Origin of the sequence: Chryseobacterium sp. PTM-20240506, from assembly GCF_048296755.1 — a bacterium.
Taxonomy (GTDB): domain Bacteria; phylum Bacteroidota; class Bacteroidia; order Flavobacteriales; family Weeksellaceae; genus Chryseobacterium; species Chryseobacterium proteolyticum.
Map to the genome: position 1 here is coordinate 3,803,483 of NZ_CP182581.1, position 57,671 is coordinate 3,861,153.

Consider the following 57,671-nt stretch of genomic DNA (forward strand, 5'->3'; position numbering starts at 1 on the left):
AGGTTATCACTTCACAGAAATCAACTTTAGTGAGAAAAGTTTACTGAAGTTTGCTGCCGAAAAAAAAGATATTATACTAAAAAAACAAATTATAAGTAAAGTAAAACAAAAGAAATCATTTTCTTTCTTGTCAGAAGTGCTTTACTATGAAACACTAAAAGAATAACTATTATGAAAAAGTCCTTATTGCTGATCCCATTGATTATTGTTTCTTGTAAAAAAGAACCAAATGTAAACGAAACAGCCAACAAAGATTCGATCATGATTTCAGAACAGCCGGGTCCAGAACATTCAGTAGATTCAGCTGCTATAAGAAAAAAAGATTCTATCATTAATAATTCTCCCGTCACCAAACATGTCTTAAAAAAAGGTGTGATGAGAAGTGAGAAAGATGGGCAAATAATAAGAACTGCCGATGCCTCACAGCTTCCATTTACAGTAGGAGAGCAATTTACAAAAGAAGGACAGGAGCTGATTCTCAAAATCACAAATTATAATAAAAGTGATATCAAGGCATCCATTTCTACAAAAGAAAAAGATTTTAATATTCGTTTCAATCAGATAAAATTGCCAAATGGAGAATACGATGGTCCTTTTGGAAGAGATATTTTTTATCAGATGGCGGGCAAAGGTGAAGTATGGTTAATTATAGGCAAAAGTAACATGGCTTCCGGAAACACAAAAGGAAGTTTTTCAGTAAGCGTCGAATAATAATTCTTTGGTATAGTTTCTGCAAGATAATTTTTGTATTAAGATTTATTATTATGAAAAATATATTTTTAACTGCAGTGGCAGCTTCTGTTGCCCTTGTTAGTTGTGGAACAGTACAGTCATTGGTTCAGAATACGTTTCCTTATACGGCTAATGTATTAGTATCCACAGGAGTGCCTGCTGATAAAGAGGTGTCTTCTACGGCTACTGCTTCTAATGTACAGACTTGGTTTGGTGGGAATAATAATGCTAAAATAAAAGATGTGAGATTGGCAGATGCAAAAATCTCTGTGGTTTCTCCTTCTGGTGGCAACTTAAGTGCTTTTAAAAACATTAAAGTTTATATTTCTTCAAATGGTACGGGTGAAAGACTTGTTGCATCAAGATCCAACATCTCTTCAAATAGTTCCAGCTTAAACCTCGATCTTAATAATAATGGATTTTTGGATGAGGTCGTAAAGAGCAACGGACTTACAGTAAGAACAGTTTATGAACTGAAAAATCAGACAAGTTCAGATATGAACTTAAAAGTAGCATTGAATTTCAGCAGTATACCTGCGAATTAGTTTTTATAAAAGTTTATTAGGAAAAAGGTCTTTCAAATTTTGAAGGACCTTTTTTATTTGGGATTAAATATAATTTAATGTATTGATATAAAGTGTCTTACATTTTTGTTTGGCTATCCATTACAATAGTGACAGGACCATCATTAACTAAAGAAACCTTCATGTCTGCACCAAAAATTCCGGATTCTGTTTTTAGTCCTGATTTTGCAATTTCTTCTTTGAAATAATCAAAAAGGGGAATTGCTTTATCGGGTTTTGCTGCCTTAATAAAGGATGGACGATTTCCCTTTTTATAATCAGCTATCAACGTAAACTGGCTGATACAAAGGATTTCTCCTGAAATATCTTTTAATGAAAGATTGAGCTTATCATCTTCATCAGCAAAAACTCTAAGGTTCAATATTTTTTGTACGAGCCAATCTGCATCTGCTTTCTCATCATTTTCATCAATTCCAATGAGTAGCATAAAGCCCCTATTGATCTCGCCGACGATTTTCTCTTCTACTTTTACATGAGCTTCTGAAACTCTCTGTATTACAACTTTCATAAATTAATAATAAACATTTAATACTCTGGTATTGGGATTATAATTGTAAGGATAAGTTTTCGGAGGTACATTCGTTCCTGACGAAGGTTGGCCGGTAAGTAAAATCCATTTAGCGTTATCCTTTGGACAAATGATACTAATATTGTCTTTTACTTCAAGTGTAGTATCATTATCAGGGCATATATGAGGTGCATTTCTATCAAATACCATAAACTGATTATCTGATCTACGGACAATAATTAAACCCCGTGTTCCTGATTGTTGCTCATCCACATAGATCCATCCACCTACATAGTTCAAATTATTATATGCAGCTAAATTAAGGTTCAAGGTTACGTTAATTGGAGTATTGGGAAAGCAGCTTACCGTGTCTTCTCGACTTCCGCAAGAATTAACAGATATATTGCTGATTATCAGTAAAGTGGAAAAGAATAAGATTGAAAAAGTTTTTTTCATTTCAATTTAAATTTTTATATATTTGTAAAAATTAAACGATTACAACACGAAAACATTGTCCGGCAAATGTCGGATTATTTTTTTATACTAAAACTAAATTTTGAAAATTATGGCAAGCTATGTTACAAAGGAGGGGTTAGATAAAATGAAAGCTGAGCTTGAGCAGTTGGAAACTGTAGAAAGACCTAAAATTACTCAACAGATTGCAGAAGCTAGAGACAAAGGTGATTTGTCTGAAAATGCAGAATATGATGCGGCAAAAGAAGCTCAGGGGATGCTTGAAATGAGAATTTCTAAACTGAAAGATGTTATTTCAGGGTCTAAAATAATAGATGAAAGTCAGCTAGATACTTCAAAAGTTTCCATTTTAACAACTGTGAAACTAAAAAATAATGCAACGCAACAACAACAGATATTTACTTTAGTTCCTGATAATGAGAGCGACCTTAAAAGCGGCAAGATCTCTGTAAATACACCTATTGCAAAAGGTTTGCTAGGTAAAGTTGTGGGAGAGACCGCAGAGATTGTTTTGCCGAACGGAAATAAATTATCTTTTGAAGTACTTGAAATTACCCTGTAAGGATAAATTTATACATGTATAATTCTCTGAAGTAAATTTTTTGATGCATATGAGTACTATATTCACAAAAATCATTAATGGCGAAATTCCTTCCTACAAAATAGCAGAGGATGAAAATTTTGTTGCGTTTTTAGATGCAATGCCTTTAGTTAAAGGACATACATTAATAGTCCCTAAAAAAGAAGTGGATCTGATCTTTGATCTGGAAAGCGAGGAGTATAAAAACCTTTGGGGATTTTCACAAAAGGTTGCCAAGCAGATTAAAAAAGCAATTCCTTGTATTAGAGTAGGGATTGCAGTGGTAGGCCTGGAAGTTCCTCATGCACATATTCATTTAATACCACTCAATACAGTGGAAGATATGAATTTTAAAAATGAGAGACTGAAATTAACGGATGAAGAGTATACCGAAATTCAAAAATCAATTATTAATTCTTAAAAAATCAAGAAATCGTAAAAAAGAAATTTTTTACGATTTTCTTTAACATATATTTATATAAATAGTATGAATTCAAACCAATGTTCTTTTTGTGGCAGAAAAAGAAATGAAGTGCAGATGCTTATTTCTGGTCAGAATGGCTTTATCTGTGAAAACTGTATAGAACAAGCTCATGCGATAGTAAAAGACAGTGCTACTAAAACTGAATTTTCACCTGCGGAAAATATAGATACGCTAAAAAAGCCAAAGGAGATTAAAGAGTTCCTTAACCAATATGTGATCGGACAGGATCAGGCAAAAAAACAGCTTTCGATTGCTGTATACAATCATTATAAAAGATTGCTTCATGCACAGGATGAAAATAGAGAAGTAGAGCTTGAAAAGTCCAATATTATCATGATCGGTGAAACAGGAACCGGAAAAACTTTGCTGGCCAAGACTATAGCAAGAGAACTTAATGTTCCTTTTTGTATAGTAGATGCTACGATTTTAACCGAGGCCGGATATGTAGGAGAAGACGTTGAAAGTATTCTTTCAAGACTTCTTATGGTTGCAGATTATGATGTGGAAAAAGCTGAAAAAGGAATTGTATTTATTGACGAAATAGACAAGATTGCCAGAAAATCTGATAATCCAAGTATTACCAGAGATGTTTCTGGGGAAGGTGTTCAGCAGGGGCTTTTAAAATTGCTTGAGGGAAGTATTGTAAATGTTCCACCACAAGGAGGAAGAAAACATCCGGATCAGAAATATATCCAGGTTAATACCCAAAACATACTATTTATTGCTGGTGGTGCTTTTGATGGTATAAAGGAAATTATCGAGAGAAGAATGAACAAACAGGCAATAGGTTTCAGTGCTGAAAAGATAAATAATGTAGATGAGGATGAATATGTATTAACAAATATTAATGCAATAGATCTTCGTTCTTTCGGATTAATTCCCGAACTTTTGGGAAGATTTCCAATCATTACATACCTCGAAAAATTAACAAAAGAAACGATGGTACGTATCATGAAAGAGCCCAAAAATTCAATCGTCAATCAGTTTATTGAGCTTTTTAAAATGGATGGCACAGAATTGGTATTTACGGATGGTGCTATTGAAAAGATCGTGGAGGAAACCCTTGATAAAGGATTGGGAGCCAGAGGACTTAGAGGAACTACCGAAAAAGTCTTGGAAGACTACATGTTTGCAATAGGTGAGGAAAAGAAAATAGTATTAACTGAAGATAATATTATTGTTAATAAATAAAAATAATTTTTTTATTATGAAAAAAATCATACCTTTGCGGGTGAGATTGTATTATAACACACACAAATAATTTATACAATGAGAAAAAGTTTATTTGCTATAGGTCTTTTAGCAATTAGTTATTCTGTTCAGGCGCAGATATTATGTCACGTAGACGCTAATGCTAATATGTATGTAAGTAAAGGTACCCTAGTTTATAGCGGGGGAGGTTTACAAATGAAAGCTAATGGTACTATAGAAAACCATGGAAACTTTATGGTTTCTGGTACAGCAACTGATCTTGTCAAGACGATTGATGCGTCAAATGCTGATAAGACAGAAGCAAACGGCGGAGGTAATTTTATTAACAAACTTAATGAGCCTACGGCTTATGCATCTGTTAATACCAATAGCTCTACTGCTACTCCCGTTTATACTTACGGACAATTATTCATCACAGGTATTCCACAAGCAAACATTACTGGAATTGTAGATCAGGAATTCAGACAAGTTCGTCAGGGTGATTATCAACAAATTGGGATGCCGTTCTATTTTAAAACTCCAGCTACTTTAAATGCTGAATTTGGTAAAACATTCACCACAGTAAGAAAATCAAAGAATGATATCCTGTATTGGAATAACAATACGGTACAGTTTGTTCATTTATCACCGATCAATGGTATTTACAAGTTTGGTGATGCAGCACCTACCTATTCTTATTGGGCATTAGGTGGAGCCGGCTTAGATGTTAGTTCTATTACACGTACCGTAAAAGGGCGACCTGTGAGTGATATTGCAACAGGAGTTATTGGAACTAGTGTTACATTACAAAATGCTGGAGCTGGAATCAACTTTGGGGCAGGTGGAAATAATCTAAATTCATTTAGAGAAAAATACAATACCTATGCATATGACCCATTCGAAATTCCTTCAGGTGGAGCATTGTGGACAGGTAATTATGCTAGAAACATGTATCAATTTGGTAATCCATTCCTAACCAACCTTGACTTATCAAAAATTGCATATAACGAACCGGCTGCTAATGGTGACGGAGTAAACCTTAGTAATATATATGGTGTAGTACTTGATGTTTCCGGGGTTGTAAATAATCAAGGTGGAACAACTACCGGAGGTTATAAATCGGTTACGTTTAATGCTGGTGTTCCAACAGGGGATGTTGATTATTTGATGATCAGACCATTTGGAACTTTTACGATTAAGCTTAATAACAATAATAATACGGATGTTCTAAACTTTGGCAATCTTAGGAGGTTTAATTATTATAGCAGAGCAGCGAATACTGATTATAATGTTAATGCAAGCAGAAGTGCTGCAGGTAGCATGAGTCAAGGCACTGTAAAGCAATTAGGAATTATTGCTCTTGATGCTAATGGTGTAGAAATTGGTAAAACTTATTATGTGGTTTATCCAAATGCAACTACTGGACATTCAGCAGCTGCTAAAACACAGTATGCTGCATCAACAGCAGATGTTGTGGGTACTTTTGAAGAAAATAAGGCTGGAGGTTATGATAATGATTATACTTCAAAGTATTGGTTACGTATCAATGAAGCCAATGAAAATGATTTTAAAGGAAAAAATGTGATGTTAGCAACTTACAGTTCTAATATAAAATCTTTTAAATTTGAAATTAGAGAGAATGCTGAATTGGTAAGTAAGGGGACACACCAATTATCTTCAGGTACAGGTTTCTATTACAAAGCTCCAAACGGAGAAGTAACTGAAGCAAAACAAGGAGATATAATTCCTGCCAAAGGAACTGAGTACAGTTTATATTATGGTGCACCTGAGGCCTCAACAGCAAGAAATCTTGCAATGGATGGAGCAGCAGTGAAGCCTTCATCAAGAACTAAAGTAGTTTATAACCCGGATATTACAAATTATATTGTAAGATTTGATCCGGATTGGAAGAAAGCAGATATTGAAGTTTATGATATGAGTGGTAAACTGGTAATCTCTAAAAAAGCAGTAAATACTTCTGCAGATTTTGTAATTGAATTAAACAATTCTATTAAAAACTCTTATGTAGTAAAAATTGTTTCAGATAAGGGAGAAACTGTTAACACTAAAATCTTAAAATAAAATATATGAAAGCTTTAAATAAACTATTATATAGTCTTTTTATTTTTGTTTTTTGTGTATTGAATGCACAAGGAACGGGCCCTGGAGGACAACCTCCTGAGCCAGGTGGACCTCCTACTGGCCCCGGTGGAGATTCAGTGCCAATTGATATGTATATTTATTTACTATCAATAGTCGCAGTAGCATTTATTGTATTTTTTACAAGAAAATATAAGGGTCAAAAAATATAAAAATTTAATTAAAATATTGAAAACTCTCTGATTAATCAGAGAGTTTTTTTATTTTTACATTATGAAAAAGATATTTGTATTATCAGCAGTTTTATCTGCTTTTTCTTTACAGGCACAATTCACAATTACCGTTCAGGCACCGGCTGATTTTAAAGATCAAGATGCAATTCTATATACATTAAATGGTTCCAAAGATGTTATTTTTACAAAAGAGCAGAGTAAGAATAATGTATGGACTTTTAAATATCCGCAGAACTATGTTGGTATGATGAAAATGTATTTTCCTACTACCAATAATACATTCAATTTCATATCAGAAAATAAGAATGTAAACATTAAATTAGATACTCAGGGTAATAAGATTAAAGATATTATTTACCAGGATGAGTCGAATAGTTTAATGAGTAAACAACAAGAAGGTTCTCAGAAAAAAGAGCTTATATTACCGGCATTAGCACAGATTAAAGAATACTATAAAGATAATACAGATTTTGGAAAAGCTCTGAAAGCAGAAATATCAAGATTATCAGGAGGCCTTGGAGAAGTGAACTCCACGGACCATCCGTTTATTTATTACTATAATACAAACTATAGTAAATTTTTAACTAATGACCCTAATAAAAAGGTATCACAGGAAGAAATAATCAATTTTATTGATAAGTCTAATGATATGCTTGAGACATCATCATTGTTGAGACCTGTATTGGTATCTTATCTTAATTCTGGTGGAAACAGCAATGTTGGAGCTTCTGTAGATAAATTACTTGATCGGTTAAAGGTGGAAACACCACGGGGTCAAACGGTATTATCCGAATTGATTGACATTTTTGATGTGTATGAAATGGCTGATTTAAAGAAAAAATATCTTGATCAGGCTAAAGATCTCAAATGTACGATTACAGACAGGTTAGCATCAACGCTTAAGGCAAATGCCAATGTACAGATTGGTGCAACTTTTCCTAATTATAAATTCCAGGCTCCGGTTAATACAAATGCCAAGTCTATTTATGATGTAAAAGCAGATAAGAAAATCATTGTTTTCTGGTCTTCCACATGCTCTCATTGTGAAACTGAATTGCCAAAACTTTTGGAGAAATATAATGATTTAAAAGCGAAGAATGTTCAGGTAATTGGGCTTTCTTTGGATGTAGATAAAGACTCTTACAATAAAAGAATTACCGCGTTTCCTTGGATTAATGATTCCGAGCTAAGAGGATGGAATAGTAGTTATAGTGAAACTTATAATATTCATGCAACTCCGACTTATTTTATTTTAGATGCTAACAATAAGATAATCAATAAACCAGACCATGTTGCCGATGTTTTGGAGTTTTTTAAGCTAAAATAATTTTGGAGGTTTAGAAATATTTTATATATTTGCACCACCAAAAAGGCGAGGTAGCTCAGTTGGTTAGAGCGCAGGATTCATAACCCTGAGGTCACGGGTTCAATTCCCGTCTTCGCTACTATAGAAAGGAAAAGTAAATTATTACTTTTCCTTTTTTGTTTTAAAAGATGATACCCATTAATATTTATTCTCATTCTTGGTTCCGAATCTCCGTAGTTTTCTTAGAATAAATCTCAATTAAGCCGTATAAAAAGAATTTTGTAAGCGTTTATATATAAAATGTTTTTATGAACTAGTTATGGCTAAATAACACAATTGACGTGCATATGATTATGTGATAAACATTACTATTGATATGTGATTACTATTGTAAGATTATATAAAAACCCACAACTATTAGTTGTGGGTTTTATATATTGTGATTTGGCTCTATTAGCTTTGATATCCCAATAGTTTTCTGATTTGATAGAAAAATCTTTCAATGAGTCTTAGATCCTGAGTAACAATATCAGCATTACCTCTAAGCTCTTTATCAAATGTGAGATTTCTGTTATATGATGTTTTTAAGCCTTTAGGAAGTAGAACATCTACGTAGTAATTTCCCTTTTCATCGGCAGAGAGAGAGATATTCTGTACTTTACCTTCTACAATACCATACTCCTGAAACCTGTAATTATCCAGTTTGATCAAAACCTTTTCTCCGGGAGCAATTTTTCCAGAGTTAGTAGGAGGGACATACATTCTTCCAACTAAATTCTCTTTATTCCGAGGTAATATAGATAAGATCGCATCCCCTGTTTTTACAAATTGGTTTTCTCCAAAGAATTGCTGAAAGCTGGCAATACCATCTGTAGAAGAAATAACAAGGAAGTTCTGCTCCCACTGTTTCATCGATTTTCTTAATTGCTCAAACAATTGCAGGCATTGTGAAGAGTAATTAATTTTATCCTTTTCCGTATTGATAGCAGTCCCGCTTTTAGTTTTGTTAAGGTTGGATATTGCTTCTTCCATTTGAGATAAAGAAATGGTAATATTTTCCAGATTTTGTTGAGCCTGGATGTATTTTATTTTTTCCCCTTCAAGTTCTACGGAAGCGATGACTCCCTGGTTAAAAAGTTCCTGTGATCTTTGATAGCTTTTTTTTGTAAGCTCATATTTAGCTTGTTCAAGTTTCTTTTGTTGTTTTGTCGTGGCAATCCTTACCCTGTATTCAGAAATACTTTGGTTAGCAGCAAGATTTTCAGGAGCGTAGGGCTGAAGTCTTGTAAATAATTCCTGATCCTGAAATGCTTTTGCAAAATTGTTATAATCTCCCTGAAGCTCTCCTAATTTATAATGAGACGTTTCATTTATAGGAAAGGAAGCTAAGTGAGTAGGAGAAAGAGAGTCGATGATTTTTTTCAGAGCAAGAACATCTTTATAATTGGCAGCAGACTGCATAACCATAAGGACATCATTTTTCTTAACCTCCTGATGGTCCTTGATAAAAATTTTTTCAATTTTAGAATTTGTTCTGGCCTCTAATTTTTCAGGTGGGTTTTGGGAAGTAACCACAATAGGAGCTGACACAAACTCAGGATATTTTATTATATAACTCATAATTAAAATGAGGATAAGGATAATAAATATGATGGTGTTTCCCCAGCGTATCATCCAATGGGGCGGTCTTGTAAGAATATCCTGAACACTTTCCGAACGAAGCTCTATATTATCTAAAATTTCTTTTTCCATATTAAAATAAACAATTGAAAATAAAAATCCTCAAATAGAGGATTTTGCTTTAATCTCTATAATGCTAAAAATTATAGGGGTAAATTATAATCACATTTGGGATCATTTCCCATTTCAACACCTGGAATTACTCCTCCCGGGCAATATCTGTTGCATGCATTCCACACTTTATCATTTCCTATAATGCAAAAACAATTGCATGGGTATGCAGGAATTGGGCCTGCACCATTTACTTCTTTTAAAACTTGTCTTTTGATTTTTTTTAAATTGTTCATAATTAATATTTTATGGGATTAGTATAGTGAAGTTAATAAAAAACACAGATTAATTTCCTAATTCAAGCTGATTTTTTACGAGTCTGTAATATTCCCCCTTCAGAGCAACAAGCTCAGTATGGCTTCCTTCTTCCACTACCTTTCCTTTATCTAAAACAATAATCTTATCTGCATGCTTTACGGTGGAGAGTCTATGAGCAATGACAATGGCTGTTTTACCTTTGAAAAACTGTTCAAGATTTTCCATAATTACTTTTTCATTGTTTGCATCCAATGCGGAAGTTGCTTCATCAAAGAAAATGTATTCCGGGGATTTATAAACTGCCCTTGCGATGAAGAGCCTTTGCTTTTGTCCACCACTTACGCCCACACCTTCATTTCCTATTTTGGTATTATAGCTTAGTGGAAGTTCTTCAATAAACTCTTTTATATTCGCTATTTCTACTGCTTTCCGTAGCTTCTTTTTATCAATATGATCTTCACCTATCGCGATATTATTAGCAATGGTATCATTGAAGATATAGCCTTCTTGCATAACAACACCACAATGATCCCTCCAGAATCTGGGTGAAACATTTGTTAGTTTTGTGTTACCAATTTTAATATCTCCCTGATTGGGTTCATAAAATTTCATTAACAGTTTGAGCAAAGTTGTTTTACCGCTTCCACTGGCTCCCACAATTGCTGTTGTTTTTTGATATGGAATACTCAGATTAAGATTTTCAAACACATAAGAATCCGAGCCTATATATCTGAATGAAAGATTTTCTATGTCAATATCCTTTTGAGGAAGGTCTGAAACATATTGTTCATCTTTATTCTCTTCGTCCTCTTTATCATGTATTTCTCCTAGTCTTTCAAGGGAAATTTTAGCATCCTGGGTTTGTTTGATAAAATCAATGAGCTGTAAAAGGGGACTGTTAAGCTGGCCTATGATATACTGTACAGAAAGCATCATCCCTAACGTGAGGTTTCCATCTAAAACCAGTTTAGCGGAAAGAAAGCTTACCAGAATATCCTTCATCTGATTAATAAAGTTACCTCCTACAGATTGCCATTGTTCTAGAGAAAGAGATTTGATCCTAATTTTAAACAGCTTAACCTGAAGGAATTCCCAATCCCAACGTTTCTGTTTCTCTGCATTATGCATTTTTATCTCCTGCATTCCATTGATCAGTTCGATAACTTTACTTTGTTCCTGAGAAACCTGGGAAAATCTTTTATAATCCAGCTCTTTTCTTTTGCCTAAAAAGAATGTGATCCATCCAATATATAAGATAGCTCCCACGAGGTAAACAATAAACAGTCTGTAATCATAAAGAAGTAATACTATACTGAAGATAATTAGGTTAACAAGTGAAAATAACGTGTTAAGTGATGAATTGGTCAGAAGCTGCTCAATTCGATGATGGTCATTAATTCTCTGCATAATATCTCCTGTCATTCTTGTATCAAAGAAACTGATAGGGAGTTTCATAAGTTTGATAAAGAAATCCGAAATAATAGAGATGTTGATTCTTGCAGAAAGGTGAAGTAAAATCCAGCTTCGAATAACTTCAATTCCCATCCTTCCTATAAAAAGCATGATTTGTGCAAGTAAGACCAGGTAAATAAAATGCAGATCCTGATTTTGTATTCCCACATCTACGATACTCTGAGTAAGAAAAGGGAATAAAAGGGATAATAAACTTCCTGCCAGTAATCCTACGGCAAGCTGAATAACCAAAGACTTATATTTAAATAAATATTTAGAAAGAAAGGAAAAACTAGCCTTACTTTCCTGATCATCAAATTCTGTTTGAAAGAAAGCTGGAGTTGTTTCCAGGATAAGAACAATTCCTTCCTCTGTATTTTCAGTGGCATTTTCACCAATCCATAATTTGATAAACTCGTCTTTATTGTAGGTGATGAGTCCATAACTTGGATCAGAAATATATACTTTATTATTTTTATCAACTTTATAGACTACGACAAAGTGATTCTTATTCCAATGTACTATACATGGAAAAGGAACTTCTTCAACAAAAGTATTAAAGTCCACCTGAACTCCTAATGAACGGAATCCTAAATCCTCAGCAGCATCACTCAGCCCTAATAAACTACTTCCTTCACGTGTAGTTTCAGAAAGGCTGCGGATTTGTTGTAACGATATACTTTTACCATAATGTTTGCTGACTATTCTAAGACATGTAGGACCACAGTCTTTAGCGTCAGGTTGCCTGTAAAAAGGAAATTTCTTCAAAATTCAAAATCATTTAAAAATGCCGTCATATTTTGACGACATTTTTTATTAATATTTTTTATACTAATTGTCATTATTTCTAGTAATTGCCGTCCATCAGTAAACATCTTTTGGACATTATTACCCTGCAAATTTCTGAAGGACAATAATCAGAATATAACACAAGTCTTCCGTTGGATAATGGTCTGCTGATTAAAGATTCTATTTGAATGCTTTTAGGATTCTGATGTGAAAAAAGTGGTATGTTTTTCATGCTATTAGTTTTCGATCAGTGTAAGCACTGTGATGACTTGTATAATGATGGTTATTTTTTTCCTAAATTAGTGAAATTTGTTAAATTATTGTAATTATTTTAAATTTCATCATCCTCAATTAATTCATCAATGAAATAATGAATATCCTCACGATCATATTTGTCAGGAAACTGAAATCCGTTAATAATTAAAATAGGAGTAAAGCTTAATCCCGCATTTAGATTTTCTTTTGACATCTCGTTTAATGAATTAAGATCCTCTAATTGGCCATTAGTACCTGCCAGATCTCTGATTTGTTTCTCATCTTTATTTTCAAACCAGGTTTCTACTATTTTTAAAAACTCACTTTCATGCTTGTTCTTATAGATACTCATAAAATCTGATAGGAGGCCTGTTGCTTTTTCGTTGGATTTTTCTGCAAAATAATTGAATCTTATCTGGGCAGAAATTTCATTCGGATATTTTTTTAAAAGGCTTTCTAAAATTTCATGTGCTCCCTTGCAAAAACCACAATAAGGATTTGAAACCACTGAAATATGGATTTTTGCATCTTTATTTCCCAGTGAAAAAGTTTCATTATCACTGAAAGTAATTTTTTCCTTATCTAAAAGCTCTCTTTTAAATAGATCATAATTTCTTTTAAATCTTAAATTTTTTGCATTCGACTTTTGAAGAGATTCCTTATCTGTAAGCAAAGTATTGAAATAAGAAACGGCAAAAAAAGTAATTCCCCATAATAATATGCTTAAAATGGCAATATTTGCATTGAAGTAAGAGTTTTCAAAAAAGAATAATGTTAAAATAAGTTGAGCTACAAGAACTGAAATGATTAATAGGCAAACTCTACAAAAAGTTTTTTCTACAAAAGCCTGAACATATAGTGAATAACCAATGGCAATAAGGGAAACAATGGTAAAGCCCTTTATTACATAACTTGTTGCAGGCAAAAATAATCCCAATACTGTAATTCCAACAAAATAGATTAAGGAGAAATCAGAAAATTTCAATCCCAGAATACTTGTTTTATCTTCATTAATAATTTTATTACAAGAATTCTTAATCTGATTTGCTGATGTATCACCACAAATGCTACCAATTACTGCTGATGTATTCCCAAATTTTTGATTAAAAATTTCCAGTGAAATATAGACTCCCACTAATGATAAGAAATTAAAGAGGATTTCAAACCATGAAAAATTCAGAATGGAATATAAAAGGATTACGGCAAGAATTGCATATATAAAAGGTCTGTAATTTGATATTTTTTGTTCTGCATTTTCTGTTTTCTCAAATAACAAAACAAAATTGGTCGCATTTTTGTGAAGTTCATCTTTATTTAATGTCTTTGATTTATCAGAATAAACGGAATATTGAGTTCCCGTTTTCTTAACCAAAGAGAAAGAATTATCTACAATTGCAATAAATTCTTCAGGAAGTTCATCCCAATATTCTTTATCCAATTCATAAGCATCATTTCTTACACCCAAAAAGTTGAGCGTATCACTAAAAGCAAGTGCTGAAGGGTAATTGGGATGCGAATTAAACTGGAAAATGAATTCCTGCTTATCAAGTTTTAAGTAGTTGATTAGTTTATCTAAGGTCATGTTAATTTTTTTATCTAAAATACAAAGATGTTTTAATAAAACAAATATTTCTTCCTTTATAGGTGACTTAAGACTGATTTTTGAATTTCGTTGCTTGTTATGTGTTAATAGAGATTTAGTAAATTATTGTTAATCATTTATATATGCTAAAATGGAGATTTGCTGAATTTTTGCAAGATGACATATTTAAAGGGTATGTACAGCTGCGGATGTGTTTTTGATAAAAATAATGCCATCAAAGAAGTCACTAATATTAACGTCTTTAGTATAGGAGTCTTCCCTTTCAGGACCATAACCAATAAACTTCATTTTCAGAAGCTTCTTCAGATTAGAGTTTTGATGTAAATCGATGAAGAACATAGTGTCTTTGTTTTGTGAGAAATAATATTCCCATGATTTCTCTACGATAGGGTTAAGGGTATAGGATTTAAAACTATTGTTTTTTGTGTCAATTCTATCAAGTGTTGCACTATAAGTTCCCTTAGCGGTTAAAGTTCCCAATGCATAATATTTATCACCGTAATGTTGCTTTAGGTATCCTCCCATAGCTAGATCTGTAATATTATAAGGAAATTGAAAAGAAATGTGCGCAGAATGTGCCCATATGATGACTTTCTTTTTTTCTTCCTGAATTTTTGAAATCATATTTGCCATTAATTCATCTCTTGATTTTTCCTCTGTCTTCTTCTTTGCTGCATAAAAAGTTGAAAAAGCGTAGGTACAATTGGCAAGGGCTAATTCTAATGAAGACTTAGAGGATTTCATTGTATTTTGCTTTGTAAATGCATCAATTTTTTGTGTAAGTTCATATCCTTCATTCCCATTTTCTATGAGAGTATTCATATCAATCTTAAAATTTTTGTCATTTTGTTTATTCCAGATAGAATCCTGGATATTTCCAATTTCTTTTAGCCTTAAAAGATCCTTATTTATATCTTCATTATTTGATCCAAGTTGTTGCTGCAGAATTTTAATTGCATTAGATACATAATTAAAATCAGCTCCATACAAAGTAATTTTATCTGAATGTTTTTGATTGTAAAGTCTAATCCATGTAAGGAAATTTTTAACTTCGTCTGTTTGCCATATGGATAAAAGATTATTCTGCATCACAGTAGACAAAGGAACTTCAGAATTTAATTCCTGATTAAGGAAATAAGTATCGCCGAATGCATTTTCAAAAATTATTGTTTTATAACCTTTATTGACAAGTTCCTTTATTAATGCTATTCTAACATCATTAAATTCTTTAGTGCCATGTGTTCCTTCCCCTAAACCAATAATACTTTTTGTATCAAAGGCATTTATTACTTGTTTCAGGTTTTTCCCTGTTTCCATATTTATAGAAGTATGTTTGTATTCCTGTGATTTTATAGTGGAATTATTAATCCATATAAATAGGAGGATATAAACCACTTTAAGTCTACTTAGCATAATATTTTTGTTTATTTCCATTTCAAAAGTATTTGTATAAATAAAGATAATTTCATCATTCATTCTTCTAAGCTGTATTACCAGAAGAGACGTAATTCCCTTTAAAAACCTTATTTTGCTAAAATCTCAACCGGCTTTTTTACTTTATTCTGATTGATCTTTTGATTATAATATCTTTTAAGGATATGGTATAATGAAAATTCGTATAGTCTTTGTTTATTAGTAAAAAGCCTATTGACACTCATATGTATAATACTTTCTACTAATTTATCATGAGAAAGCTGATGCAGGATTATTTCTTCCCTTATTAAGCTAAAGTAATGATCTATAATTTGAAACAATATTTCTCCTTCTTCTATATCTTCTACTTTCTTTTCATCTATAAGATTCTTATAATAGATTCTCTTTTGATTATAATCCTTATCTAGCTGGACGATTGTTTCCCTGCTGAACGAAAATTCGTTAGTAAAGTAATCACAAACATTGCTTGTATATTGACAAGCGTCTTCCAAAGAAATATTAAATGCTTCTATATATTTGTGTACAATATAAATTCCCACTTTCCATTTGATCTCTTCAGGATTTTGATAATTATGAGTGATTACTGTTAACAATTCTGTCAACATCATGCTGTCGTGAAAGAATATACTTTCAACAGGCTCGATAGTTTTCGCCCCATACCTTTCTAATTCTCTTTTATAAGTATTTTGAGAAATATCTATGATTCGTTTATCTTCATATAAGGCATTGAATACTTTATTTAAAGCTAAATGAGCTATTGTTGATTGTTTATTGCTGAAAATTCTTAATCTTATATGATAGTCTGGATCATTATATCTAATAAAAAACCACTTGTCAATACTTTTGTTTTCTATTAATACATCAAGTTCTTCCTTTAGATCAGTTAAAACTTTATCAGATTGATTAGATCCCATATAGATATTATAATATGTCCAATCACTTCCAATTATATAATTTCTTTGAGCACTCAATTCTTTTTCAGAACAATAAATATCATTAGAACTTATCTGAGTGGGAATTTGTTTTTTGAAAAAGTAAAGCATTTCATTATGATACTCATTTCCGTCAGTATCTTTGATCGCTTTATATTCTTCCAATATAGACTCTTGGATATTAATTACGGAATGTTTTTTAGCTTCTTCAATAAATATTTTCAAAGATGTAGCATGATGTGAATTAATCATCATTTCATTATCAAACATACTGATACTAAAGAAGGCTGGAATTCCTTTTTCTTTTGTATACTTTTCCCATGTTTCCAACAATTCGTGATCTGAAGAAGTATTTTCCAGGGCCTCAATAACTGATTTTGGTATTTTCCAGGATGCCTTTCTTAAAATGATGTTTTTATAATTTATTCTTGGGATTCTTTCGAAGAAGTCGGGTAAAAAACCTAAATCCAATGCATAGCTTCCAGTCCCCTGAAGTTCCTGAAGTTCGGCTAAAAAGGTGAAAATTGGTAATCCTTTTGCTTTGTAATTTAAAGCACAACTTAAATAAGGTAAGACTTCTTTTTTCTTTTGTTTTGACCTTAGTATAAATTCATCATTAACAAGTTTTATTTCCAAATCTGAAATTGGGATCTGATATTCTTGATCTACACTTGAATTTACTAAATAAGGTATCTCATATTTTCTTGAATTTGCCCTGTGCATAACATTTCCTAACCGATCCTGAGGAAGGTGGTTGAGCTCAGCAACAATTTTATCATGATGAATTTTTTCCTCGGCATCCACAATGTCATGATAAAGATCTTTGATTTGATCATCTATTGTTGAAAATCTTCCAATAAGGAAGTTGGCTGTAGGTCCCCCAGCGTATTTTAAGAATATTTTTTTATTATTTTCTTCATTGCTAACAAGAGATGTTGATACACAAAACGTTGCATTAAGTGATTTTTCGTCTTTAGGGAATTTTTTAAGTTCAGATTCTGTGATCTCAATATCGCTGGAATGACTAGATAAGCCAGCTAGTATTTTGTCTTTCCAAAAATCGTGTAAACTATTGTCCCATGTAATTTTTGTTAGAAGTGATCTATTTCTAGCTGTGTATTGGAAATCATCAACCAAATAATTTTTATGGGTACCACTTTTGTCTCCATATCCAATACCATATTCCATATCAACGGCGTCTGGTACAGGGACCCATTGGTTTTCATATCTCTTAGCAAAACTCTTTTTAAAGGCTTTTAGTTCAGAATTTTCTCTGCCTTTTAAACTGAGTCTGGTTAAAGCGTCCATTGCCTCGTATATAATCTTAATGTTTTCAGAATCAAAAGATGAGTTATTAGGCTCTTTTATTAAATCAGCTTGTAATAATTTACTTTTTGTAAAATATAAATTCCCAATACTTCTTATAGATTGGTATAGCTCTTCCAGTTCTTGGGTGTGATTTTCAAAATTTTGATTATCTAAGGTAGCTACCTTATCCAAAATATCTTCTATTTTTTTCTTTAGCTTCTGAATTTCAGTATTTTTTCCTTGACATTCACTATCAATTCTCATTAACGTGGAAATAATAATATTTTCATGACTTTCCCCAGTCGTAGAAGGTTTTAATTCAGACATGAAGATTTGAGCGTCAATTAATTCTTTTATAAAGGATGATCTTTCTTCATAGGAGTAGTCTTTAATTAAATCAAAATCGATCATCTCATGAATATAGCGTCCGTCTCTGGAAAACTTTAAAAGCTCCTCGATAATTTCAGAATACTCTACAGATGATAAATCATAACTTTTTCCTCCCTGTTCTAAGCTAACCTCTACATATCTGTATTTATTACCAAGTTTGTATAATGAGTTATTGGGCTTATATTTTAAATATGGAAAAACATATTCCTGCTTTTCAACATAGTCAGATAATTGATATAAGAATTCCATATCAAATTTAACTTTGACATGATTATAATCTGAGTTTGCATTGGGAATGCAAAGTTGGGTATTTTGTTGATGAGATTCTTCAACGACAGAAATTCCCGAAAAGGTACCGAAAGGAGTAGATCTGGTAGACATTCTTGATAAATATTTCAATACTGACTTTTCCAGTTTTTCTTTCTTTTTAAAATCTGTAATTTTATTGTTCAGGTAAAGATTTATTTGTTCTGATAATTCTGGCGAAGCATAATGGATTGCTATTCTAATTTGATCATCTTGTCTTATGACTTCCCAGATATCTGTAGTAGGCTCAAAAATTTTTTTAAAAAATGATAAAGGCAATGCCGGAGTCCTTATGATGGCTTTATTAAAATGTGTATAAGTCATATCCTTAGTTTAATAATAAAATATTATCCCAATCTGAATCTAGATTACTGTTTTCTCGCATTAATAGCATAATTGCTATTCCAATTTTTCCATTGAGTAATGATATAGTACTTGTATATTCATCATCTCCAACATAAGTTCTATAACTATGAGACTTTTCGTCTACTGAGTAAAAATCGAGAGTAGTTTCAAACCATTTTTGGGATGATTCCTTTAATTTTTCATTCGAGGTAATTTTATACAATTTTTCGTAGATGTATGAAACACCTGCAGTACCGTGGCAGATCATGGCATCTTTAACAACGAATCGTTCATGGTCTCTCTTCAATGCATTAATTGCAACTTGCTCTGCTATAGAATAGAGATAGGAGTCTTCCAGAAAGACAGCACTTTTTAATAATCCCAATGCAATAATATTGTCTCCGTAACACCATCCTAATGGAGCGTTATATGTACTTTCTCTGTTTGTATAGATAATACTTGGAAATTGACAAGAGTTTTCTTTTTTATAAAATTCCAATATCTTATTTGAAATGGCCTTAATTATGGATCGGACATCATGAGATATCTGGTTTGAATATTTTATAAGGAGACATAAGTTTGAAATGAGTCCATGAGCCATTCCTAAATTATATTTAGCTGTATAATCTCCTGATTCATCAAAGAATTCCAAACTATTATCTTTTTTTATTTGCTCTTCTACAATGAAAATATATTTTGAAAAAAAACTATCAATTTTTTCTTGTAATAAGACATTTTCACTTGCCCTCTCTAACAGACAAAGTGCAATTCCCAATCCGCCATGTAAGAAATCAAACTTTTTATTGTGAAGGCAGGCATCAATTTCTTGCAATAAAATGGTGTCAAAATCTTTTAAAACGACTTCAAATTCTTCTGAAATTATTTTTTTCTTTTTTAAAAGATTCAGGGCATATCCTATTCCTGCCAAACCATTGCAAAATGAATTGCCACCAGAATAATTATCTTCATTGATATCTTGAAAAATTTGGGTAATTACATCTCCAATTTTATCAATGTATTGAGAATCTTGGGTGTTCTCATATAATAAATAATATAAAATCAATACACCGGCTCTACCATTGAATAGAGAGTTATCATTAGTATTACATACATTCTCTGTTATATCTTGTTCCAGCTCGTGTATAATATTGCTGATATTTATATGTTTTGTTTTCATAGTTAATTATGATAAAGTGGTGAGTAATAGTTTTATTAATAAAAGAGCAACAAACAGCATATTTGAACTTAATTAGAGTAATTCGGTGTTGTGACGTATTGAGTTGTTAAAAATCAGTACAACAGATATAATCTATAAGCGATTAATATTATTATATTAAGGAATTAACCCCGTATAAACGGGGCTAGTTCCAAAATATAATCTCTTATACTTTTATTAATCTTAACCTTGAGGCTCTAAACCTTCTTCTTTTGGTCCAAGTGGTTTTGTAGTAGAAGAATCCATTGTAGAAGTACACCATCCACAAGTGAACCCAGCACATGTGCTACCTCCAAAATTTCCTCCTTTTACATTTGACATTCCCTCTGCACTTAGTTGAGCGATTTTTTCCTTGTTTAAGCTTAATTTGCCTAATGATACTTGTTTTTTCATTGTTTTAATTTTGATTTTTAATAATAATTTATTCTGTCATATAATCCCTGACATCCGGGAGTGTTTGCTATTAGCGTAATATTCTTGTCTTTGTGCGCACAATTAAAAAATATTATTTGTTAACCAATTTTTGTTTTTGATTACAGAGCAAACTTACAGAACAAAACATCCCGAAAAAAAGGAATAGGATGTGTATTTATAAATGTATAGGCATTGATTTATAAATATATTTTATTTAAGTATCTGTTAATTAGGTTTTTGTTAAGGATTTTGAAGTTTAATTCTGATTATGGGATTTTTCTACCTCTTTAATATAAATGGAAAGTGTAGTTCCTGTTTTTTTCTTAAAAGCAATGGAAAATGCTTGTTCATTATTATATCCCAATTCCTCTGAAATGACAGAAAGCTTGTAAGATCTAAACTTTTTATCATGAACTAATCTTGTTAACGCATAATTAATACGAAGATCATTAAGGTATGATGCGAAATTTTTTTCCTTATATGTATTAATAACATCCGATAAATAGGCAGAATTTGTTTTTAAAGTTTTTGCCAGACTACTAAGTGTAATTCCCTTTTTCAAAAATTGTTGCTTGGTCTCGAAATTTTCTAATCCCTTTAAAATAAACTGTACAACATCTTCAGGAATTGATTTAGATTTAGATTCAATTTGATTAAATGGTATCTTTTTATCAGAGATCTCAGTAATTACGACATTAGGCTCTGGTTCTGTAAACGCATTATTCTTTTCTTCTATGGAATGAATTAATTTCTGAGCAATTTCTCTATGCCGTTTTTCCGAGTTTTTAGATTTTTTATAGAGATATAAGAGGACTAAAAGACCAATAAATAATATACTTATTGAGATGTAGAGAATTTTTTTTCTGTTTTGTAGGTCATTAATTATATTCTCTTTTTCTTTTAATAATTGAGGAGTATCATATCTTCTAGGTAATTCTCGCGAAATATATTTAAATTGCGAATCTAATAATTTATCAACCTTTAAGAATCGCTCGATATAGTAAAGTTGTTTTTCTTTATTATTTTTTTCTTTATAATAATCAATCAAGTAAGTATATATATCACGAAGTTCAGGAAAAGTATTGTTGCTTTTTTGTTCTATAGAGTCAATTGCAATAAAGTTTTCTGCTGCTTTATCCTTATTTTTCAATCCATCATAGGCTTTTCCCAGATTTAATAATGTATAGCTTATATTTAGATCATTTTCATTTTTGGCAAAAAACTCTTTACATTTTAATAATTTTTCAATGGCAATATCATATTTGTTTAATTTCAAATTATAAAAGCCATCTAAAAATAAATATTGGTGATATTTGTAACTATTCTTATTTTTTAGTGCTGCTTGAACACCTTCTTGTATTAATATTCTAGCAGAGTCCATTTTATTAATCTCAATATAGGTGTCAGCTAAATTATAATGGATTCTACCCTGCTCAGCTTCGTTGAAGTAATTTCCATGATACAGGTAGAATCTTAAAATTTTTGCAGCTTCTGCATGTTTTCCAATATAATTATTTAGGTAAGCAACGCTAATATTTGCAATAGCTATTTGCCTTTCATTATTTTTTTCTTTCGCATATTTTAGACCTAGCATATAATTTTCAAATGCTAGTTTTAAGTTATCATGTCTTAAGTAAAGATTACCACGTAATAAGTAAATTCGTGCAGGATATATTTTTTGATCAAGATCTTTTTTATAAATCGATATGCTATCTATATATTTTAGAGCATTTTGAAGGTCTAAATTAAAATGCATGAGAACATAGCCTTCAGTTATTTCAGTAGTATTTTTCTCGTTTTTTGCTTTTTGCAAATAATATTTTGAAATTACATTAGCATTACTAATTTTATCGTTACCCACATAATCATAGAATTTTTCTTTTAATTGGGAATATGAATATATTTTTAATGTATCATTTATCTTACCTTTTGAAGGTGAAAGGTTAAATACTAATATGAATAATAATAAATATGCTGATCTCATTGTTCCACAAATAACTGGATGCAAAATTATAATTTTTTTAATAAATTATATCGACAAATAATGAGTTATTCTGTTTGTGTTTAAATGTTTGTTTGTCAGTTATTTATTTGTGTTTTTATTAAGTTAGATTTATAAATTTATATGTATTTATAGATGTGCAATTAAAAAAAATTACTTTATTTGCAACTCTTAATTATAGAACTTAAATTTTAAAAAAAAATGGAAAAAAAGAAAAAATTATCTTTGGAAAAAATTCAGATGGTGAAAATTAACAATTTGAGCAAAATTGTTGGTGGAGGATCTAAGAACACTGTAATAGGATTTGAAAATACGGAAGAAGGAGGATGCCATGATCCGAATAATACAAGCAAGCCAGTTGAGACAATACATGCAACTGCCTAATAATTTAATAAAGAATGAAGTTTAGAATATTTTTGGTTATTTCTATTTTAAATAATTTTTTATATTCACAAACACCATTAGCCCCATCAATCCCTGTTACAGACAGTTATTTTGGGGCTAAAATCGTAGATGAATATAGAAATTTAGAAAATTTAACTGATCCTGACACAAAAAGATGGATTAATATTCAAAATGACTATACAGATCTTATCCTAGATAAAATCCCAAGGAATAACTATTATCTGAATAAAAGACTTGAGCTTGAAAAAAGACAAGGCTATTTTATTTCAGAACTGAAAATTATAGAAAATAATAAATATTTCTACTTAAAAAGAAATGGTGATGAAAAAATAGCTAAACTTTATTGTAGAAATGGGTATGATGGCAAAGAGGAGCTACTATATGATCCAATTAATTTTATATCCTCATCAAAAAGCAGCGGGAAGGATAACGAATTTAAAATCAATCTAATAAGTCCGAGCTGGGATGGTAGCAGAGTAGCAATTTCATTATCAGAAAAGGGTAAGGAGATATCCGAAATAATAATACTGGAAGTAAAAGATAGAACGATCCACCCGGAAATTATTACTCATGCAAATCCATCATCCATTGCAGGTGTTAAATGGCTGGATGATAATTCAGGTTTTTTTTATGTATATTATCCTGTAATTGATCCTAAATCTCAATTATTCGCAAAAAATACTCAGGTAGTCTTACACAAACTAGGAGAAGATCCTAATCACAGAAGAGATGTGTTTTCTAAAAAAAATAATTCTGAATTAAATATAGCAGCAGAAAAGTATCCCGGAATTTTAGCATTTAATCCAGATGATCAATATTATATTGGAATGGTAGTAGATGCGGAAGACTATAGGGATACATTTATTATTAATAAAGACGATTTTTTCAAAAATAAAAAGAACTGGAAAAGCCTGTATAAAAAAGATGATAAAGTTTTTTATGTAAGATTGGCGGGGAATGATATTTATTTTCTTTCAGGTTATAATTCTTCCAATTTTAAACTGTGTAAAACAAGTGCACAAAATCCAAATTTTAGAAATCCTGAAGTTTTAGTTCCGGAATATAAAGATGAAGTATTTAAAAGTTATGTAATTACAAAAGATGGAATTTATTATACCACAACAAAAAATGGAGTAGAAGCTAAATTATACCTTTATAGAAAAGGTCAACAAAAGCTTATAAAGCTTCCCTATGTAAGTGGAAATATAAATCTACAGGCGAAAGGCCAAAAATTTTCAGATATATGGATCAATTGTTCAGGATGGGCAAATGATGAACAACGGTATAAGTATGAGTTGAAAGATGATAAATTTATACTGGAAAATTTAGTTCCAATCATAGATTATCCTGAATTTAAGGATATTGTAGTAGAAGAAATTACAGTAAAATCTTATGATGGTGAAGATATTCCTTTATCTATTATTTATAATAAAGCTTTAAAGAAAGATGGTAAGTCTCCAATGCTTATTTATGGTTATGGAGCCTATGGTGAATCTTATCGCCCTTTTTTTGCAAGAAGTTATTTAATTTGGGCTAATCAAGGAGGTATAATGGCTATAGCACATGTCAGAGGAGGAGGAGAAAAAGGTGAAAAGTGGCATCTTGATGGACGGAAAATTAAAAAAGCGAATTCCTGGAAAGATTTGATATCATGTACAGAATATATGATCAATCAAAAATATACTTCTCCTGATAAAATAGCTGTTTGGGGACAAAGTGGAGGTGGTATTTTAATGGGAAGGGCAATTACAGAAAGACCGGATTTATTTAAAGCTGCTATTATTGAGGTTGGATCTCTGAATACTTTAAGGGGTAAACTGAATGGTATAGGAGGTACTGATGCTGATGAATTTGGAAATATAGATGATCCGGAAGGTTTTAAAAGTCTTTTAGAGATGGATTCATATCATCATATTAAAAAGAATGTTGAGTACCCTGCCACTTTATTAATTACCGGAATGAATGATACAAGGGTTGCGCCTTGGCAATCAGTTAAGTTTGCTGCAAAACTAAGTGCATATAAGAAGCCTAATAATCCTACATTACTGAAGGTTAATATGGATTCTGGACACGGTGTAGAAGATCCAGCTTATAAAATTCATGAAAGAAATTCGCTAATTTATGCTTTCGCTTTTTGGCAGCTAGGTCATCCAGACTATCAACCTGTAGAAGATACAAAAAAATAAATGCCACAATTTCCCTATTCATTTTTTGACCAATATGTGGTCCGCATACCTCACTATTCAAATAAAGAATTTCTAGAAAATTCAAATAAGAAGTTTTTTAATGATGAAGATTTGATGGAAATTTGTAAACGACCTTCTTTTCAGGAATCTATTTATCTAGCATCTCCAAATCTTTACGAAGAAATTATTCAATGGCTGGATTCAGGAAAAAAGCTTGCACCTAAAAAACAAGATAAACTGAAAAGCACTATAATAAAATATTATGGTCGTATGAGTACACGATGTACGCCATTCGGGTTGTTTTCAGGTATAGGATTGGGCGAATTTAAACATACTGTTAAAAAGCATGATGGAGGAAGGAAAATTCGTCAAACTAATTTGGATATGCTTTTTTTGGTTGCATTAGCTGATTATTTAGCTAACGTGCCAGAAATTAAAAGTAAGCTTTTATTCTTTCCTAACAACAGTATTCATATAATTGGAAATAAAATTCGCTTTATTGAATACGAGTTTCATAATGGAAAAAGAGATTATATAATATCATCGGCCCCACTTTCTGACGAACTTAAGAAAGTATTATATTACGTAAAGGAAGGACGAACAATTATTGAAATTGCAGAAATACTAATTGAAGAGGATATAACCATAACAGAGGCTATCGGTTTTGTTGAAGAACTTATTGAAAACCAGGTTTTAATAAGTGAAATAGATCCTAATGTTTCCGGGAATGATTTTTTAGATGAACTAATTTCTGTACTTGATAAAATTGGGGCAAAAGTTGAAATTGGGGTTTTGACATCTATTAAAGATAAGTTGAGTGGCTTAGATGATTGTTTTGGAAATCACATTGGCGTTTATAGTGAGATTGAAAACCTGATCAAAAGTTTTGGAATAGAATACGAAAACAAATATCTTTTTCAGACTGACATGTATTTTTCAGATCAATTTGCATTGCCGGTCTTTTGGAAAAAAGAACTTAAAGAAACAATCAGTTTTCTAAATAAGATCTCTTTGAAAAATAATGATACTAATTTTGATAGGTTTAAAAAAGCATTTTATAATAGATTTGAAAGTGAGGAGATTCCATTATTATATGCTCTGGATACAGAAATTGGTATAGGGTATTTGCAAAATGCCAGTGCCAAAGGAGTGCATCCTTATTTAGATGATCTGGTAATTCCTGAAGAAAAAAGGAAGTCAGAGTTGAATGCCAAGTTCAACCCTGTTCAGGTTATTTTAAACAAAAAAGTTCAGGAAAGCATACTAACAAATAGTTATGCGATTAAGCTTTCCGATCAAGATTTCGAGGGCTTTGATGAAAATTGGGGAGATTTACCAGACACTATCTCCTTCATGGCTGAAATAATAGTTGCTGAAGATCAGGAAAAATTATACATATCCAGTAGCGGAGGTGCAAGTGCAGCTAACTTGCTGGGCAGGTTTTGTTCAGAAAAATCGGATATAAAAAATTTAACGAAAGCAATTGCTAAAAAAGAATCAGAATTAAATAAGAATGTTATTCATGCAGAGATTATTCATTTGCCAGAAGCAAGGATAGGAAATGTGATTAGAAGACCATCTTTACGAGAATATGAAATTCCTTATCTGGCACAATCCACTTTACCTATAGAGAATCAGATTTTTATTGATGATTTATATATTTCTTTTAAGAATAATAGGATTGTCTTGCGTTCTAAAAAATTAAATAAAGAAGTTATGCCTTATCTGAGCAATGCACATAATTATTCTGCTCATTCTTTACCTGTTTATCATTTTTTATCCGATCTTAATGCCCAGGATCGTAGAGTTGGAATATATTTCAATTGGGGGGATTTAAAAAAAATCTATTATTTCCTTCCAAGAGTAGAGTACAAGAATAGCATTCTCTCTAAGGCCCAATGGCGTATTACGGATGAGCATATAATTGACGTGAGCCAGTTAATTAGTGATGAAGAATTGTTTTTACAGAGCTTAAAAGAGTGGAGAGAAATTCGAAAAATTCCTAACTGGATACGGTGGGTTAAGTCAGATAATACTTTGACTTTAAACCTGGATAATTACGAAATGGCCAAGCTTTTTGTACAAACAATAAAAAGCAAAAAATCAATATTCATTGAGGAGTTTTTATATGATGCTGATGATTTTAGTCATCAGTTTATATTTCCTCTTTATAGGAATCAATAGATGGAAACTGAAACTATAAGAAAATTTACTCCTGGTAATGAATGGATATACTTTAAAATCTATACCGGAATAAAAACAGCAGATTATATTTTAGATGAAGCAATCAAGCCTTTAGCTGATTATCTTCTACAAAGCAATATCATTTCAAAATGGTTTTTTATCAGATATCATGATCCTCAATCACATATACGGGTTAGATTAAAATTAAATAGTGCTGGAGGCTATGATGAAATTTTAAAAAAAATAAACAAAAGTCTAGAGGATTATACGGTGAGTGGAGAAATCTCTAATATTCTCATTGATACTTATAGTAGGGAGATTGAAAGGTACGGTGAACATACTATTGAAGACGCAGAAACCTTATTCTCTTTCAATAGTAGTTTAGTTTTGGATTGTTTATATATGGATGATGAAGAGAAAATTTTATTAAGTCTTTTTCATATTGATAAAACATTGGATATGCTTCATCTTTCTATTGAGGAAAAACTTAGTTGGCTTAAAGACTATAATTATGCATTTAAGAAAGAATTTAATTCTGATAAAAGCCTCAATAGTCAACTGGATAAAAAATACAGAGAAATTAAGCCTAGATTAATTGACTACTTTCTTTCAGATAATTATAGAACAATAAGAAATAGGATTGTTTATAGTATTACTAACAGTAGGCAAGTATTTGACAATATTAATCAATCCATAGAGTTTAAGGGGCAAAGTTTTTTTCAAAGTATATTCCATATGAACATTAATAGACTTTTTGCTTCCGATCAAAGAATATTTGAAATGATTATATATGATTATTTACACAGATATTATAAAAGTATTCTTTTTACAAATAGACCAAATTAGTAATCTTTGTTGATTACGGTCGAATGTTAGTTAAAGCGTTTTGAAAGCCAGGTGTTTAGATTGATCTTTTGAAAGATTAATCTTCGGGTTATGAATTATTCTTATTTTTGTGATAAGAGGCTTTACTAATTTATTTCTATCAAAGATCACAAATATTATAAATATTATTAAAATGAAAATAAAACTGGTAATTATCGTATTGTTCTTTATCAATACCATGTCAGCACAAAAAATATACTTTCCAGCAAAGGCTGCAAATGATTCCTTAATTCTCGAAAAAAATATTTCAGATTTTGCTGCCAAGTCAGTTGGGAAATATGAAAAATCTAAAGGATTAGATTCTTTGGAAAAGCAACTGAAATTGGAAATTTTAGCAGGTCGTTTTAAAAACGCCGTTACAACTATTGGGAAATACAGAAATGTTTTTGCAAACAGTAAATATGCCTGTACCAGATTTGTTAACTATGAAATATATGCTTTAGCTAAAGATATTGAAAAAAATGAAAGAACGGTTTTTCCAAAAGCACTGGAAAAAGCTTTTAATATTAAATATGCTGAGCTTCCTGAAAAATATTCATTCCGGGTGGCTGAAATCTTTAGTGAAGATATTCCATTACAGAGAACTAAATTGAAAAAAGGCTTGATGGCACTGAAGAATGATAGTATTGCGAATGCGGCAGCATTGGGGCTTGCTATGAGTTACCTGGATCTAAGGGTTTCTTCTCAAATTCAATCTAAAGTGACAGACCTTTTAATTTTAAAAGACAAAGAAAGATATACGATTGAGTCATTTAATTTAAAAACAAGCGGTGGGGGCAATGTTGAAATAACAATTATGCGTAGGAAAGGGAATGAAAAACCTTTGCCGGTTATTCTTACCAATAATATCTATGCCGGAAAATATGATTATGCTGTTGGAAAAAGAGCTGTAGCATACGATTATGTCGGAGTGGTTGTAAATACGCGTGGGAAGAGAAATAGTCCGGATGAAATAGAGCCTTTCGAGCATGAATCGCATGATCTTTATGATGTAGTCGACTGGATCAGTAAACAGCCGTGGTGTAACGGAAAAGTTGGGATGATTGGTGGTAGTTACTTAGGCTTCAGTCAGTGGGGAGCCGTGAAAAAACTACATCCAGCGCTAAAAACAATTGTACCTCAGGTTTCCGTAGGAATTGGAATTGATTATCCGATGACTAATAATGTATTTATGAGCTATATGCTGCAATGGATAGCATATGTCACTAACAACAAATTAACAGATGAATCTGATTTCCGGAATTTTGCAAAATGGGATTCTATTAATACAGCTTGGTATAAAAGTGGAAAGTCCTTTAGAGCTCTTAATTCTGTAAAAGGTATAAGAGATAAAATTTTTCAAAGATGGCTGGACCATCCAAGCTACGATAAATTTTGGAAAGACATGGTCCCTTACAAAGAAGATTTTTCAAAAATTAATATTCCTGTTCTTACTACAACGGGGTTTTATGATGACGATCAGCTTGGAGCGATGTACTATTTCCGGGAACATCTTAAATATAATAAAAATGCCAATCACTATGTTGTAATGGGGCCTTACGATCATGGAGGAGCTCAAAGTTATGGTGTAAATATATTAAGAGGATATAAAGTAGATCCTGTGGCCAGAATCAATATAAGCGATCTCGCTTTCTCTTGGTTTGATTATATTCTGAAAGACGGGATGAAACCTGAACTTTTAAAAGACAAGATAAATATTCAAATAATGGACACTAATGAGTGGCTCCATGTACCTGCCTTAGAAAAATCGCATAATAGTAAACTAAAGCTTTATTTCACAAAAAAAGAAAATGAACAATTGGTTTTGACTAAAGATAAATCTGGTGTATTGAATTCAACAAAACAAACAGTTGATTTTAAAAATAGAGACGATAAAGATGTATATTTTAAAGTAGGAAAAAGTGATAGTATAAAGATAAATAATTCTCTTGTTTATCAGACAGAGGTATTGGATAAAGATCTTATTATTAGTGGTGCATTTAATGCACAGATAAAAGCGGCTTTGAATAAAAAAGATATGGATATTACAATATCCTTAATCCAGATAAAGCCAGATAATAAAATATTCTTTTTATCCGACTTTCTTGGAAGGGCCAGCTACGCTGAAAACAGAGAAAAAAGACGTCTTCTTGAGCCTGGAAAAATTGAAACCATTCCGGTCGTAAATTCGATGTTTGTTAGTAAAAAAATACCTAAAGGAAGTAAATTGGTTGTAATTTTAGGAGTAAACAAGAATTCAGCATATCAGGTCAATTATGGTACTGGAAAGGATGTAAGTGAAGAAACAATTGATGATGCTACAGAACCATTGAATATTGAATGGTATAATGATAGTTATATAGAAATTCCAACTATCGAAAAGTAGAGTTATTTATATAAAAGTGATAAATTCTAAATTTTGTTTTATTGCCTTATTTGATTATTTTTTTAATTATAATTCAGTAATTGATATTTTTTTTTATTGAAAAGTAAAATTTACTACAGAAAACATATATTTGGTGTAAACTCAAATAAACTTAAAAAATCATAAAGTTTTCATAAAGTTTTACAAATAAATAAAAATGTTTTTGTTTTTATAAATATTGTTGTACTTTTACATCGCCTTGAATGAGGGAACAAGTCAAGGTAATAAATTTTTTTTCATCATTTGTGTTTTTAGAATCGTATCGCCTGATACGATTCTTTTTTATTGTTCATAATTCAACAGTAAATCAATGAAATAGGAATAGGTTACGGAGCCTTCCTGTTGATTGCTTTGTAAAAATAAATTATTCGTAAAACCAAAGAAGTCATCAAGCCATCCCTGATGTTTTAAAATAAAGCTCTTTTCATATAAGCGATCCCTTTTCATCCCAGAAGAATAATTTTTTATTACTGCTTTTGCAAACGCAGGGTCTTCCTCTGCAATAAACCTTAAAAGACTTTTTAATGTAAAATATTCAGTGCTGTATCGCAAATCTGAATTTTTAGAGTTGATACCAACCAGATATCCGATGAAGTTGGCTTCTTGCTCTCTTGCGAAACCTAATTGATGGGAAGTTTCATGGGCTAGAGTAAATGGAATAAACGAAGAGGGAAGCTTGGAATTGTACTGTGCTTCTGCAGTAAATGGATTATAGTACCCCAGGATGCCTGTGAAATTCATTATATCCTTGAATAAACTCGGTTTGATTGAATTTACGGCCGCTACTTTTTTATCTGAAATGTACTGGGGAAGCATTAATTGTTGCGAAAGAATTTCTTTTTGAATGATTTTTAAATTACGGATCACAAAGATTCCGTTTTTATCCTCGGACACAAGTTGTCGGGTAGATTTACATTTTTCAAGATATATCAAAGCTAGCCTTCTGGCTTTTTCTATATTGGGTCTTTCCTGGTTTCTTAATTTTTTAATTATCGGGGTCTGAAAATACAGCATTCCCCATGAAACCTGATAAGAAAAATAAAAGAGATTAATCACTACTAAAAATTTTAGTAAGGAACTATTTCTCTTTTTCCTATTGAAAAGCTGGAAAATAAGGTATACACAGACAATGCCCAGTAGGACGTATAAAACATCTCCAAATGAGAAAGGGATCCATGAGAATATAATCTGATGAAATACCTTTTGTAGTTCAAAAAACTTTTCAAAAACAGAAATGAATAATTGTGATTTTGAAAACGCAAAAAACAAAAAGAATTGGGCAAGTAATATACCTGCCCAAAATCTTTTTTTCTTATATGTATGTATATTTTTAGTGTCCACTACCTTTTGAAATTTTGTCAAGATCAATTCCCTGAGATCTTAAGATTCCACTTACACGGATTGCATAGAATGCCAGATAAGCAAAGCAAATTACACCCACAATATAACTGAAATGAATAGAGGTGAGGTCGGCTACATAACCTTGAATAATACTTACTATTCCCCCTCCCATAATCATCATGATCAGGTATCCGGAACCTTGGTTTGTATGCTTGCCAAGACCATTGATAGCCAAAGCGAAAATACAAGGCCAGAGTGTTGAACAGAATAATCCTACGCTTGTGAAGGCATATACTGAAACCATTCCTGTAGTAAACATTCCTATTAATAAAGCGGTAATTCCTGCGCAGGAAAATATAAGAAGCATCCTGGCTGGATTTCCCTTACTCAGAATGTCACAGATGATCATTGCTATGATGATAAACGCATAAACATAAAAATGATTGAGATCGTGTTTTGCGATTGCATTTACTAGTAAAAATACACCAAAAGCTAAATAAGGAGCTAGAAATCGTAAAATCTTTTTAAATCCGGCACTCAGATCAAAAGCTTCAACAGCACCGGTCCAACGACCAATCATTAGAGAAGCCCAATATAAGGATATGTAAGGAGCAACATCTTTTGTTGCAAAACCTAAATGTTTCTCCATATAAGCAGGTAAGTTACTCGCTGTAGAAACTTCTACACCCACGTAAACAAAAATAGCGATCATTCCAAGTACCAGCTGTGGATATTGAAAAGCTGATTTTCTATGTTCTCCCGGAACAGCGTCATCTGTGTCTTCTAAATTGGTTGGAGTAACTGCTGGAAGAGAGGAGAATTTAAGCATGATTGCAACTAAAACAAAGGCCACTCCTAATATTAAATAAGGCGTTTTTACACTTTCTATGCTCGCTTCTGTATTGGCAGCAGCGGCAGATCCGAAAATAGCAAAAGAAACAATCAGTGGTCCAATTGTAGTTCCCAGGTTATTGATTCCTCCTGCCATTGTTAACCTTTGTGATCCGGTTTCAGTAGGTCCTACCTCAATTGCCAATGGGTTGGCTACGATTTGTTGTAAAGAAAAACCTAATCCAACAATAAACAAACCTGATATCATCAGTGGGAACGATCCCAAATTGGCTGCTGGATAAAATAATAGGGTTCCAGCGGCAGAAATAAGAAGCCCGGCAATTAATCCATTTTTGTATCCGATTCTATTAACCAGGTCTTGCTTAATACCTTTAGAAATAACCATATAAATTAAAGAACCGACAGTATAGGCGACATAAAAACAGATCTGCACCAGCATACTTTCGGTTTGACTTAAGTTAAAAGCTTTTTGGAAGACTGGGATCAAAATATCATTACTTGCTGCAACAAATCCCCAGAAAAAAAATACAGTGACTAATGGGATAAACTGTCCCCAATTAGTTTGTTTAGAATAATTCGACATGTTTGTTAAAGATTTCTTAATAACAAATATAATTATTTCTTTTAAATAGAGCGTTCTAGCAAGGTTTTTTTTATTTCGTTAAAAGCTTGCGTTTTCATATCCTTTTGAGATGCCGAAGGCTCCATAATATCATTGAAATAAACCTTTACTTTACCGGGGTGGCCTTTAGAATTATCGAAGGGAAACATTTCTTTCAAGCCAATAAAAGTAAAGACTGCTATCGGAGACTGATGTTTTGTAGATAAGGTAAAAGGTCCGTCTTTGAATTCGTCCAGAAGAATAGACGTGTCGTCAGGCACACCGCCTTCCGGAAAAATAACAATACTATTTCCCTCTTCCATTTTTTCAGCACATCTTCTATAAACATCTGCACGGCTTCTGGCACTACTTCGGTCTACCATAACGCAGATCCTTTTATAGATGGTGCCGAAAATAGGAATTTTCACTAACTCCTTTTTTCCTACATAACAAAGAGGGTGATGTGGAAATAGAATGCATGGAAGCATAATATCCATTATAGAGGTATGGTTGGAAATAACTACATATTGTTTTTTTCTGTCAATCTTTTTATCCGTAAGATTAATCAGCTCATAGCGAAGCCCCATACCATAAAACATTCCGTAACACCAAAAGCGGATAAACTGATAGGCATATCTGTAGTGTTTTTTGCTAAAGGATAAAATATAAACAGGTATTCCAAAAATGATCGTTAAAAAAAAGGCTAATATCAGAAGCCAGAATCTCCACAAATAATTTAAAATCTTTACCACAAACTAACCATTAAAAATTACTTTCTTCTTGACAGAATAATTAAGAATTGAAACCAATAAAATCGCAGCGATCTTACTCAGAATTTCTGGACTCAAGGTATAAAAAATTAAATTGATATTATCTTTAAATATAAAGCTGTAAAATATTTGAAAGAAACTAAGGCTGAGTAGTGTTGAAATAAAAGAGATAATCATAAAATAGGCAAATTCTTTTCTTTTTGAATGCTTTCCTCTTTCAAAAACAAACCAGATGCTTAAAAAATAATTGCTGATAATTCCGCAACAGGTAGAAAAAATATTACTCAATGGATAATGGATTCCATGAAAATTGGTTTCCGAATGCAAAAATTGAGGAAGATATGTGCTGAAGATCTTAAAACTTCCTATCTCCATAATAGCACTGAGTCCTCCTGCTATTATGAAGAACAATATTTGTTTCTGACGTAGTATTAATTCTCTCATCGAATTTATCTGATGTGCAAATTTATAACTATATGTTAAACAGTAAAAAAAGATGTTAAATATTTTTTTTAAATCAAAAATAGTTCTAAATTTAATTTCAGAAGTAAATAAAAAGTACCTGATAATAAATTCATTTTCAGCCAGTTGTGTTGATGGTTTTTTCTATCTTGTAATGCCCGATTGAAAGCATTCTCCACAAATTTATAACCCAATTTATAACAATATTTGTATGAAAAGTCAAAACAAATACAGAAAATTCCAGCTCCAACAGAAAAATATTGAAGCTCTTGAGAAGGAAAATTCCCGTTTCAGGAGAGTATATTCTGAATATGAAAATATGTCTGATGAGCTTTGGAATCTTGAAAATTCCAAGGGTGAACAGGTGCCAGATGATTTTATCAATGCGATGATGTTACAGGCTTCTTATCTGGAAGATGAAATTCAGGACTGGCTGATACAGTTCAATGAAAAAAAAGATGATATAAAACATTAGTTATACCAGTCACGTTGTGGCTTCTTTGTGAAGCTATTTAGAGATAAAATTCATAATTTAGCATCCTTAAACTAAAATGTAATATATGGTTGCTATTGTTGATGGCGGTTCTACCAAATGTGATTGGGTAATTTTAGATGACTTTAAAAAGGTCTTTATGAAGACGGAGACTATTGGTTTTAATCCCAATAATATTGCCGCAGAACTTATTGTACCCGAAATTGAAAAAAACATCAACCTTAGTGCTGTTAAAAACTCAATAACAAAGGTTTTTTTCTATGGTTCAGGATGTGGTATCCCTGAAAACTGTGCGACTATCGAAAGAGAATTAGGTAAATTTTTTACTAAAGCTGATGTTTTAGCAAAAGAAGATCTGATGGCTGCTGCGTATGCCGCTTATACTGGGAAGCCTGCTATTGTTTGCATTCTGGGAACGGGATCCAATTCTTGTTATTTTGACGGGGAAAATCTAAAAATAAAGTTACCGTCTCTGGGATTTCTTATTGGTGATGAAGGTAGTGGAAGTGCTATTGGTAAACAATTGGTACGTCGCTTTTTCATGCAGAAACTTCCTCAGGACCTACATGTAGAATTTGAGGAAATCTATCAGTTAACAATTGAGGAGGCATTAAAGAATATGTACCATACCTCAAGGCCAAATGCTTATTTGGCTAATTTCAATAAATTCGTTGTAGAACGGAAGGATCACCCATACTTTCAAAAAATGGTTTTCGAGGAGATGAGAAATTTCTTTGAATACCAGGTTCTTCCTTATGAAGAATCCAAGGATGCCGAAATTAACTTTATCGGATCTATTGCTTATTATTATGAAGATATTCTTCGCTCTGCAGCTGCAGAACTTAATTTAAACATTGGTAATATTGTACAAAAACCGATTGAAAGTTTAGTAAATTACCATATTAAATATATACTATAAAAAAATACACTCTATGTCAAATAAAATCCATCGCGACGAAAAGAACTTTAATCAAGCCGCATTAGATTACCACAAAGCTGAACCCAAAGGGAAGATCGAGGTGATCCCTTCCAAACCCCACTCTTCTCAAAGAGATTTGTCTTTGGCATATTCTCCTGGAGTGGCTGTTCCTTGTATGGAGATTCACGAAAAGCCGGAGACTGTTTATGATTATACCGGAAAAGGTAATCTTGTAGCTGTAATTTCTAATGGTACAGCTGTTTTAGGATTAGGTGACATTGGACCGGAAGCATCGAAGCCTGTAATGGAAGGAAAAGGGCTGTTATTTAAAATTTTTGCTGATATCAATGTTTTTGATATTGAGATCAATGAGAAAGATCCTGATAAATTTATTCAGATTGTAAAAGGGATTGCTCCAACTTTTGGAGGAATTAACCTTGAAGATATAAAAGCTCCTGAAGCATTCTATATTGAACAGAGATTAAAGGAGGAATTGGATATTCCGTTGATGCATGATGACCAACATGGGACGGCTATTATCTCTGCTGCTGCACTTATTAATTCTTTACAGATTGCCAATAAGGATATTGAGGACGTAAAAATGGTGGTAAATGGTGCCGGTGCTGCGGCTATTGCTTGCACCAAACTGTATATTTCATTAGGCCTCAGGAAAGAAAATGTTTTAATGTGCGACAGTAAGGGAGTTATCAATCATAAGAGAGAAAACCTGACTCCTGAAAAACTAGATTTTATCGCTCAGACGGATATTGAGAGTTTGGAAGATGCTGTAAAAGGATCTGATGTCTTTGTCGGGTTATCTAAAGGAAATGTAATGACCCCGGAAATGCTCAACAGTATGAATGAAAATCCTATTGTTTTTGCATTGGCAAATCCTGATCCGGAGATTGCTTATGACATTGCTATTGAAACACGTAAGGATGTAATTATGGCAACTGGTAGAAGTGATTTTCCTAATCAGGTTAATAACGTACTTGGTTTTCCTTACATCTTCCGTGGTGCACTTGATGTACAGGCGAAAGGAATTAATGAAGAAATGAAGCTTGCAGCTGTTCATGCAATTGCAGATTTGGCAAAAGAACCAGTTCCTGAAGCTGTTATTTTGGCTTATAATCTTCAAAACCTTCAATTCGGTAGAGAGTATTTTATTCCAAAACCATTTGATAACAGGTTAATTACCAGGGTTTCCAGTGCTGTGGCAAAAGCAGCTATCGAAAGTGGAGTTGCTGGTAGAGTTATTTCTGATTTTGAAGAGTATGAACATCAGCTTCTTGATAGAATGGGAAGAGATGAAAAATTGGTAAGGATGATGCAAAGCCGTGCGAAATCCAATCCAAAAAGGGTGACCTTAGGAAATGCAGAAGAATACAACGTATTGAAGGCGGCTCAGATTCTTTATGAAGAAGGAATTGCTTATCCAAGTTTGTTGGGCGAAAAGAAATACATCAAGGAGCAAATGGAACGTTACGGAATTAATCTGGATGTACCGATTATTGATCCGAATGATGATGATCAGGAAGAAAACAGGAAAAAATATAGAGAAACGCTTTGGAAACTTCGTCAAAGAAAAGGAATGAATGAATACAAGGCTAAAAGGTTTGTGCGTCAAAGGGATTACTTTGGTCCTTTAATGTTGAAGCATGGCGATACAGATGCGCTGATTGTAGGTTTTTCTAAAAATTATGCATCCGTTTTACGTCCTGTTTTAGAGATTATTGAAAAAGAAAAAGGAGTAGATAAAGTGGCAGCAATGATGATGATCCTTTCTGAAAAGAAACCGATTTTCTTTGCTGATACATCTATTAATAATAATCCTACTTCGGAAGATCTTGTAAATATTGCAAGAATGGCGGAGATTACTATTAAATCTTTTGCTATTGAACCAAGAATTGCAATGCTCGGATTCGAGAATTTTGCTGCGATCTCTGAAACTTCTAAAAAAGTTGCAAAAGCAGTAAGTATTTTACATGAAAAGTATCCTAAAATGATTGTAGATGGTGAAATTCAACCTGATTTTGCTATGAATGCGGATCACCTTAGTGATTATCCATTTTCAAAATTAGGAGAAACTCCGGCAAATACATTTATATTCCCTAATCTTGAAAGTGCTAATTTATCTTATAAAATTATCAGAGGGATGAAAGTTGCCCAAGTGATTGGACCTATTCTTATGGGATTAAAACAACCTGTGCATGTTTTACAAATGCGTTCAAGTGTAGATGAAATTGTAAATCTTGCAACAGTGGCGGTTCTTGATGCCCAGAGAAGAGAAGCTAAAAAATAATATCTTTAAAAAAAATCTTCGATTTAAATATTTAAAAACTCCAAATTTTGGAGTTTTTTGTTTTTCAACCAAATGGTTGAGTATCACCTCAAAAATTAAGTTAAAAATCATTCGTGCGTGAAATGAAAACATTAATTAGTTTAAATTACTATATTTGGGAGTTTTAAAAATTAATAATGATATTTTCTTTACAAGGCATTGTTCAAGAACTTACGCCAACTTATGCTGTAATCAACGTTAATGGAGTTGGTTATTATACAGGTATTAGTTTAATGACCTCGCAAACTCTTACTCTTAATAAAGAGACTTTTTTATTCATTCAGCAAATCATTCGTGAAGATGCTCATTTGTTGTTTGGCTTTAACAGTCGTTTAGAAAAAGAGATGTTTAATTTGTTAATAAGTGTTAATGGTGTAGGAGCGGTTTCAGCACTTATTTTACTATCTACTTTAAGCCTTGATGAGATTGCCACAGCTATACTTTCGAGAAACAGTGCCCTCATTCAAAAAGCCAAGGGTATTGGCGCTAAAACAGCAGAAAGAATCATTGTGGATTTGAAAGATAAAGTCCAAAAATTCAATGGTCTTGAGGAAAATATTTCTACACAGGTGAATAATAAAATCAAGGAAGAATCGTTATCTGCATTAGAAGTTTTAGGAATTCCTAAACGGATGAGCGAAAAAATCGCCGACCGCATGATGAAACAAAATCCAAGCATTTCGGTAGAAGAATTGGTAAAACAAATTTTAAAAAACCTTTAACATTTGGTGGCAAATAATAAGTATCTCAATATATTTTTGTTCCTGTCGTTCTTATGTATGTCAGTAACTACCTTTGCACAGGTAAGACGTGACACTGCAATTATAAAGAAGGACTATGAACTGGCTGATCCTACTCAATTTGAAGCCTTTTACGATATAAAAACCGGAATGTATTATGTATATCCGAAAATAGGAAATACAGTAACCGGACCGCCGACTGCAATGTCGCCTCAGGAATATAAGGAATTCATGATGGCAAGCCAGACCAAGGCTTATTACAAAGATAAATCGGATAAATATAATCTACTCTTCAGAAAAGATAAAAGCGATGCACAGAGAAGAGGATTAATTCCGGCATTAACTATCCGAAATAAACTTTTTGAAACAATTTTCGGAAGCAATAAAATAGAAATTATCCCTACAGGATTTGCTTCCTTTGACTTTGCAGGATTGTATCAAAAGATTGATAACCCTTTAATCTTACCGCAAAACAGAACCAGTTTTACCTTTGATATCAATCAGAGAATTCAGCTCGGTTTACTGGGTAAAGTAGGAGAAAATTTGCAGCTCAAGGCCAACTATGATACTCAAAGTGGTTTTGCATTTGAAAACAGGATGAATTTAGTCTGGCAGTCTAAAGGAAGCTGGAAAGACCTGCAGACTAAAGGGCTTGGAGATGTGAATTCACCCGGAGCAGGTTCAGAAGACAGGATCATTAAAAGGGTGGAATTTGGTAATGTAAATATGCCGCTTTCTACCAGTTTAATCAGGGGCTCCCAATCGTTATTCGGGGTGAAGACTGAGTTTCAATTAGGGAAAACTTTTGGAACAGTAGTCTTATCTCAACAGCAGGGAGAAGCAAGAAATATAGTTGTACAGGGTGGGGGTGCTGTAAACACCTTTAAAATAGACGCAATTGATTATGAAGATAATCAGCACTTCTTTTTAAGTCATTATTTCCTGGATAATTATGATAATGCCTTGGCTAATTATCCGCAGATCAACTCCAGAGTTAATATTACAAGGCTTGAAGTATATGTTTTAGATCAGGGCAACAGTAATCTGGCGGCTCAAAAGAGCATTGTTGGTATCAGGGACCTGGGAGATATGGGTGGATCACTACCAGACAACCCTAATAATAATCTTTACCAGACAGTTTCCACCACAATGGGACCTATACCACGTGATGCAGGTGTAAACTATGCAGACCTGATACAGGGACAATCACTGCCTGTTGCAACCGGAGGTACAGAGACTTATAATAATAATGTTCATTATATTTTTAATAAAAAAGCGAGAAGGCTAAATGCCAGTGAATATACATTACAGCCACAGCTAGGATATATCTCGCTAAATCAAAAATTGAATGATAATCAGATTTTAGCGGTATCTTATTCATATACGGATGGAACAAATAAAGTATATAAAGTTGGGGAATTTTCTGAAGAAAGTCCTGTACTGATTACAAAAGTCCTGAGATCAACGAAAATTGATGTTTCGTCTCCGATGTGGCCTCTGATGATGAAGAATATTTATGCTTTAGACGCAGGACAGATAAGCCAGGATGGATTTATATTGAATGTTCTTTATAGAGATGCCCAGACAGGAGGTAAGGTTAATTATCTTCCTAACACAAGTGTTAAAGACACTAATTTATTGAAACTCTTAAACTGGGACCGTTTGAATATGAACGGCGATATACAAAATAATAGTGGTGGAGGAACAGGTGACGGCCTTTTTGATTTTGTCAATGGAATAACCATAAGGCCGGAAACAGGAAAGATCATCTTTACGAAAACACAGCCGTTCGGAAGCTATATGAGCAATGTACTTGGAAGTAGTGATCCTACCTATGTGCAAACAGATATTTATAACCAGCAAAAACAATTTGCAACCTATGTTCCTAAACGATACACCTTAGAGGGACGTTACAAAGGAACTGCAGGACAGGGAATTTCTTTGGGAGCTGTCAATGTGCCACAAGGTTCCGTAAAAGTTTCTGCGAATGGAGTACAGTTAACGGAAGGGATTGATTATACCGTAGATTATATGCTGGGAACGGTTACAATTATAAATGAGAATGTAAAACAATCTGGTCAGGCAATTAACATCTCACTGGAAAACCAGTTAACTTTCAATACGCAGAGAAAAAGATTTTTAGGATTAAATTTAGAAAGAAGATTTAATGAGAATTTTATCTTAGGAGCAACTGTTGTCAATTATTCTGAGTCTCCGCTCACTCAAAAGGTAAATTATGGACAAGAGGCAGTAAATAACACTATGGCCGGCATCAATTTGATGTACAACAATCAGGTTCCATTCCTGACAAGATTGACCAATAAAATTCCGATGGTAAAGACTGAAGCTCCATCTAATTTAAACTTTAAAATGGAAGGTGCTTATTTGCTTCCTGGATTGAATAAGGGGACAAATGATCAGTCTTATATTGATGATTTTGAGCAGACAACATCCAAAATATCATTAAAAGAACCAGCTGCGTGGAGTTTAGCCTCAAAACCCGAAAAATCAGGAGGAGTATTTCAGGGAGCAGGGGCAGGTAATGACATTACTAATGGATATGGAAGAGGACTCTTATCCTGGTATACAATTGATCCGAGATTTTGGGGAATTGGAGGAAGGGCTCCCGCAGGAATTACACCTCAGTCCGTATCTAATCATGCTTCTAGACGAGTACAATACTCAGAGATCTACAATAACAGGGATTTTGTAGCTGGTGAACAGACCTTTTTAAATACTATGGATATCTCTTATTATCCAGCAGAAAAAGGGCCTTATAATGTAAATCCTAATAATGAAACTACTCAGCAAAGATGGTCGGGGATGATGAGACCTATCAGTGTATCCAATTTTGTAAACTCTAATATCGAATATGTAGAATTCTGGATGATGGATCCGTATGCTGACGGAAACACCCTGGGTGTGGATCCAAAGTTACTACTTCATTTAGGTAATGTGTCTGAAGATATTTTAAAGGATGGGTATATGCAATATGAAAATGGATTACCGACACCATCCACACCTTCTGTAACAACAAGCTCAAACTGGGGAATTCAGCCAAAGCAACCACCTATCCTTTATGCCTTTTCAAGTGAAGGACAAGAGAGAACAGCGCAGGATGCCGGATATGATGGTTTGACTTCGGATCAGGAAGCCATGAGGTTCGGAAACACATTCACCAATCCGGTGACAAACCTTGCTGACCCTGCAGTAGATGATTTTGTGTTTTATCTATCAGCAAAATTTACAGGAACGCAGGCTTCATCTTTGGTTCAGAGATACAAATATTTCAGAGGACCAGAAGGAAACTCACAAAGCAATTCACTCGAGGTAGCATCTCAGACTCCTGATGCTGAAGATATTAATAAAGATTATAACCTGGATCAAAGTGAAAACTATAACGAATACCAGATTAAACTGGACCAGCAAAGTTTAGTTTTAGGACAAAATAATATTGTTGATATGAAAACTGTTCAGGCACAGTTTCAAAATGGACAAACTGCACCTGTAAAATGGTATTTATTCAGAATTCCTGTTTCTTCATATGTAATGGATGCTGGGGATCATGATCCGGGAGTTTTAAATAATGTACGATTTGCAAGAATGTTATTGACCGGATTTGATAAGACTTCCACACTGAGATTTGGAACCTTTGATTTAGTAAGATCAGACTGGAGAAAATATCCTAAAAATACTGCAGTGTCAATAGCTGATGGCGATACGAATCCAATAACAGAAGAAGGAACAGTGAATGTCCCTGATCCGCAAAATTTAGAAATTGGAAGTGTAAATATTGAGGAAAATGCTTTAAATCAACCTCCTTATGTTTTGCCTCCAGGAATAGATAGGCAAATTCTTAGTGGTAATGCAGGAGTACAAAGACAAAATGAAAGTTCTTTATATTTAAGGGCAAATCAGCTACCAAAAAGTGAATCAAGGGGAGTATTTAAAAATACAACCTTGGACATGAGAAGATATAAGAAATTAAAACTTTTTGTGCATGCCGAAGATCCTTTAAGAAGAGAAGAGGGCATGGATCCTAAAACTAAATTTTTTATTCGTTTTGGAAGTGATGCAGCAGATAATTATTATGAGTACGAAGCTTCCTTAAAAATAACACCTAAAACAGCAACTACGCCAATGGAAATTTGGCCAATGGAGAATGAAGTTAATTTAGAAATTCAAAACTTTGTAGATGCTAAAATAAGGAGGGACAAGAGTTCTCCAAATAATATCTCAAAAAGAATTAGGGATGCGGTTTTTGGTGAGGCCGACAATTTAAAGAATATTTATATTAAAGGACGACCAAGCTTAGGTAATATTACAACTATAGTTATCGGTATTAGAAATGGGATTGATAGAGATGCGCCTGGAGGACCTATTGATAGAATATTATGGGTAAATGAAATTCGACTTTCAGAAATAGATAATCAGGGAGGATATGCTGGAAATGCAAGTTTAAACTTTAACCTTGGCGATTTTGCAGTTGTTAATACAAGTGCATCTTACACATCTGTTGGATTCGGGAATATCGATTCTAAACCGGCAGAAAGAAATCAGTCTACACAATCAGCATTCAGTATTAATACGGCGGTAAACCTAGATAAATTTCTACCTGAAAAAACCGGGGTTAAAATTCCGGTTAATTATTCCTACTCACAAACCATCGAAGATCCAAAGTATAATCCTTTAGATACAGACGTTGAGTTTAAAAAGGCGGCAAATAGAGAGCAATTGAAAAAAGTGGCGAGAACATATACTCAACAGAGAAGTTTGGGAGTTGTTAATATGCATAAAGAAAGGGTCAATCCTAATAAAAAGCCTAAGTTCTATGATGTAGAAAACCTATCCGTTACGGCTGTTTATAATGATGATTTCTTCAGGGACATTTATACAAAGAAAAACTACAGGCAGTATCTCCGAGGGTATATAGATTATAATTATACTTTTAAACCTTGGGTTATTAAGCCGTTCAATAAAATGATCAGTGATACGGCTAAGTCTACTAAATACCTGAGATGGGTCAAAGAGTTTAATTTAAATCCTATACCTACAAGATTCTCTTTCAGAACGGAAATTGACAGGAATTATAATGAACTTGAATTCAGAAGTGTAGATGCTATAATCAATGGTAACTTCAATGATGAGTCTCAGGCCATAAGAAACAGAAACTTTTATTTTGGATGGCAATATGGTTTAGGGTTTAATTTTACTAAATCCTTAAAACTGGAAATCAACTCTGCAACAAGAACATTGAATGATAATGTAGATGTAAACACAATGGATAATTCTTCCATTTTTGGAAATGTATTCAGATCGGGAAGACCCGTCTTGTATAACCACAGGGTACAATTGAATTACAAACTTCCTTTCCAATATTTACCATATCTTGATTTTATTGATGCAGAGTTGGGCTATGGATTTACTTATAACTGGAATGCCAGATCTACAGCTTTATTGTACAATCCACAAGGAAGTTTAGGATCTATTGGTCAAAATACAAATGTTATTCAGGCTACTGCGACAGCTGATTTTCCAAAATTCTTCGGACAGTTCAAATATTTTAAGAATATAGCGACCAAGCTTTCAAAACGTAAACAGGAAATTGACTCACTAAATAATGTATACACACAACAATGGGAAAAGAAAAGATATAAGTTTAAAAACTATAAATTTAAAAACAAGCTGACTGTTTTACAGAGTGCAGCATTTATGCTTACATCGTTCAAACAGCTAGATGTGAATTATTCAGAAAATAACGGAACGGTGTTGCCAGGTTTACTTTCCGCGCCAAATTGGTATGGATATGGGCAGACATTGGGTGGACCTACTATTGGCTTTTTATTGGGCTCACAGGCTGATATACGAAGAACAGTTTTGGAAAATGGCTGGATTAGTGATTCTGAATATATGACAGACCCTTATGTAAGAATGTCAACAAGAGAACTAAGGGCTAACTTGCAGGTTGTACCAATGAATGACCTGAGAGTAGATGTAAGTGTATTACATAATTATAATAGGAATTTTTCTCAATCAGGGTTCAATAATAGACTGAATCTTGGTAGGGCTAATCATGATTATACTTTTGCAAATGATCTGATTACCTATTCTAATTCAGTAATACTTTTAAAAACTTCTTTCAAAGATGGTGCAGCGGTATATCAATCGATCAGACAGAATGCCAGAGCCATTTCTCAGCAAATAGGGGATATCTCTACTATAGGAAATGATGGATTTACTGCAGGGTATGGTATTGCGAATGCTTATGTTTTAATTCCTGCGTTCAGGGCAGCTGTTGAAGGAAAATCACCTAAAGGAATTGGCGACGCCAAAAAAGCGGGCTTGCCTATACCAAACTGGAAAGTTACTTATTCTGGTTTAAGAAATGTACCAATCATCAATGGGCAATTCTCTAAGTTTGATATTTTACATAGTTATAATGCTACCTATACTGCGACAGGAATACAGTCAAGTATTGATTATTTCAATGCAATTTCAACAGGTGGTAGTCTATTAGATGTCAATAATAACTATATCAATCCATTTACTTTCTCTCAGGTAGGATATGTTGAGTCGTTCTCTCCACTGATCGGGGTTGACGTAACGATGAGAAACAACATGCAGTTCGGTATCCAATATAATAGGAATAGAATGCTATTATTAGGATTGGTAAACCAAACCCTTACGGAAGATGCCAATACAGAATATGTCGTTCGGTTGGGGTATATTATTCGTAATTTCCGATTGGGAGTCAATGATACCAGAAAGAGAGGTAAAGGAAAGGGAAGTGATCTTAATATCAGGGGAGACTTCTCATTAAGAGATAGCAGAACCAGTATTACCAATATCCTATTGGATGATTCTCAGATTACTGGAGGACAGAGATTGATGAACATAAAGCTATCTGCGGATTACAACGTTTCTGAGAACTTAAATCTAAGAGTTTTCTACGAACAGATGACTTCTAAATATAAAATCTCTACAGCGTTTCCGCTATCTACAGTTAGAGCAGGATTGTCTGCGACATTTACATTTGGGGACTCCGGAGGCTTTTAAATAGAATAACAAATAAATTACGTTAAAATCATCCCTTTACTAAAGGGATGATTTTTTATTAAATAGGTGATGCTTTTATTTTGAAAGACCCTTTTGTTTAGTAAATAATGAGTAGATTTTAATTGAGTTTATAGCTTGCTGATACATTATAGTTTTATTATTTTTAATTAGTAAAAAAACATTTCAAATAAACAAACATACTTTTTTTGAACCTTATATAATTTTGAATAAATTTGTAGAATAATAAAAATCAAAAAATGAACACACCATCGGAATTAAAGTACACTAAAGATCACGAGTGGATCAAGATTGAAGGAAACGTAGCTACTATTGGTATTACAGATTTTGCTCAGGGAGAGTTGGGTGACATCGTATATGTTGATATCGATACAGTTGATGATGATCTTGATAATGGAGCTGTTTTTGGAAGTGTTGAAGCTGTAAAAACTGTTTCTGATCTATTCTTGCCTATCGCAGGAAAAGTTACGGAATTCAATTCAGAGCTGGAAGCTCAGCCGGAGTTGTTGAATACGGATCCTTATGGTGACGGATGGATCATTAAATTAGAGATCGCTGATGGTGCTGATCAGTCTGGATTACTTACTGCAGAAGAATATCAGGCTATCATTGGATAGGATTTCAAAAATATTTAGTAAGATATTGCCCATTTATTGGGCATTTCTTACTTATATGCTTCTCAAGCCCGGAGAAGAGAACCATGAATATTGGTTTATGTTCAATGGGATCGATAAAGTTTTACACGTCAGCATTTTTGCAATGCTTGGATTTTGCTTTATTGCTGCGTTTCCTAAAATTAAGTTTTCGTATTTTTTTCAGATCATCCTTATATATGCCTTCCTTACAGAGATCCTTCAGGAGGAAATGGGATTGGGAAGATCCATGGAAACTTTAGATATAGTAGCCGATGTTGTCGGATGCTTACTAGGATACTATATATATAAGATGCTTGTCAAGCGTTTTTTTTGATCATACAACTGAAATGACAGATTAAGCTGTTTTTTTAATTTTTCTTTGGAGCAAATCCCGCTATCCACTCATACTCCTCGTTCCTTGCTTTCTTTCAGATCCCTTCCTTACTGCGGGGTAACCGTTACTATCGGGGCTAGAATGTCAGACCTTTTATAAGATATAGCATATTTGTTCAACTGTTTTTTTGATTATAACAAGGATCATTGTTCATTAATTATAGCAACTGAAATTTATACCTTTCTTTTCATAGTATATTTATTCACTTGTTATTTTCATTGAGTTTTTGATCTTTACAGCCAGAAAATTCCATCCCAGGATTATAGTTGAAATCTTATTTCATATTGTGGATAACTATGTTTTTGTTTTAAATCATTTGATACCAGCTGTTTAAGCATTTGTTTTTCCACAATGCTTAATTTAAGTATAAAATGATTTGGATTATGTGATGAATAAGGTGTACTTTTGCCCCACTGAAAACGAGAGATAGTAGGTAGCGCAGAAGAGAGTAATTATAAACGAAAGATTTAAAAAAAATAAATAATAATTTATTTTGAAAATTGAGAAAAGTTTGTATCTTTGCAGTCCCAATTAAGGGAGCGCGGAGTAAAATTGAGATAAGTGTTAGAGAGGGATTAAAGTTACAGAAAAAACTTTAAAATTTTCTTCAAAAACATTTGGTCAGTTCAGAAACATTAATTACTTTTGCACTCGCAAATCTAAAGCAAAAACGACAGAGAAAAAGCTTTAGAGAAAAGCGGAAGAAAAGAGATCATTGAAATACAATATAACAACCAAGTAAGGAAAAACTAAAGCGTCAAAACTTTGAGTGAGTCAGACAAACATACAATGGAGAGTTTGATCCTGGCTCAGGATGAACGCTAGCGGGAGGCCTAACACATGCAAGCCGAGCGGTATAGATCTTTCGGGATCTAGAGAGCGGCGCACGGGTGCGGAACACGTGTGCAACCTACCTTTATCAGGGGGATAGCCTTTCGAAAGGAAGATTAATACCCCATAATATATTTGATGGCATCATTAGATATTGAAAACTCCGGTGGATAGAGATGGGCACGCGCAAGATTAGATAGTTGGTGAGGTAACGGCTCACCAAGTCAATGATCTTTAGGGGGCCTGAGAGGGTGATCCCCCACACTGGTACTGAGACACGGACCAGACTCCTACGGGAGGCAGCAGTGAGGAATATTGGACAATGGGTGAGAGCCTGATCCAGCCATCCCGCGTGAAGGATGACGGCCCTATGGGTTGTAAACTTCTTTTGTATAGGGATAAACCTACCCTCGTGAGGGTAGCTGAAGGTACTATACGAATAAGCACCGGCTAACTCCGTGCCAGCAGCCGCGGTAATACGGAGGGTGCAAGCGTTATCCGGATTTATTGGGTTTAAAGGGTCCGTAGGCGGACTCGTAAGTCAGTGGTGAAATCTCATAGCTTAACTATGAAACTGCCATTGATACTGCGGGTCTTGAGTAAGGTAGAGGTAGCTGGAATAAGTAGTGTAGCGGTGAAATGCATAGATATTACTTAGAACACCAATTGCGAAGGCAGGTTACCATGTCTTAACTGACGCTGATGGACGAAAGCGTGGGGAGCGAACAGGATTAGATACCCTGGTAGTCCACGCCGTAAACGATGCTAACTCGTTTTTGGGTTTTCGGATTCAGAGACTAAGCGAAAGTGATAAGTTAGCCACCTGGGGAGTACGAACGCAAGTTTGAAACTCAAAGGAATTGACGGGGGCCCGCACAAGCGGTGGATTATGTGGTTTAATTCGATGATACGCGAGGAACCTTACCAAGGCTTAAATGGGAAATGACAGGCTTAGAAATAGGCTTTTCTTCGGACATTTTTCAAGGTGCTGCATGGTTGTCGTCAGCTCGTGCCGTGAGGTGTTAGGTTAAGTCCTGCAACGAGCGCAACCCCTGTCACTAGTTGCCATCATTCAGTTGGGGACTCTAGTGAGACTGCCTACGCAAGTAGAGAGGAAGGTGGGGATGACGTCAAATCATCACGGCCCTTACGCCTTGGGCCACACACGTAATACAATGGCCAGTACAGAGGGCTGCTACCAGGCGACTGGATGCTAATCTCGAAAGCTGGTCTCAGTTCGGATTGGAGTCTGCAACTCGACTCTATGAAGCTGGAATCGCTAGTAATCGCGCATCAGCCATGGCGCGGTGAATACGTTCCCGGGCCTTGTACACACCGCCCGTCAAGCCATGGAAGTCTGGGGTACCTGAAGTCGGTGACCGTAACAGGAGCTGCCTAGGGTAAAACAGGTAACTAGGGCTAAGTCGTAACAAGGTAGCCGTACCGGAAGGTGCGGCTGGAACATCTCATTTTAGAGCGTTGAAGAACGTTAAACAAAATAAAGGTACTTAAGTGTACCATGTACTTACTTAAAGAGAAGCTTTAGTTTTTTATTTGGTTGATATATAAAAAAATACAACACCCACTAGAAATTAGTAAAAGGGAAGAGATTTAGAAAAGAAGTTAGAAATTAGAAGTTAGAGATTAGTCTAACATCTGATATCTAAAATCTAACATCTAAAACAAAGTCTCGTAGCTCAGCTGGTTAGAGCGCTACACTGATAATGTAGAGGTCGGCAGTTCGAGCCTGCCCGAGACTACTAATTATAAGACGGGAAGAGATCAGATATAAGACATGAGACATTAAGTCTGAGATCTAGGATCTGATATCTGAAGTCTACTAGAGGGGGAATTAGCTCAGCTGGCTAGAGCGCCTGCCTTGCACGCAGGAGGTCAAGGGTTCGACTCCCTTATTCTCCACAGTTTGTATATGTAAAAAAGAAGCATGTAAACCTCATGACGAGAGCCGTCATTGATACATGAATACGTTTTACATAATACAGAAGAAATAAAGATCATTGACATTAACGGTAAAGACATCACAAAGAGAAAACCGAGCACTTATAAGTGCTTGAGTAACCTAAAAATAGGAAAGAAATCGTTAAGGGCGTATGGCGGATGCCTAGGCTTTCAGAGGCGACGAAGGACGTGGTAAGCTGCGAAAAGCTGCGGGGATTGGCACACACGAATTGATCCGCAGATGTCCGAATGGGGCAACCCAATACATTGAAGATGTATTACCTCGTAAGAGGAGCAAACCCGGAGAACTGAAACATCTAAGTACCCGGAGGAAAAGAAATCGAAGAGATTCCGTAAGTAGTGGCGAGCGAAAGCGGATTAGCCCAAAAGTCTTTATATATTTAGAAGAACGTACTGGAAAGTGCGGCCATAGACGGTGATAGCCCGGTATTCGAAAGGTATATATAGATGATAAATGAGTAGGGCGGGACACGTGAAATCCTGTCTGAATATGGGGGGACCATCCTCCAAGGCTAAATACTCCTGAAAGACCGATAGTGAACAAGTACTGTGAAGGAAAGGTGAAAAGCACTTCGAATAGAAGGGTGAAATAGAACCTGAAACCGTACGCCTACAAGCGGTCGGAGCCCACAAGTTGGGTGACGGCGTGCCTTTTGCATAATGAGCCTACGAGTTAATTTTACTAGCGAGGTTAAGGACTTCAGGTCCGGAGCCGGAGCGAAAGCGAGTCTGAATAGGGCGGATAGTTAGTAGGATTAGACGCGAAACCTTGTGATCTACCCATGGGCAGGTTGAAGCTCTGGTAACACAGAGTGGAGGACCGAACCGGTTGACGTTGAAAAGTCTTCGGATGACCTGTGGGTAGGGGTGAAAGGCCAATCAAACTGGGAGATAGCTCGTACTCCCCGAAATGCATTTAGGTGCAGCGTTGATTATAAGTTTATTAGAGGTAGAGCTACTGATTGGATGCGGGGGTTTCACCGCCTACCAATTCCTGACAAACTCCGAATGCTAATAAATGTTGATCAGCAGTGAGGGCATGGGTGCTAAGGTCCATGTCCGAGAGGGAAAGAACCCAGACCAACAGCTAAGGTCCCCAAATATATGTTAAGTTGAAGCAACGCGGTTGGACTGCATTGACAGCTAGGATGTTGGCTTGGAAGCAGCCATTCATTTAAAGAGTGCGTAACAGCTCACTAGTCGAGCGGTCCGGCATGGATAATAATCGGGCATAAACATATTACCGAAGCTATGGATTTGTACATTGTACATCTGGTAGGGGAGCATTCTGTTTGCGCCGAAGCAGTATCGTGAGGTATTGTGGAGCGGACAGAAAAGAAAATGTAGGCATAAGTAACGATAAAGGGGGCGAGAAACCCCCTCACCGAAAGACTAAGGTTTCCTCAGCCATGCTAATCAGCTGAGGGTTAGTCGGGACCTAACGCGAACCCGAAAGGGGTAGTGGATGGACAATGGGTTAATATTCCCATACTTGCTCACACTAAAAAGGGGACGGAGTGCCGTACCTGCTGGAGACTGACGGAATAGTCAAGGCCTAGCCTTCGGGCGAAGCTGCTGCAGGGAAAGTGCTTCCAAGAAAAGCCGAAGTGAAGCAACCCGTACCAAAACCGACACAGGTAGTCGAGGAGAGAATCCTAAGGTGCTCGAGTGAGTCGTGGCTAAGGAACTAGGCAAAATAGTCTCGTAACTTCGGAAGAAGAGACGCCATCAGCAATGGTGGCCGCAGTGAAGAGGCCCAGGCGACTGTTTATCAAAAACACAGGACTCTGCTAAATCGAAAGATGCTGTATAGGGTCTGACACCTGCCCGGTGCTGGAAGGTTAAGGAAGGGCGTTAGCGTAAGCGAAGCGTTTGACTGAAGCCCCAGTAAACGGCGGCCGTAACTATAACGGTCCTAAGGTAGCGAAATTCCTTGTCGGGTAAGTTCCGACCTGCACGAATGGTGTAACGATCTGGGCACTGTCTCAGCCACGAGCTCGGTGAAATTGTAGTATCGGTGAAGATGCCGATTACCCGCAATGGGACGAAAAGACCCTGTGAACCTTTACTATAACTTCGTATTGACTTTGAGTAAGTAATGTGTAGGATAGGTGGGAGACTATGAAGCAGGCACGCTAGTGTTTGTGGAGTCAACGTTGAAATACCACCCTTTACTTACTTGGAGCCTAACTTCCTTTAGGAAGGACATTGCGTGGTGGGTAGTTTGACTGGGGTGGTCGCCTCCAAAAGAGTAACGGAGGCTTTCAAAGGTACCCTCAGCACGCTTGGTAACCGTGCGTAGAGTGTAATGGCATAAGGGTGCTTGACTGTGAGACCTACAAGTCGATCAGGTGCGAAAGCAGGACATAGTGATCCGGTGGTTCCGTATGGAAGGGCCATCGCTCATAGGATAAAAGGTACTCCGGGGATAACAGGCTAGTCTCCCCCAAGAGCTCACATCGACGGGGAGGTTCGGCACCTCGATGTCGGCTCGTCACATCCTGGGGCTGGAGAAGGTCCCAAGGGTTGGGCTGTTCGCCCATTAAAGTGGCACGCGAGCTGGGTTCAGAACGTCGTGAGACAGTTCGGTCTCTATCTATTGCGGGCGTTAGATGTTTGAGAGGGCTTGATTCTAGTACGAGAGGACCGAATTGAACAAACCTCTGGTGTATCAGTTGTACCGCCAGGTGCACCGCTGAGTAGCTATGTTTGGAAGAGATAAGCACTGAAAGCATATAAGTGCGAAACTCGCCTCAAGATGAGACATCTTTTAAGGGTCGTGGGAGATGACCACGTTGATAGGCTACAGGTGTAAAGTTGGTAACAGCATAGCCGAGTAGTACTAATTACCCGTAGATTTATAGCCTATAGGTTACACTAGTTCAAGTCTTATAAGTGCAATACTGGTTTTGCCTTTGTGATGAAATTTACCGATAAAACAGATGTCAGATACAAGACATCAGATGACAGACTTTATAATGAGTCTGAAATCTGAAATCTAGCCTCTGATATCTTATATACCTTCTTTAGGGTGGTTTTAGCGGTGGGGCTCACCTGTTCCCATTCCGAACACAGAAGTTAAGCCCACCAGCGCCGATGGTACTGCGACAAGCGGGAGAGTAGGTCGCCGCCAGTTTTTATTAAAAGTCTCATACATGAATTTGTATGAGACTTTTTTGTTTTATAACTATACCTATACATATCTATACCTACCATACCATAGGAATAAAAGATAAATGATCATTGATGAATTATAAATGATAAAAGATCAATCATCAATTATCAATCATTATTGATTAACAGACAAATATCAATTAATAGGGCTCATTATCAATCATCATTTTATCATTTATCATTCATAGTTAGTAGGACTTTGTATTTTATTCCTCTTCCAACAACAACAACAACAACTACTACTACTACTACTACTACTACTACTACTTTAGGCTCTTTATTCTTTTACAAGCTTTCATCAATAGAGGTGGTCTTTAGCCCTTCAGTAATAGCCTCCAAAATCCTAGTGGCTTTAGCCAACTTAAAAACGTTCCATTTTTAATTTTCAACTTTTAGGTTTTAATCGCCAATCACCAATAATATCTTAATCAATTATAAATTATTCCATATTGTTATTGCATGCACAGCTTAATGAATTATATGCCTGGAAGAATGACCTTATCCGGAATAAAGATATCCCAATAGTATATTGCAATTGATGAAAAGCTTTACTTTAGGAACAGGATCTAAATCCTAGGAAATTTGAGCTCAAAGATTTTATCCTGTCATCCGGAGCAATACAAGATATAATATGATCTATACTTTAATAACGGGCATAATGATATGGATTACGAATATCAATATAATCGGAGATCATATAAAGACCCTATCTTGCACCTTTACCAGTAATAAGTATGTTGATTTATTATTCAAGCTACCACAATGTGGTGAAAAAGGAGGAAATTTAAATAAAGAATAAAGAATAAAGAATAAAGAGATACTTATTGATCTTATAAAATGCTACATCATATTTTTTGTTGTGTTCAAACCGAATTTATTGCAGTCTTTTTTTTAGTCAGATATTTTTTTCTTTACTCTTCAGCACTTCATTTTCCATTTTTCTCCTTACTTTTCCCTTTCTACTTCTTGTTTTTCCTGTCTCAACCCTCCATTTTTCCATAGAAAACCCTTCATTTTATAGCTTTTATTTTTTTCCTTTTCCCTTGTTATGGCAGTTTTCTCTTATGTTTTCGCCTTTATCATTCTAAACCCAGGAAAAAGCATTGAAATTTTTTAAGTTGCTTATCAGTGAGTTAAGATCAAATATGAACTAAATATGAATTTAAGTATAAAATGATTTGGATTATGTGATGAATAAGGTGTACTTTTGCCCCACTGAAAACGAGAGATAGTAGGTAGCGCAGAAGAGGGTAATTATAAACGAAGATTTAAAAAAATAAATAATAATTTATTTTGAAAATTGAGAAAAGTTTGTATCTTTGCAGTCCCAATTAAGGGAGCGCGGAGTAAAATTGAGATAAGTGTTAGAGAGGGATTAAGGTTACAGAAAAAACTTTAAAATTTTCTTCAAAAACATTTGGTCAGTTCAGAAACATTAATTACTTTTGCACTCGCAAATCTAAAGCAAAAACGACAGAAAAAAAGCTTTAGAGAAAAGCGGAAGAAGAGAGATCATTGAAATACAATATAACAACCAAGTAAGGAAAAACTAAAGCGTCAAAACTTTGAGTGAGTCAGACAAACATACAATGGAGAGTTTGATCCTGGCTCAGGATGAACGCTAGCGGGAGGCCTAACACATGCAAGCCGAGCGGTATAGATCTTTCGGGATCTAGAGAGCGGCGCACGGGTGCGGAACACGTGTGCAACCTACCTTTATCAGGGGGATAGCCTTTCGAAAGGAAGATTAATACCCCATAATATATTAGATGGCATCATTTGATATTGAAAACTCCGGTGGATAGAGATGGGCACGCGCAAGATTAGATAGTTGGTGAGGTAACGGCTCACCAAGTCAATGATCTTTAGGGGGCCTGAGAGGGTGATCCCCCACACTGGTACTGAGACACGGACCAGACTCCTACGGGAGGCAGCAGTGAGGAATATTGGACAATGGGTGAGAGCCTGATCCAGCCATCCCGCGTGAAGGATGACGGCCCTATGGGTTGTAAACTTCTTTTGTATAGGGATAAACCTACCCTCGTGAGGGTAGCTGAAGGTACTATACGAATAAGCACCGGCTAACTCCGTGCCAGCAGCCGCGGTAATACGGAGGGTGCAAGCGTTATCCGGATTTATTGGGTTTAAAGGGTCCGTAGGCGGACTCGTAAGTCAGTGGTGAAATCTCATAGCTTAACTATGAAACTGCCATTGATACTGCGGGTCTTGAGTAAGGTAGAGGTAGCTGGAATAAGTAGTGTAGCGGTGAAATGCATAGATATTACTTAGAACACCAATTGCGAAGGCAGGTTACCATGTCTTAACTGACGCTGATGGACGAAAGCGTGGGGAGCGAACAGGATTAGATACCCTGGTAGTCCACGCCGTAAACGATGCTAACTCGTTTTTGGGTTTTCGGATTCAGAGACTAAGCGAAAGTGATAAGTTAGCCACCTGGGGAGTACGAACGCAAGTTTGAAACTCAAAGGAATTGACGGGGGCCCGCACAAGCGGTGGATTATGTGGTTTAATTCGATGATACGCGAGGAACCTTACCAAGGCTTAAATGGGAAATGACAGGCTTAGAAATAGGCTTTTCTTCGGACATTTTTCAAGGTGCTGCATGGTTGTCGTCAGCTCGTGCCGTGAGGTGTTAGGTTAAGTCCTGCAACGAGCGCAACCCCTGTCACTAGTTGCCATCATTCAGTTGGGGACTCTAGTGAGACTGCCTACGCAAGTAGAGAGGAAGGTGGGGATGACGTCAAATCATCACGGCCCTTACGCCTTGGGCCACACACGTAATACAATGGCCAGTACAGAGGGCTGCTACCAGGCGACTGGATGCTAATCTCGAAAGCTGGTCTCAGTTCGGATTGGAGTCTGCAACTCGACTCTATGAAGCTGGAATCGCTAGTAATCGCGCATCAGCCATGGCGCGGTGAATACGTTCCCGGGCCTTGTACACACCGCCCGTCAAGCCATGGAAGTCTGGGGTACCTGAAGTCGGTGACCGTAACAGGAGCTGCCTAGGGTAAAACAGGTAACTAGGGCTAAGTCGTAACAAGGTAGCCGTACCGGAAGGTGCGGCTGGAACATCTCATTTTAGAGCGTTGAAGAACGTTAAACAAAATAAAGGTACTTAAGTGTACCATGTACTTACTTAAAGAGAAGCTTTAGTTTTTTATTTGGTTGATATATAAAAAAATACAACACCCACTAGAAATTAGTAAAAGGGAAGAGATTTAGAAAAGAAGTTAGAAATTAGAAGTTAGAGATTAGTCTAACATCTGATATCTAAAATCTAACATCTAAAACAAAGTCTCGTAGCTCAGCTGGTTAGAGCGCTACACTGATAATGTAGAGGTCGGCAGTTCGAGCCTGCCCGAGACTACTAATTATAAGACGGGAAGAGATCAGATATAAGACATGAGACATTAAGTCTGAGATCTAGGATCTGATATCTGAAGTCTACTAGAGGGGGAATTAGCTCAGCTGGCTAGAGCGCCTGCCTTGCACGCAGGAGGTCAAGGGTTCGACTCCCTTATTCTCCACAGTTTGTATATGTAAAAAAGAAGCATGTAAACCTCATGACGAGAGCCGTCATTGATACATGAATACGTTTTACATAATACAGAAGAAATAAAGATCATTGACATTAACGGTAAAGACATCACAAAGAGAAAACCGAGCACTTATAAGTGCTTGAGTAACCTAAAAATAGGAAAGAAATCGTTAAGGGCGTATGGCGGATGCCTAGGCTTTCAGAGGCGACGAAGGACGTGGTAAGCTGCGAAAAGCTGCGGGGATTGGCACACACGAATTGATCCGCAGATGTCCGAATGGGGCAACCCAATACATTGAAGATGTATTACCTCGTAAGAGGAGCAAACCCGGAGAACTGAAACATCTAAGTACCCGGAGGAAAAGAAATCGAAGAGATTCCGTAAGTAGTGGCGAGCGAAAGCGGATTAGCCCAAAAGTCTTTATATATTTAGAAGAACGTACTGGAAAGTGCGGCCATAGACGGTGATAGCCCGGTATTCGAAAGGTATATATAGATGATAAATGAGTAGGGCGGGACACGTGAAATCCTGTCTGAATATGGGGGGACCATCCTCCAAGGCTAAATACTCCTGAAAGACCGATAGTGAACAAGTACTGTGAAGGAAAGGTGAAAAGCACTTCGAATAGAAGGGTGAAATAGAACCTGAAACCGTACGCCTACAAGCGGTCGGAGCCCACAAGTTGGGTGACGGCGTGCCTTTTGCATAATGAGCCTACGAGTTAATTTTACTAGCGAGGTTAAGGACTTC

Annotated in this window: 37 protein-coding genes, 5 tRNA genes and 5 rRNA genes (2 of these 47 running past the window's edge); 31 read left to right on the forward strand and 16 right to left on the reverse strand. The window is 34.7% G+C overall.

Going from position 1 to position 57,671, the window contains the following annotated elements; translation table 11 throughout:
• The 3 genes in view from ACNFU2_RS16960 to ACNFU2_RS16970 are tightly spaced (at most 53 nt apart) and all read left to right on the forward strand, a layout consistent with a single transcriptional unit that may run on beyond the window.
• Positions 1–166, forward strand: the 3' portion of a protein-coding gene (locus tag ACNFU2_RS16960) for a DUF4153 domain-containing protein (protein WP_273650637.1). It extends 1,208 nt beyond the left edge of the window; only the last 166 of its 1,374 coding nucleotides appear in the window; its start codon lies beyond the left edge, outside the window; it ends in the stop codon at positions 164–166.
• 5 nt (positions 167–171) lie between these two features.
• Entirely contained in the window at positions 172–711 is a 540-nt protein-coding gene (locus ACNFU2_RS16965; protein WP_172284264.1) for a hypothetical protein, read from the forward strand.
• Between the two features lie 53 nt (positions 712–764).
• Positions 765–1,277 (forward strand): hypothetical protein, encoded by a 513-nt coding sequence (locus tag ACNFU2_RS16970; protein WP_306615000.1) that lies wholly within the window; start codon positions 765–767, stop codon positions 1,275–1,277.
• A 97-nt stretch (positions 1,278–1,374) separates the two neighbouring features.
• Here ACNFU2_RS16970 and dtd read toward each other — a convergent pair whose 3' ends face one another.
• A complete protein-coding gene (gene dtd, locus ACNFU2_RS16975; protein WP_273650641.1) occupies positions 1,375–1,824 on the reverse strand; it encodes a D-aminoacyl-tRNA deacylase in 450 nt (149 codons plus the stop codon).
• Between the two features lie 3 nt (positions 1,825–1,827).
• Positions 1,828–2,280, reverse strand: a complete 453-nt coding sequence (locus ACNFU2_RS16980; RefSeq protein ID WP_172284259.1) for a hypothetical protein — start codon at positions 2,278–2,280, stop codon at positions 1,828–1,830.
• A gap of 109 nt (positions 2,281–2,389) precedes the next feature.
• Here ACNFU2_RS16980 and greA point away from each other — a divergent pair, with 109 nt between their 5' ends.
• The 7 genes from greA to ACNFU2_RS17015 all read left to right on the forward strand — a co-directional run bounded on the left by greA (position 2,390) and on the right by ACNFU2_RS17015 (position 8,331).
• Entirely contained in the window at positions 2,390–2,860 is a 471-nt protein-coding gene (gene greA, locus ACNFU2_RS16985) for a transcription elongation factor GreA (RefSeq protein ID WP_172284257.1), read from the forward strand.
• 49 nt (positions 2,861–2,909) lie between these two features.
• Entirely contained in the window at positions 2,910–3,299 is a 390-nt protein-coding gene (locus ACNFU2_RS16990; RefSeq protein ID WP_172284255.1) for an HIT family protein, read from the forward strand.
• 66 nt (positions 3,300–3,365) lie between these two features.
• The gene (gene clpX, locus ACNFU2_RS16995; RefSeq protein WP_172284253.1) at positions 3,366–4,553 is read left to right on the forward strand and encodes an ATP-dependent Clp protease ATP-binding subunit ClpX; all 1,188 of its coding nucleotides are present in this window, start codon (positions 3,366–3,368) and stop codon (positions 4,551–4,553) included.
• A gap of 78 nt (positions 4,554–4,631) precedes the next feature.
• Positions 4,632–6,635, forward strand: a complete 2,004-nt coding sequence (locus ACNFU2_RS17000) for a T9SS type A sorting domain-containing protein (RefSeq protein WP_172284252.1) — start codon at positions 4,632–4,634, stop codon at positions 6,633–6,635.
• 5 nt (positions 6,636–6,640) lie between these two features.
• On the forward strand, positions 6,641–6,865 hold the full coding sequence (locus tag ACNFU2_RS17005; RefSeq protein ID WP_172284250.1) for a signal peptidase: 225 nt from the start codon (positions 6,641–6,643) through the stop codon (positions 6,863–6,865).
• 61 nt (positions 6,866–6,926) lie between these two features.
• Positions 6,927–8,213 (forward strand): TlpA family protein disulfide reductase, encoded by a 1,287-nt coding sequence (locus ACNFU2_RS17010; RefSeq protein WP_273650642.1) that lies wholly within the window; start codon positions 6,927–6,929, stop codon positions 8,211–8,213.
• Between the two features lie 44 nt (positions 8,214–8,257).
• A tRNA-Met gene (locus ACNFU2_RS17015) sits at positions 8,258–8,331 on the forward strand.
• Positions 8,332–8,645: 314 nt separating this feature from the next.
• On the opposite strand, the gene ACNFU2_RS17020 is transcribed toward ACNFU2_RS17015, so the two are convergent.
• From ACNFU2_RS17020 to ACNFU2_RS17065, 10 genes are all read right to left on the reverse strand, one after another.
• Positions 8,646–9,944 (reverse strand): HlyD family secretion protein, encoded by a 1,299-nt coding sequence (locus tag ACNFU2_RS17020; RefSeq protein WP_172284246.1) that lies wholly within the window; start codon positions 9,942–9,944, stop codon positions 8,646–8,648.
• 71 nt (positions 9,945–10,015) lie between these two features.
• The gene (locus ACNFU2_RS17025; protein ID WP_172284243.1) at positions 10,016–10,219 is read right to left on the reverse strand and encodes a hypothetical protein; all 204 of its coding nucleotides are present in this window, start codon (positions 10,217–10,219) and stop codon (positions 10,016–10,018) included.
• Between the two features lie 49 nt (positions 10,220–10,268).
• On the reverse strand, positions 10,269–12,461 hold the full coding sequence (locus ACNFU2_RS17030; protein WP_273650643.1) for a peptidase domain-containing ABC transporter: 2,193 nt from the start codon (positions 12,459–12,461) through the stop codon (positions 10,269–10,271).
• Positions 12,462–12,540: 79 nt separating this feature from the next.
• Positions 12,541–12,714, reverse strand: coding sequence for a hypothetical protein (locus ACNFU2_RS17035; protein WP_418122409.1), 174 nt, complete (start codon positions 12,712–12,714; stop codon positions 12,541–12,543).
• Between the two features lie 99 nt (positions 12,715–12,813).
• Complete coding sequence (locus ACNFU2_RS17040) at positions 12,814–14,319, reverse strand: vitamin K epoxide reductase family protein (RefSeq protein WP_273650644.1); 1,506 nt, start codon at positions 14,317–14,319, stop codon at positions 12,814–12,816.
• A gap of 186 nt (positions 14,320–14,505) precedes the next feature.
• On the reverse strand, positions 14,506–15,753 hold the full coding sequence (locus tag ACNFU2_RS17045; protein WP_273650645.1) for an erythromycin esterase family protein: 1,248 nt from the start codon (positions 15,751–15,753) through the stop codon (positions 14,506–14,508).
• A 110-nt stretch (positions 15,754–15,863) separates the two neighbouring features.
• Positions 15,864–19,034, reverse strand: a complete 3,171-nt coding sequence (locus tag ACNFU2_RS17050; protein ID WP_273650646.1) for a lantibiotic dehydratase — start codon at positions 19,032–19,034, stop codon at positions 15,864–15,866.
• Positions 19,035–19,038: 4 nt separating this feature from the next.
• Positions 19,039–20,232, reverse strand: a complete 1,194-nt coding sequence (locus ACNFU2_RS17055; RefSeq protein WP_273650647.1) for a lanthionine synthetase C family protein — start codon at positions 20,230–20,232, stop codon at positions 19,039–19,041.
• 222 nt (positions 20,233–20,454) lie between these two features.
• Entirely contained in the window at positions 20,455–20,664 is a 210-nt protein-coding gene (locus ACNFU2_RS17060) for a class I lanthipeptide (protein ID WP_273650648.1), read from the reverse strand.
• Between the two features lie 277 nt (positions 20,665–20,941).
• Positions 20,942–22,693 carry a helix-turn-helix domain-containing protein gene (locus tag ACNFU2_RS17065; RefSeq protein ID WP_273650649.1) on the reverse strand — a complete coding sequence of 584 codons (1,752 nt, stop codon included), beginning with the start codon at positions 22,691–22,693 and terminating at the stop codon, positions 20,942–20,944.
• A gap of 195 nt (positions 22,694–22,888) precedes the next feature.
• Between ACNFU2_RS17065 and ACNFU2_RS17070 the strand changes: the two genes are divergently transcribed.
• From ACNFU2_RS17070 to ACNFU2_RS17090, 5 genes are all read left to right on the forward strand, one after another.
• Positions 22,889–23,071, forward strand: coding sequence for a hypothetical protein (locus tag ACNFU2_RS17070; RefSeq protein ID WP_172284227.1), 183 nt, complete (start codon positions 22,889–22,891; stop codon positions 23,069–23,071).
• A 14-nt stretch (positions 23,072–23,085) separates the two neighbouring features.
• Positions 23,086–25,278 (forward strand): prolyl oligopeptidase family serine peptidase, encoded by a 2,193-nt coding sequence (locus ACNFU2_RS17075; protein WP_418122413.1) that lies wholly within the window; start codon positions 23,086–23,088, stop codon positions 25,276–25,278.
• A complete protein-coding gene (locus ACNFU2_RS17080; protein ID WP_273650651.1) occupies positions 25,279–27,462 on the forward strand; it encodes a lantibiotic dehydratase family protein in 2,184 nt (727 codons plus the stop codon).
• Positions 27,463–28,308, forward strand: a complete 846-nt coding sequence (locus tag ACNFU2_RS17085; protein ID WP_306614986.1) for a thiopeptide-type bacteriocin biosynthesis protein — start codon at positions 27,463–27,465, stop codon at positions 28,306–28,308. It abuts the gene before it with no gap.
• A 172-nt stretch (positions 28,309–28,480) separates the two neighbouring features.
• The gene (locus ACNFU2_RS17090; RefSeq protein WP_273650653.1) at positions 28,481–30,712 is read left to right on the forward strand and encodes a CocE/NonD family hydrolase; all 2,232 of its coding nucleotides are present in this window, start codon (positions 28,481–28,483) and stop codon (positions 30,710–30,712) included.
• A 321-nt stretch (positions 30,713–31,033) separates the two neighbouring features.
• On the opposite strand, the gene ACNFU2_RS17095 is transcribed toward ACNFU2_RS17090, so the two are convergent.
• The 4 genes from ACNFU2_RS17095 to ACNFU2_RS17110 all read right to left on the reverse strand — a co-directional run bounded on the left by ACNFU2_RS17095 (position 31,034) and on the right by ACNFU2_RS17110 (position 34,759).
• Positions 31,034–32,020, reverse strand: coding sequence for a DUF3810 domain-containing protein (locus tag ACNFU2_RS17095; RefSeq protein ID WP_306615071.1), 987 nt, complete (start codon positions 32,018–32,020; stop codon positions 31,034–31,036).
• Positions 32,021–32,081: 61 nt separating this feature from the next.
• Positions 32,082–33,527: an MFS transporter gene (locus tag ACNFU2_RS17100; RefSeq protein ID WP_172284214.1), complete on the reverse strand. Its 1,446-nt coding sequence runs from the start codon at positions 33,525–33,527 to the stop codon at positions 32,082–32,084.
• A gap of 41 nt (positions 33,528–33,568) precedes the next feature.
• Positions 33,569–34,297 (reverse strand): lysophospholipid acyltransferase family protein, encoded by a 729-nt coding sequence (locus ACNFU2_RS17105; RefSeq protein WP_172284212.1) that lies wholly within the window; start codon positions 34,295–34,297, stop codon positions 33,569–33,571.
• Positions 34,298–34,300: 3 nt separating this feature from the next.
• Positions 34,301–34,759, reverse strand: a complete 459-nt coding sequence (locus ACNFU2_RS17110) for a GtrA family protein (RefSeq protein ID WP_273650654.1) — start codon at positions 34,757–34,759, stop codon at positions 34,301–34,303.
• Between the two features lie 229 nt (positions 34,760–34,988).
• Here ACNFU2_RS17110 and ACNFU2_RS17115 point away from each other — a divergent pair, with 229 nt between their 5' ends.
• The 16 genes from ACNFU2_RS17115 to ACNFU2_RS17190 all read left to right on the forward strand — a co-directional run.
• Complete coding sequence (locus tag ACNFU2_RS17115; protein ID WP_172284208.1) at positions 34,989–35,252, forward strand: hypothetical protein; 264 nt, start codon at positions 34,989–34,991, stop codon at positions 35,250–35,252.
• A gap of 85 nt (positions 35,253–35,337) precedes the next feature.
• A complete protein-coding gene (locus ACNFU2_RS17120; RefSeq protein ID WP_172284206.1) occupies positions 35,338–36,189 on the forward strand; it encodes a BadF/BadG/BcrA/BcrD ATPase family protein in 852 nt (283 codons plus the stop codon).
• Positions 36,190–36,202: 13 nt separating this feature from the next.
• Complete coding sequence (locus tag ACNFU2_RS17125; RefSeq protein ID WP_273650655.1) at positions 36,203–38,491, forward strand: NADP-dependent malic enzyme; 2,289 nt, start codon at positions 36,203–36,205, stop codon at positions 38,489–38,491.
• A 176-nt stretch (positions 38,492–38,667) separates the two neighbouring features.
• Positions 38,668–39,252 (forward strand): Holliday junction branch migration protein RuvA, encoded by a 585-nt coding sequence (gene ruvA, locus ACNFU2_RS17130; RefSeq protein ID WP_172284202.1) that lies wholly within the window; start codon positions 38,668–38,670, stop codon positions 39,250–39,252.
• A gap of 57 nt (positions 39,253–39,309) precedes the next feature.
• Complete coding sequence (gene sprA, locus ACNFU2_RS17135) at positions 39,310–46,326, forward strand: cell surface protein SprA (RefSeq protein WP_273650656.1); 7,017 nt, start codon at positions 39,310–39,312, stop codon at positions 46,324–46,326.
• A 257-nt stretch (positions 46,327–46,583) separates the two neighbouring features.
• Positions 46,584–46,961: a glycine cleavage system protein GcvH gene (gene gcvH / locus ACNFU2_RS17140; RefSeq protein ID WP_273650657.1), complete on the forward strand. Its 378-nt coding sequence runs from the start codon at positions 46,584–46,586 to the stop codon at positions 46,959–46,961.
• Complete coding sequence (locus ACNFU2_RS17145) at positions 46,903–47,313, forward strand: VanZ family protein (protein WP_373428031.1); 411 nt, start codon at positions 46,903–46,905, stop codon at positions 47,311–47,313. The genes gcvH and ACNFU2_RS17145 overlap by 59 nt, the downstream gene beginning before the upstream one ends.
• Positions 47,314–48,159: 846 nt before the next feature.
• Positions 48,160–49,676: ribosomal RNA gene (locus tag ACNFU2_RS17150) — 16S ribosomal RNA — on the forward strand.
• A gap of 214 nt (positions 49,677–49,890) precedes the next feature.
• Positions 49,891–49,964 (forward strand) — tRNA-Ile (locus tag ACNFU2_RS17155).
• An 86-nt stretch (positions 49,965–50,050) separates the two neighbouring features.
• Positions 50,051–50,124 (forward strand) — tRNA-Ala (locus ACNFU2_RS17160).
• A 171-nt stretch (positions 50,125–50,295) separates the two neighbouring features.
• Positions 50,296–53,050 (forward strand): 23S ribosomal RNA (locus tag ACNFU2_RS17165).
• 161 nt (positions 53,051–53,211) lie between these two features.
• Positions 53,212–53,320, forward strand: a 5S ribosomal RNA gene (gene rrf / locus ACNFU2_RS17170).
• A 1,624-nt stretch (positions 53,321–54,944) separates the two neighbouring features.
• Positions 54,945–56,461 (forward strand): 16S ribosomal RNA (locus ACNFU2_RS17175).
• A 214-nt stretch (positions 56,462–56,675) separates the two neighbouring features.
• Positions 56,676–56,749 (forward strand) — tRNA-Ile (locus tag ACNFU2_RS17180).
• 86 nt (positions 56,750–56,835) lie between these two features.
• Positions 56,836–56,909, forward strand: a tRNA-Ala gene (locus ACNFU2_RS17185).
• 171 nt (positions 56,910–57,080) lie between these two features.
• Positions 57,081–57,671, forward strand: a 23S ribosomal RNA gene (locus ACNFU2_RS17190) (it continues 2,164 nt past the right edge of the window).
• The 16S, 23S and 5S rRNA genes sit together here with 4 tRNA genes alongside, the layout of an rRNA operon.

Coding starts and splice junctions, on each gene's coding strand:
- ACNFU2_RS17005 (WP_172284250.1), top strand. CDS start 6,641: ATGAAAGCTTTAAATAAACTATTATATAGTCTTTTTATTTTTGTTTTT.
- ACNFU2_RS17060 (WP_273650648.1), bottom strand. CDS start 20,664: ATGAAAAAACAAGTATCATTAGGCAAATTAAGCTTAAACAAGGAAAAA.
- ACNFU2_RS17075 (WP_418122413.1), top strand. CDS start 23,086: ATGAAGTTTAGAATATTTTTGGTTATTTCTATTTTAAATAATTTTTTA.
- ACNFU2_RS17010 (WP_273650642.1), top strand. CDS start 6,927: ATGAAAAAGATATTTGTATTATCAGCAGTTTTATCTGCTTTTTCTTTA.
- ACNFU2_RS16970 (WP_306615000.1), top strand. CDS start 765: ATGAAAAATATATTTTTAACTGCAGTGGCAGCTTCTGTTGCCCTTGTT.
- ACNFU2_RS17000 (WP_172284252.1), top strand. CDS start 4,632: ATGAGAAAAAGTTTATTTGCTATAGGTCTTTTAGCAATTAGTTATTCT.
- gcvH (WP_273650657.1), top strand. CDS start 46,584: ATGAACACACCATCGGAATTAAAGTACACTAAAGATCACGAGTGGATC.
- sprA (WP_273650656.1), top strand. CDS start 39,310: ATGTCAGTAACTACCTTTGCACAGGTAAGACGTGACACTGCAATTATA.
- ACNFU2_RS17110 (WP_273650654.1), bottom strand. CDS start 34,759: ATGAGAGAATTAATACTACGTCAGAAACAAATATTGTTCTTCATAATA.
- ACNFU2_RS17090 (WP_273650653.1), top strand. CDS start 28,481: ATGAAAATAAAACTGGTAATTATCGTATTGTTCTTTATCAATACCATG.
- ACNFU2_RS16965 (WP_172284264.1), top strand. CDS start 172: ATGAAAAAGTCCTTATTGCTGATCCCATTGATTATTGTTTCTTGTAAA.
- ACNFU2_RS17040 (WP_273650644.1), bottom strand. CDS start 14,319: ATGACCTTAGATAAACTAATCAACTACTTAAAACTTGATAAGCAGGAA.
- ACNFU2_RS17115 (WP_172284208.1), top strand. CDS start 34,989: ATGAAAAGTCAAAACAAATACAGAAAATTCCAGCTCCAACAGAAAAAT.
- ACNFU2_RS17020 (WP_172284246.1), bottom strand. CDS start 9,944: ATGGAAAAAGAAATTTTAGATAATATAGAGCTTCGTTCGGAAAGTGTT.
- ACNFU2_RS17080 (WP_273650651.1), top strand. CDS start 25,279: ATGCCACAATTTCCCTATTCATTTTTTGACCAATATGTGGTCCGCATA.
- dtd (WP_273650641.1), bottom strand. CDS start 1,824: ATGAAAGTTGTAATACAGAGAGTTTCAGAAGCTCATGTAAAAGTAGAA.
- ACNFU2_RS17100 (WP_172284214.1), bottom strand. CDS start 33,527: ATGTCGAATTATTCTAAACAAACTAATTGGGGACAGTTTATCCCATTA.
- ACNFU2_RS17145 (WP_373428031.1), top strand. CDS start 46,903: ATGGTGCTGATCAGTCTGGATTACTTACTGCAGAAGAATATCAGGCTA.
- greA (WP_172284257.1), top strand. CDS start 2,390: ATGGCAAGCTATGTTACAAAGGAGGGGTTAGATAAAATGAAAGCTGAG.
- ACNFU2_RS17125 (WP_273650655.1), top strand. CDS start 36,203: ATGTCAAATAAAATCCATCGCGACGAAAAGAACTTTAATCAAGCCGCA.
- ACNFU2_RS16990 (WP_172284255.1), top strand. CDS start 2,910: ATGAGTACTATATTCACAAAAATCATTAATGGCGAAATTCCTTCCTAC.
- ACNFU2_RS17120 (WP_172284206.1), top strand. CDS start 35,338: ATGGTTGCTATTGTTGATGGCGGTTCTACCAAATGTGATTGGGTAATT.
- ACNFU2_RS17045 (WP_273650645.1), bottom strand. CDS start 15,753: ATGCTAAGTAGACTTAAAGTGGTTTATATCCTCCTATTTATATGGATT.
- ACNFU2_RS17050 (WP_273650646.1), bottom strand. CDS start 19,034: ATGACTTATACACATTTTAATAAAGCCATCATAAGGACTCCGGCATTG.
- ACNFU2_RS17085 (WP_306614986.1), top strand. CDS start 27,463: ATGGAAACTGAAACTATAAGAAAATTTACTCCTGGTAATGAATGGATA.
- ACNFU2_RS17070 (WP_172284227.1), top strand. CDS start 22,889: ATGGAAAAAAAGAAAAAATTATCTTTGGAAAAAATTCAGATGGTGAAA.
- ACNFU2_RS17025 (WP_172284243.1), bottom strand. CDS start 10,219: ATGAACAATTTAAAAAAAATCAAAAGACAAGTTTTAAAAGAAGTAAAT.
- clpX (WP_172284253.1), top strand. CDS start 3,366: ATGAATTCAAACCAATGTTCTTTTTGTGGCAGAAAAAGAAATGAAGTG.
- ACNFU2_RS16980 (WP_172284259.1), bottom strand. CDS start 2,280: ATGAAAAAAACTTTTTCAATCTTATTCTTTTCCACTTTACTGATAATC.
- ACNFU2_RS17035 (WP_418122409.1), bottom strand. CDS start 12,714: ATGAAAAACATACCACTTTTTTCACATCAGAATCCTAAAAGCATTCAA.
- ACNFU2_RS17055 (WP_273650647.1), bottom strand. CDS start 20,232: ATGAAAACAAAACATATAAATATCAGCAATATTATACACGAGCTGGAA.
- ruvA (WP_172284202.1), top strand. CDS start 38,668: ATGATATTTTCTTTACAAGGCATTGTTCAAGAACTTACGCCAACTTAT.